Below are 51,386 nucleotides of genomic sequence, written 5' to 3' on the forward strand. Positions count from 1 at the left end.
CAAGTCCGCACCAAACAGTGCGAACTTTATCGAAGAGGATCCTGAATTCAGAACAAGTATGTCACCCATCGTGTCTTGAACCGGCCGCTCAACCGACCGCTTGCGGGCGCATGTCCGATTCCGAGATGCCGGCAACCGCAACAGGTTTCTTCATCGCGTCGCGACGGAACGGTTCGCCAAGCTCCTGGTTGATCAACGCCTCGATCAGGGTTGTCTTGCCATGCTTCATTTGGTCTTCGACGGCCTGATCGAGCATCTGGGTCAGCTCGTCCATTGTCCGCGCCTGAACACCCTGCAACCCGCAGGCCTTGGCAATTGCCGCGTAGCTCACCTGTTCATCGAGTTCGGTTCCGACGAAATTGTCGTCGTACCACAGGGTCGAATTGCGCTTCTCTGCGCCCCACTGGTAGTTCCGGAAAACCACCATCGTTATGGCCGGCCATTCGCTGCGGCCGATTGCGGTGAGTTCGGTCACTGCAATCCCGAAGGCACCATCACCTGCGAAACCAACCACAGGCGTGTCCGGGCATCCGATCTTGGCGCCGACAATTGCGGGTAGTCCGTAACCACACGGTCCGAACAGGCCCGGTGCCAGATACTTGCGGCCTTCCTCGAAGCTCGGATAGGCGTTGCCGATGGCGCAGTTGTTGCCGATATCGGAGCTGATGATTGCTTCTTTCGGAAGCGCCGCCTGGATGGCGCGCCATGCCTTGCGCGGGCTGAGCCATTCCGGCTTTGCGGCGCGGGCGCGTTCGTTCCAGGTCGTTCCCGGATCGTCGTCCTCGTGGTCCATGGAGGAAAGCTGCTGTGCCCAGCGGGACTTGGTTTGCGCAATGGTGTGCACACGTTCGTCCCGGCCGTCGTTGCCGGCGCTTGGGGACAGTTTTTCCAAAAGCGCCTCGGCGACTTTCTTTGCATCGCCGACAATGCCGACCGAGACGGGTTTCGTGAGACCGATCCTGTCCGGGTTGATGTCGACCTGAATGATCTTGGCGTCCTTCGGCCAGTAATCGATGCCGTAGCCCGGCAGTGTCGAGAACGGGTTGAGGCGCGTGCCCAGTGCAAGTACGACATCAGCCTGTGCAATCAGTTCCATGCCGGCTTTCGAACCGTTGTATCCGAGCGGTCCGGCAAACAACCTATGAGAGCCCGGGAAAGCGTCGTTGTGCTGATAACCGCAGCAGACCGGAGCATCCAGTTTTTCGGCAAGGTCCATGGAGGCCGGAATTGCGCCGCCGATGACAACACCGGCACCGTTGAGGATCACCGGGAATTTGGCAGTGCTTAGAAGGTCAGCCGCGTCCTGGATTGCTGTCTCTCCACCGGCCGGACGTTCGAAATCAACGATCGCGGGCAGGTTGATGTCGATGACCTGGGTCCAGAAATCGCGCGGCATGTTGATCTGGGCCGGCGCACTGGCGCGCTTGGCCTGCAGGATCACACGGTTCAGCACTTCGGCGACGCGCGTCGGATCGCGAACTTCTTCCTGGTAGGCAACCATGTCCTTGAACAGCGCCATCTGTTCGACTTCCTGGAAACCGCCCTGACCAAGGGTCTTGTTGGCAGCTTGCGGCGTCACCAGAAGAAGCGGCGTGTGGTTCCAGTAGGCGGTCTTTACGGCGGTCACGAAGTTCGTGATGCCGGGCCCGTTTTGCGCGATCATCATGCTGACTTTGCCGGTCGAACGGGTGTACCCGTCCGCCATCATGCCGCCTGAACCTTCATGAGCGCAGTCCCAGAAGGTAATGCCTGCTTTTGGGAACAGATCAGAAATCGGCATGAAGGCGGAGCCGATAATGCCGAACGCGTGTTCAATTCCGTGCGCTTGAAGCACTTTGACAAAAGCTTCCTCGGTCGTCATTTTCATGTCGAATACTCCCGTAAATTCAAGGAAATCTCTACTCGCAGATCCTGCGTTGGGGAGAGATTTAACTCGACTTGCCACCGCCTTCTTAGGGCCAGTTTGCAAAGCTGCATAAAGCCAGATTGAGCTCAATCCAGCTTTTTGCTATCATCTGCCCATTGTTAGCGCAGTTTAAAAATTGAGACAACTGGTCTCAAAAATATTCATTTATGCCTTTTTGGCCCCGGATTCGAGATTCAGTCCCAGAAAAAGCGGTTCCGCAAAATCATACCTTAACGCGTTCCGATTTCGGGTCGTAGAGAGGCTTCAGCGAGGCCTCCGCTTTCACGCGCACACCGGCGACTTCGATTTCATAAGACGAGGACAAGACTTGGTCCGGCTTTTCGCCCGGGCAGGGGACGTAGCCGAGGCCAACGGCGCCGCCAAGTGTGTGGCCATAGTTGCCGCTGCTCAGGAAGCCGACGACGTCTCCGTCGCGAAGGATCGGTTCGGCATGGTAGAGCAGAGGCTCCGGTTCAGTGAGGCGGAACTGAACCAGTCTCTTGTCGAGCCCGGCTTCGCGTTTGCGCAGAACGGCATCGCGGCCAATGAAATCAGGTTTGTCCCGTTTGACGGCAAAGCCGAGGCCTGCCTCAAGCACGTGGTCCTCGCAGGTGATGTCATGTCCGAAGTGCCGGAAGCCCTTTTCGATGCGGCAGGAATCCATCATGTGCATGCCGCACAGTTTGGCGCCGATCTCTTCGCCGGCGTCATGGAGCGTTTCGAAGACATGGGCCGCCATGTCCGACGACACGTAAATTTCCCAGCCAAGTTCACCGACATAGGTCACTCGGTGCGCCCGTGCGAGCGCCATGCCGATCTCAATCTCCTGTGCGGTACCGAAGGGATTGACGGCGTTGGTGAAATCGTTCGGCGAGACTTTCTGCAAAAGCGCGCGTGAGTTTGGGCCCATGACGGCCAGAACCGCTTCGCCCGAAGTCACATCGGTGATCACGACCCGGTAGTCGCCGGTATGGCGCCTGAGCCAGGTCTCGTCCGCAAGGCGTGTTGCGGCCGGTGTGACAACAAGATAGGCGGTTTCCGACAGGCGGGTCACGGTGACATCGGCTTCGATGCCGCCGCGGTTGTTCAGTAGCTGCGTGTAGACGATCTTTCCTACCGGAACGGAATAGTCGCCACCGGCGACGTAGTTCAGGAAAGCTTCGGCATCCGGGCCTTCCACGCGGATCTTGCCGAAGGACGACATGTCGTAGATGCCGACATTCTCGCGCACCGCCATATGCTCGCGCGCGGCGTTTTCGAACCAGTTCTGCCGCTTCCAGGTGTACTGGTATTCGCGTTCCTGGCCTTCATCGGCAAACCAGTTGGCGCGCTCCCACCCGGCAAGCTCGCCGAAAACCGCTCCGTTGGCCTTCAGGTGTTCGTGAAACGGCGTCCGGCGCACGCCTCTTGCGGTCGCCTTCTGGCGATAGGGAAAGTGGTCGGCATAAAGAAGGCCGAGCGTTTCCTTGGAACGTTCGAACAGATAGTGCCGGTTGCCCTGGAAGGGTTGCATTCGTGAGATGTCGACATCGCCGAGGTCGAAAGGCTTTTCGCCTGTGTCCATCCATTCGGACAGCGCCATGCCGGCCCCGCCCGCCGACTGGATGCCGATCGAGTTGAAGCCGGCCGCCACCCAGACATTGTCCATCTCTGGCGCCAGCCCGAGGTGATACGCGTCGTCCGGCGTAAAGCTTTCCGGTCCGTTGAAGAACGTGTGGATGCCGACCTCCGCCAGAAGCGGCAGCCGGTTGACGGCAGCTTCCAGGATCGGTTCGAAGTGGTCGAAGTCCTCCGGCAGCTGATCGAATTCGAAATCGTCCGGAATGCCGTTCATGCCCCAGGGTTTGGCGTTCGGCTCGAAGGCGCCGAGCAGCATCTTGCCGGCATCCTCCTTGTAGTAGGCGCATTCGTCCGGGACGCGCAGAACCGGCATGTGCGTGAGGCCGGGAACGCTGTCGGTGACGATGTAGAAATGCTCGCAGGCATGAAGCGGCACGTTGATCCCCGCCATACGGCCAACCTCGTGTCCCCACATGCCGCCGCAGTTCACGATGTGATCGCATTCGATGACACCCGAGCCTTCCGCGGACTGCCACTCGACCCCGGTAACGCGCCGCCCGGATTTCTGCAGCCCGGTGACCTTCGTGCGTTCCAGCACCTTGGCACCGCCCATACGGGCGCCTTTCGCCAGTGCAAGTGCGACGTTTGCAGGGTCGCCCTGACCGTCAAGCGGCAGGTAGACACCGGCAACCACACCTTCCGTGTTGAGGTGTTCGTAGCGCGCCTTGACCTCATCGGGTGTGATTTCCTCCACTTCGACACCGAAGGCCCGCGCCATGGAGGCCTGACGGAAGATCTCCTCCTTGCGTTCTTCCGTCAGTGCGACGGTGATCGAACCGCAACGGCGAAACCCGGTTGCCACTTCCGTTTCCGCTTCCAGTTTGCCGTAGAGCTCCTGACTGTATTTGGCGAGACGCGTCATGTTCTCTGTCGCGCGCAACTGTGCGATCAGGCCGGCGGCATGCCAGGTGGTGCCCGAGGTCAGTTGCTTGCGTTCCAGGAGGACAACATCGGTCCAACCCTTTTTTGTCAGGTGATAGGCGACGGAACATCCGACAACGCCTCCGCCGATGATGACGACGCGGGCTTTTGATGGAGGTGTCACTTTAAGCTCTTTCTGTTCTTGATCAGGTGGATAGGGTTGAAATCACGGTCGGGTCAGCTCAGCCAGCGGTTGGGCTGCGCGAAGCGCGGCTTCGGTTGCCTCGTCGAATGTGTGGCCGTCCGCCGACAGGATCTGGTTTATTTTTTCCTGGGCACTGTCGAGCAGCAGCGGCCGGCCACGCTCTTCCCATTCTTTCGGGCTCGTGCGATCGGCAAGGTCGGGATAGATGTATTCGCTCTGCATCAGCTGTAGCGTCTGGTCGTGCCCAAGGTAGTGACCGGGGCCGTCGAGGACGACGGACCGGATGACGTCGATATCGACGAATTCGTCCTTGACCTCGATCCCGCGCACACAGCGCAGAACCTGGCCGAGCATGTCATTGCCGAGCACCAGCGATTCCTTGCAGAAGCCCAGCAGCGAAGCGTGCATGCCGACGGCCTCGTAGACCATGTTGAGGCCGGACAGTCCTGCCATGACATTACTGATGCCCTGTTCCCATCCGGCCTGCATGTCGGGAAGCTTGCTGTCGGCGATGCCCGCAGCGGCGCCACCCGGAAGACCGTAGAAGTGATGCATCTGCGCGCAGGCGGAACTGAGCAGAGCCTGTTCCCCGCTGCCGCCGGACATGGCCCCGGTACGCAGGTCGCTGACAAAGGGCCATGTCCCGAACATCGCCGTATGACCGGGTTTGATCGCATTGACGTAGACCACCCCTGCAAGACATTCAGCGACCGCCTGAACCACTGCGGTTGCGATCGGCGCAGGGGCGGTTGCCCCGGCTTGGCCGGCAGACAGAAGCAGCACCGGCATTCCGGCATGAATGCAGGCTTCCATCACTTCGCAGCTCTCTTCCGCAAAGGTGAGCGGCGGGACCACGAAACAGTTGCTGTTCGAGACGAACGGGCGTTCGCGCCAGGCGTCTTCGCCTCCCGCCATCAGGTGCAAAAGCTCCATCGCCGGAGCCACGTTGGCAGCCTCCGTGAAGGACGTGCCGATATGTTTCGTTGTTCCGGCGCAGGCGGCATAGACGGTATTGACGTCGAGATCGCGCGGCGACTCGAATTCACGGCAGACGACAGGGCGCTGGAAAAAGTGAACATTGTCCAGCTGCTGCACCAGGCGCGCGATGTCGTACATGTCCTGGACATTCGGGTTGCGGTAGTCCCCCGATTTGGGATCCACGATGTGCACCGCGGCGCCTGCAGTGCCGAAATGCACATTCTTTCCGGACAGATGCAGATCGAATTTCGGATCTCTTGCCTTGAGGGTCATGTCGCGGGCAGCCTTGGCCAGCATGTCCTCGACCAGTGCGCGCGGAAAGCGGATGCGTCCGTCGTCGCCCTCGATCGCCCCGGCACCTGTCAGAATGGCTCTTCCCGATGGGGGCGCGGATGCAAATCCGATGACTTCAAGCGCCTGTAGGGCGGCTTCATGAATGCGCTGGACGTCCGCTTCCTTCAGGACCTGGTAGAAGCCTCCGGGCATGCCCGGCCGAACCGGCCGGACCGCCTCATCCAGCGGCCTTGAACGGGCCGCTGTGCGGGCCGAACGGCCCCCAGCGCGACGGCGTTGTTTCACTTCAGCTCCGCTCATGCAATCTCCTCCCAAATCATGCCGGCAGGTTTCGCTTGGTATGCATCGATCCCGTCAGGCTCGAAGCCGCTCGTTTTCAGGGTCCCACAGCGGCTGATCCGCCTGCACGACCGCCTTGTGCTTCTGACCGTAGACTTCAAGTTCGAGCTCGGTTCCGGGCTCATCCAGTCCCTTGCGCACCACGCCGAGCGCGATGCAGGCGTTCACCCGGTAGCCCCAGTCGCAGGAAGTGATTTCCCCGACGATTTCGCCGTCCTTTAACAGGCTGGACATATACGGCGCATCATGGTCGCCTGCGTCCACGACGAGGGTAACGAAGCCCTTTGCAGACCCTTGTTGCTTCTCGATCATGAGCGGTTGCTTGCCCGGGAAGTCCTGTGGCTTGTCCAGTTTGACGAAGCGGCCGAGCCCGCTCTCGAACAAGGAATAGTCGGTCGAAAGATCGCCCTTCCAGGTCCGGTAGCCTTTCTCGATCCGTAGTGCGTTGAGGGCGAACATGCCGAACGGTTTCGCGCCCGCTTCCAGGATCGCCGCATAGATCGCGGGAATGTCGTCTACGGCCGCATGCACTTCCCAGCCCAGTTCACCGGTGAAGGAGACGCGCACCAGCATGGCGGGCTTTCCTGCGACGGTCGTCTGCTGATGGGTCAGCCAGCCAAGCGACAGATCCGCGTCGGTCAGCCCCTGGAACAACTCGCGGGATTTCGGTCCGGCGACGATCAGTGTCGTCATCTCGGTTGTGCGGTCCGTAAGCGTCAGCCCCTCGGGCAGGTCCGACTTCAGCAGATCGCGATCATGCCATTGTGCGACGGCGGCCGTGATCAGTGTGAAGTCGTCTTCACCGTGCCGGATAAGGGACATTTCGGTGAGGACGCGCCCGCGGTGGTCCGGGAAATATCCGAGGTTCATGCGGCCTGCCTTGGGCAACCCGCCGGCAATCTTCCCGCGCAGCCACTCGGCGGCACCTTCGCCGGTCAGGCTGAAGCGGGAGAAGCCGCACAAGTCGAGCACGCCAACGCCATCGCGGACGGCTTCGCATTCTTCCTTGATGCGCGGTTGCCACGGACCGGAGCGCGACCAGGTCTGTGTGGCCGCTTCGGATGTGTCGTCACCTTCCTTGGCGAACCAGTTGGCGCGTTCCCAGCCGTTGAACGCCCCCATCTGTCCGCCGAGCTCGACGATTTTGGCATGATTTGGCGACAGTTTGCGGTCACGGCCAGCAGGCCAGCTGTGATGCGGGAAGTGCATTGCATATTCATGGCCGTAGACTTCCATGGCCTTGTCGATGCAGTACTGCTTGTCCGTGTAGTCGGTGTAGCGGCGCGGATCGACGGCCCACATGTCCCATTCGGTGCAGCCATGCATGATCCACTCGGCCGCGACCTTGCCTGCGCCGCCGCCCTGGGCGATGCCGAAGGTGAAGGTGTGTGCCTCGAAGGCGTTGGGGACGCCCGGCATCGGGCCGATCATGGGCAGGCCATCCGGCGCATAGGGAATGGGGCCGTTGATGTTGCGGCTGACACCTTGCGTCCCGAGCAGCGGCACACGTGCCATTGCGTCCTCGATGTACCATTCCAGCCGGTCCAGATCGTCGGGATAGAGCTGGAAGCTGAAGTCGTCCGGCATCGGGTCGTCGGCTCTGGTCCAGGCGGACTGGCAGTTGCGCTCGTAGGGGCCGAGATTGAAGCCGGTTGTTTCCTGGCGCAGGTAGTAGGACGTGTCCACGTCCCTGAGCAGCGGCAGCTTGCGTCCGTTCTTCTCGCTCCATTCGGCGACCTCGGGCACCGGTTCGGTCAGGAAATACTGGTGACTCATGACGGCAAGCGGCACCTTCCTGCCGCCGAACGGCAGGAACCACTCGCCGACGCGTTCCGCATAATAGCCTGCGGCATTGACCACGTATTCGCAGCGGATATCGCCTTTTTCCGTGTGCACGATCCATTCGCCGTTCTCGCGGCTGACGCCGGTGGCCGGGGTGAACCGCAGGATCTTGCCGCCATGCGACCGCGCCCCCTTGGCGAGCGCCTGGGTGACCTGCGCCGGGTCGATATCCCCGTCGAGCGGGTCCCAAAGACCACCCTCAAGATCGTGGATTTCCAGGAACGGATAGCGTTCCTGCATCTGCTGCGGCGTGCACATTTCCATGTCCACGCCCATGTGGCGGCCCATACCGGCCACGTACTCGAATTCCCGCATGCGCTCTTGCGTGTGTGCAAGTCGGAGCGAGCCGCTGACGTGATAGTTGAGCGGATAGTCGACTTCGTCGGCCAGACCCCGGTAAAGCTCCAGCGAATAGCGCTGTATGTTCATCACGCCATAGCTGGCGGAAAAGGTCGGGCAGTTGCCGGCCGCGTGCCAGGTTGACCCGGCGGTGAGCTCGTTCTTTTCCAGGAGCACGCAGTCAGACCAGCCATTTTTCGCCAGATGATAAAGTGTGGAGACACCAACCACACCACCGCCGATGATGACGACACGCGCTGTTGAGGGAACGGACATTCTTCGGCTTTCCTTCTTGAAAGGGGTCAGTAGACCGGCGGGGAAATCACCCAGACGGCAACTGCAGGTTCGGAATAGGGGTTGGCCCAGCGATAGGACGCATCGCGGATGCGAAAGCTGTCCCCGGCCGCGACCGTGAAGGCATCATCATCCAGCCAGATATCCAGCTTGCCGGAAATCACGTAGGCGACCTCCTGGGTCGGGCGCGTAATCGGCTTGCTCCGGTGAGATCCCGGCTGGAAAGTCGAGTGGATCATCTCGAAACTGTCGGTGAGATCGGGCGACACGAGCGTTTCGACCAGACCGGCATCGCGCTCTCCGATTACACGGCGAGCCGCCGCACGCACGATGCGGCCTTTTTCAACTTCGGGAGCTTCGGCACTGCCGAAGAAGATCGAAAGCGGCACACCGAAAATATCCGCAATCTGCCGGAGGTCGGACAGGCGCGGCGTGGAAATATCCCGCTCGATCTGGGACAGCCAGCCGACGGACCTGCCGAGTTTCTGGGCCAGATCCTCGAGGGTCATTTTCCGTGTTGCACGAAGGGCCCTGAGGTCTTCTCCCAGGCTGCTGCTTTCCACCATGATATTCCGCTCGTGAAATTATTGCGGATAATTTCACGCCTCAAAATGAAAAAATCAACAAAATTTTCACGGGAGAATGAAATTTTTCAAACGTGTTTTGAGAACGGTTTTCTGGAGACAGGTTTTGCGGCCCAAAATGAGGCTAAGCGCTTGCTTCTTCCAGTCTTTTCGCAATGTGTGAAATGCCGTCGGGGATGCGTGCGGACGCAATGGAAGAATAGGCAAGCCGATAGTATCCGGGCTGCTCTTCGCCTTCCGCGAAGAAGGCGCGGCCGGGTTCGATCAAAACGTCGTCTTGTCGAAGCTTCATTGCCAGAGCAGAGCTGTCGGTTCCTTCAGGGGTTCGCATCCAGAAAGACGAGCCGCCGAAGGTTCCCTGGCCGTTTTGTGTCAGGCCGTTTTCATGCAGGCTCTGCTCCATGATCGATCTGCGCTTGCGGTAAAGGCGACCCATCCGGGCGATCTGCGCATCGTAGTGGCCGAGCGAAAGGAAATAGGCTGCCGTGCGCTGAATAAGTCCAGGTGGATGACGCAGGACAAGTGACCGGAGCGCGCGCGCTTCACGGATAAAAGGTTCGGACGCGACCAGATAGCCGAGGCGCAAGCCGGGAAAGAGCGATTTCGAAAAGGAACCGACATAAATGACCGACCCTGTCGGGTCGAGTGACTTCAGCGCCGGAGAAGGCGATTTCAGGAAGGAAATCTCGAACTCGTAGTCGTCCTCCACAACGATGAAGCCGTCGCGCGCTGCCAGGTCCAAAAGGCGCTCGCGCCGGGAGACCGGCATCGTTGCGTTGGTGGGGCAGTGATGGCTCGGTGTCGTGAAAACCACATCCAGTGTGTCCGGAAGGTCTTCGGGCGGAAGGCCGGCGGCGTCGACATCGACCGCGACCGTGTTGCAGCGGGTCTGGCTCAGGATCTGGCGGAGCCCCGGATAGCAGGGATTCTCGATGGCTGCCGTACGTCTTTGTGTCAGAAGGATCTGGGCCGTGATCCACAAGGCGTGCTGCGCACCCATCGTGATCAGGATTTCTTCGGGCCGGGCAGTGATTGCGCGCCGCGGCAGGATCTGACGCAGAATGAATTCGACCAGCATGGGGTCGTCGCGCTCGTAATAGTCCGTTGCGAGCGTGTCGAAATCCTTCCGGCCCACCGCCTTAAGGGCGCAGTTGCGCCAGTTGTGGTGATCGAACAGCCGGGAATCCGATTGTCCGTAGATGAAGGGATACTTGTAATCGCGCCAGTTGTCCGGGCGCACCAGCGGAACATGTTCTGAAAACCGCTGGCCGATCGTGCGTGACCAGTCGACCTGGGTCTTGGTCGACTGGTCGGGCAGGTTGAATTTTGGGCGGCTTGGGGCGGTTTGCGCGACGAAATAGCCGGAGCGGCCTTTGGAGACCAGATACTCGTTTGAGACAAGTTCGGTATAGGCGATCGTGACGGTAATTCTGGCAACACCCAGATGCTCGGCCAGTTTTCGGCTCGACGGCATTTTCTCGCCCGGCAAGCAGCGCCCAGAAAGGATGGCCTCAACGACGAGCCGCTGGATCTGCTGCTGAAGCGAGGTTTCGGTGTCGGGGCGAAGAAAGAATGTTTCTGCCGGAATTGCCACGTCTGGCCCTATTTCTGGACTTGTCTGGACCTATAAAATAGCTGTCTTGCGGTTTTTGGCAATTCCTGTTGAGGACAGGCAGAAAGACAAGCTGGTCGCATCGGTTGTCATCCCGGACGGCAACTCGGGCACTGACCTCTGTCCCGCCCCCGGGTGTCATCCCCGACTTGATCGGGGATCCAATACACCTCGCAACAAGCGACTTGTTTGGTTTTCGGGAAAACGGGAACTCCGAATTCAAACAACGCGGCTCTGGAAACGAGTAGATCCCCGATCAAGTCGGGGATGACACCGGAGGTGTTTGGCGTGCGCTCTCGGCAAACCTTCGGGGCCGGCGCGACGCGGGACTTAGGGTGGCGGTGCTCGGAGGTGAATGGCATGCAGCTAACTCCGACTGTCACCCCGGACGCAGCGCAGCGGAGATCCGGGGCCTACTCGTTTGCAGAGGCATTGTGATGAGTGTGGCACTGCCACAGCCCACAGAGATCCTTAGCCAAGTTGAGAGGCGAGTGGGCCCCGGCTCAAGACTGGCGCGGAAATTGGAACACTGACCTCTGTCCCGCCCCGGTGTCATCCCCGACTTGATCGGGGATCCAATCCACCTTGCAACAAGTGACTTGTTAGGTTTTCGGGAAAACGGGTACTCCGAATTCAAACAACGCGGCTCTGGAAACGAGTAGATCCCCGATCAAGTCGGGGATGACACTGAGAGTGTTTGGTTGGGGCTCTCGACAAACCTCGAGTGCAGTCCCGGACCTGATCCGAGACCATCGCCGTTCTTGCGGTTAACCCCGGCTCAGGGCCGGGGTGGAGACGAGAGGGGTATGACGGGCGTTCAACTCGTCGCTGTCACCGCTTTGAACGCAGCGCAGTGAAAGTCCGGTACCGCCTGGAGAGCGCAGCGCGGGTCAGGCAAAGACCCGCGTCAGAGCACCGTCAATCGCATCCGTAATCCGATCGATATCGTCCGCGGTGGCAATCAGGGCCGGCGACAGGCAGATCACATTGTTGAGGCCGGGGACAGCCCGGTTGCTCACGCCGATGATCACGCCTTGCGCCATGCAGTCCGCAGCAACGGCCTGCATCTGCTTTTCCGCAACCGGTTCCCTGGTCGATCGGTCGGCGACCAGCTCGGCGCCGCAGAACAGACCCTTGCCGCGCACGTCGCCGACAACGCGGTGCTTTTCCATCAGTCTGTATAGATTGGACATCAGCCGCTCGCCCATTTGCGTTGTGTTGTCGAGCAGGCCTTCATCCTCGATGATCCGCATGTTCTCAAGCGCAGCTGCGGGGCCGGCCGTGCAGCCGCCGAAGGTGGAAATGTCCCGGAAGAAGTTCATCGGGTCGCTGGCATCGTCCTTGAACATCTCAAAGACCTCTTCGGTTGTCACCATGCAGGCAATCGCCGCGTAGCCCGAGGCGACACCTTTTGCCATCGTGACGAAATCGGGCTTGATGCCATAGTGCTGGTAACCGAACCAGGTGCCGGTGCGGCCGACCCCGCAGACCACTTCGTCGATGTGAAGCAGAATATCGTACTTGCGGCAGATCTCCTGGACACGCTCCCAGTAGCCTTGCGGCGGGGTGATGACACCGCCACCGGCGGTCACCGGCTCAAGGCACAGGGCACCGACCGTGTCGGGACCTTCGCGCAGGATCACTTCCTCAATCGCGTCTGCTGCCCGCTCACCATAGTTTTCAACGTCCCACTGGGCGCGGTATTCGCAGCAATGCGGCACCTCGACGAAACCGGGCGTGTAGGGACCATATTGCGCATTGCGCTCCTGCTGCCCGCCGGCCGAAATCGCCGTGATCGATGAGCCGTGATAGTCCCGCTCCCGGTAGAGGATCTTGTATTTTTTGCCACCGTAACGCTTGTGCGCGATCTGGCGGACCATCTTGAACGCCTTTTCGTTCGCTTCCGTCCCCGAATTGGTGAAATAGACCCGGCTCATGCCCGGCATTTTCGAAATCAGGCGCTCGGAAAACAGCGATCCCGGTATGGACCCCGCCGAATGGGCAAAATAGTTGAGCTTCACCAACTGGTCGCGGATTGCGTCTGCAATGGATTCGCGGCCATAGCCGACATTGACCGTCCACACGCCTCCGGAAACGGCGTCGAGATGCTCCTTGCCCGTCGCATCCCACAGCCGCATTCCCTTGCCTTCCACCATGATCTTCGGATCGATCGTCTCCAGCGACTTATGCTGAAGAAGATGATGCCAGACGTGGTTGCGGTCGGCTTCGATGATTTCGCTCAGGTCATTCGGGGAAGCTGCAACGTTCATGGCAATGTCCTTTCGTACTTCATCGACATGTTCGAAACTCGGTGAATTCGAAGCTGGGCTGCGCGAGCGGATTTTGTGCGCCTGCTCACAATTCAAGCAGCCCTTTGCATCAATTGTTTTCAGTCAACACGGTCCGGAGGCGACATATAGGGCCAGATCTGGAGATACGATAGAGCCAGTTGAGTGTTTCTATTGTAACCTCGCCGTTCTGCCGTAACCATTTTCGGATGCAGACAAGCCGACTTGGAAGGACGGCGGCAAAAGACAGGAATACCTGCGCGTCTGTTTATGTATCGAGGGAACAGTGGGAAAGTATCAATGACCTACAAATCTAAACTATTCGGCTCTCTTGCGGCTCTGGCGTTCATGAGCGGTTTGCCGGCAACTTCTGCGGCTGAAGACCTGACAGTCGCTTACTTCCTGGAATGGCCGATGCCGTTCCAATACGCCAAGGAAAAGGGCCTTTATGAAGAAGCCCTGGGCGTGCCGATCAATTGGGTCTCGTTCGACACCGGCACGGCAATGTCCGCTGCCATGGCATCCGGTGATGTGCAGATTGCCGTCAGCCAGGGTGTGCCACCCTTTGTTGTGGCAGCATCCGCCGGACAGGACATCATCCTGACGGACATTGCAGTCAGCTACTCCGAGAACGACAACTGCGTCGTCGCCGAAGCGCTTGAGATCGACAAGAACAACGCCAAGGAACTGGAAGGCAAACAGGTTGGCGTTCCGATCGGAACCGCAGCTCACTATGGGTTCCTGTCGCAGATGAAGCATTTTGATGTCGACATCACGACCATGGAAATTGTCGATATGGCTCCGGCCGACGGTGCCGCAGCGTTCGCGCAAGGCAGCCTGGACATGGTCTGCGGCTGGGGCGGCGCATTGCGGCGCATGCTGGAGCACGGCAACGTGCTTCTGACCGGTGCAGAAAAGGAAGAACTCGGCATTCTGGTTTTCGACGGCATCAGCGTTCCTGCTGATTTTGCTGCAGAAGAATCGGAAATGCTGACCAAGTTCCTGAAAGTGACCGCTGAAGCGAACGCCATGTGGAACGCCGGTGAGAACAAAGAGGAGATGATCGAGGTCATCGCCAAGGACGCCGGTATGGACGTTGACGCGACCGCGGAAACGCTCGCAACCTTCACGTTCCCGAACGTTGAAGACAAATTGAGTGACAAGTGGATGGGCGGAAACGTCCAGACCTTTATGCTCGGTGTCGCGGACGTCTTCCAAAGTGCCGGTTCGATCCCGCAGGCCCTCGACAGCTATGTCGATTCCGTGGATTCCAGCTATCTGGCAGCCACCGGAACCGAATAAAGCCGTATCCCTGCAAGACTTGGGGCGGCCATCAGCGCCGCCCCAATTTCCTTTTCTTTGCACTGCAGGAGATGACAGGCATGGATGGCCTCCACATCGAAAATCTTTCGATGCGTTTCGATCTGCCCAACGGAACGCACGTACAGGCACTCAAGGACGTGTCCATTGAGTTGAAGACCGGCGAGATCATGTCGGTTCTTGGTCCTTCGGGCTGCGGAAAAACCACTCTCTTGAACATCGTTGCCGGTTTCCTGGCGCCCACCGGCGGTCAGGTTCGCATGAACGGCCACGTCGTGACCGGTCCAAATGCTGAGCGCGGCATGGTGTTCCAGAAGGGCGCGTTGTTCGAGTGGATGAATGTGCGCAAGAATGTCGAATTCGGTCCACGCATGAAGTCGATGCCGAAGAGGCAGCGCGACGAGATTGTTGACCACCTTCTCGATACCGTCGGCTTGGGTGACTTCAAGGAAAAGGCGGTTTACGAGCTGTCCGGCGGTATGCAGCAACGCGTTGCACTTGCACGCTGCCTCGCCAACGATCCGGACGTTATCCTGATGGATGAGCCGCTCGGTGCGCTCGACGCGCTGACCCGCGAAAAGATGCAGGGTCTCGTGCTGAAACTCTGGAAGGAAACGGGCAAGACCGTCATTTTGATCACGCACTCCGTGGAAGAGGCTCTGCTGTTGGGCGAGCGCCTTTTGGTCATGGCGCCGAGGCCGGGCCGCATCCACAAGGAGTACCGTCTGCCTTTTGCCGATCGCGGCGTTGAAGCGGATCTTCGTGACGTCAAGAAAAGCGAAGGCTTTGCTGAGACGCGCGAAGAAATCCTGTCGATGATCTGGGAAATGGAAGAGGAAATCATGGGCAGATCGGAGACCGCTGCATGACCGGTTTAATTGTCTTTCTGACCTATGCGGGGCTCTTCCTCGCAAGTTATTTCCTGGTCTCCTATCTCAGCAGCCTCATGCAGCGCGGTCAGGATTTCACGTCTCTCAAGACAGTGACATTCGGCGATGAGAGCGCCATCACGCCCAACCGGGCAGCGTCCGTTATTTCCATCGTGGTGATCTTCTTTATCTGGGGTGCCTTTACCGGATCGAAGCTGGTTCCCTTTCACGTGCCAGGGCCGTTTACCGGCGAAACGAGTTTCACCTACACCGTTACCAACGATGCCGGTCAGACCAGCGACGCGACCGTCGAAGTGATCGTGCATGAGCCCGGAAAGAAGGTCGATGCCCCTGAAGTGACGGAAAAAGACGGGTTTGCCCAGGATGATGCCGGCACAGTCGGGGCCTGGCGGTCGGTGCTGTTGCGGGTGACGCGCAACGACGGTGACGGCGCGACCGTGACCGCGGTGGATGGACAGCCGATCGCACCCGGTGAGACCGTTAGCGTGACCGATGGAACCGTGAGCATGACCCCCAAGGGGTCACTCAATTTTGCGCCGGACAAGGGCCTGCAGATGGAACCCATCTGGATGCCCGCACCGGAATCCGTTGTCAGCCGGTTCGTCGAAATTGCCTCTGAAGGCTACCAGAACTTCACGCTGTGGGAGCATCTCGGGTGGTCGCTGCTGCGCGTTGTCGGCGGCTTTGTGGCAGGCTCACTGATCGGCATTCCGCTTGGCTATGCCATGGGCCTGTCAAGCTGGGTGCGCGGATGGTTCGACCCGATCGTCGAATTCATGCGGCCCGTGCCGCCGCTTGCGCTGATCCCGCTGGTGATCATCTGGTTCGGCATCTGGGAAACCGGCAAGATCGTGCTCTTGTTCCTGGCAGCGCTCTGGATCATGACGATCGCCGCAAGAGCCGGGGTCTCGGGTGTAAACATCAGTAAGGTTCATGCCGCCTTCTCGCTAGGCGCGACCAAGCGGCAGGTCCTGCGCTACGTGATCGTGCCCAACTCGCTGCCCGAAATCTTCACGGGTGCGCGCGTTGCCATGGGGGTCTGCTGGGGTACGGTGGTCGCCGCCGAACTCGTCGCCGCCCAGAAGGGCGCTGGCATGATGATTATCGCGGCCTCGAAGTTCCAGCTCACCGATATCGTTATCATGGGCATCATCCTGATCGGCATCGTTGGCTACAGCATCGACATCCTGATGCGCATGGCGGAACGGTTTCTCGTGCCCTGGAAAGGCCGGGCCTGACGAAATCAATCAAGTGCAGGCGCGGTGGCCCCGCGCCTGCGATCTTGTCAGACCGAGAACCGCGAACTGGTCGACTCGCGGATGACCAGATCTGTCTCAAACAGTTTTTCCGAAGGTTCCGTGCCGTTTTCAATCCATTCGGAAATTGCAACGGCCGTCGCCTGTCCCATTCTCACCACGGGCAGATGCACGGTCGTGAGGCTGGGTGACGTATGCGCCGACCCCGGCAGGTCATCGATCCCGATGACGGATATAGCCTCGGGGACAGAAATTCCTTTGCGCTTCAATTCATAAAGGACACCTGTTGCAAGCACATCGGAGAGGCACAGGACAGCCGTCGGTTGTTGTGTCGCTGACAAGATGGATTGCGCCGCCTTGCAGCCGTCCTCGACCGAGAGGTCCGCTTCGAAGTAGATCAACTCAGCGTCGTCATGGCCTTCCAGGCCCCTGATCCGGGCAAGCGTTCGGTCATTGCTGGTCAGCGACCCATGCACGACAGCAATCTTCGAATGACCCAGGGAAATGAGGTGCTCAAGCGCAATCCGCCCGGCTCCGGCATTGTCGTAACCGATTGTCGGCAGGAGGAATTCCGGGTCGTAGTAAGAGGTGGCAACAGCGGGAAGCTGGCAACGCTCGATCAACTCGTAGAGCTCCGGTTCATGCGTAATCCCGGAGACGATCAAACCTTCCGCGCCAATGTCGACAAGGGTCTGAGCCTTCTGTGCTTCGATTGTCGGATCGCCGCTGGTCGTGGCGACAACAAGGGACAGGCGATATTCAGACAACGTCTGTTCGAGTGCGGCAAGATAGCGGGCGAAAATCGCATGGTCTAGTGTTGGCACCAGCGCGCCAACGACACGGGACCGCCCGGAATTGATCGCGCGGGCAGCAGCGCTCGGTACGAAACGAAGCTGGGCGATTGCCGAGTCCACGATTGCTCTGGTGTTCTCGGATACGGAGTCCGGCGAGTTCAAAACACGCGAAACGGTGGCCACCGACACTTTCGCCAGTTTCGCAACGTCTCTGAGATTGGCCCGCTTGCGGGATCTGCTATTCGCCATAGGCCTCTGATTTTGCCTAACTTCCAAAACCGTAGTTGGAAAGACTTGACATATGCGAGCGCTTTAAACAAGCTATGTAACTAGTTACATTTGGCGGAAATGCTCGAAATGCTCAGTTCGGCAGTTCTTTATGCGTTTAACAATGTCGGCTACCAAACGCCGGGAAGAAGCTTCCCCGGCTTTCCGTCGCCGACGCATTCGCAAGGCCATCGGCTGGCTCCCAGAGACGCGGTTCATCTGAAGGTCCAGGCGGGCGACCTCCTGACGATAGAAGGTCTTTTCAACGCCGGTATCCTGGAACTTGCTGCCCTTGCCGACGACGGCGGCGACGCGTTGAACGGACTGGGACTGGCGGCAAACACTGTCTTGAGTTTTGCGAATTTCGACAGCGCGGAATTTGCTGGTTGGGTAGCGGCCCGGGGCGGCCAGGACGACAAGTCTCACAAAGCGCATGCCTTTGGAGCGACGGCTGAGCCGCTTGTTCTGAAAGCAGTGTCGGCGGCGGACCTGTGGTTCATCCGCCCGGCAAACGCGCAAGAGCTGATCAGCGGTGCGGCAGGTGGTGTCGTGACGGTCAGACATAAACCAGCCCTCGTGTCTTTACCGGTGTTGCCACCGGTGCTCGGTGAAACCCGCGATGAATTCACCGTGTCGCGCGGGACCGGCATGGCCTATGAGCTCAAAAAAGGTGAAATGGTTCAGATCATCGATGTCGAGGGCCAGCAGTGTTCGGATTTCATGGCGTTTCGGTCCGATGGGCTCGAAGCTGGCCAGGAGTGGATGATCGACAGCACCGCAACGCGTTCCATGGTGCGGCGCGCCTTTCCCGTGCCGGGCCTGTTCGACAAGTTCTACGACCGAGAGATGCGCCCCCTGCTCAATGTGGTGCAGGACACCTGCGGGCGTCACGACACCTTTGGTCTTGCCTGCACGGCACGTGGATATGAAGAGCGGGGCTATCCGGGGCATGTGAACTGTTCGGACAACATGTCCCATGCACTTGCACCTTACGGTGTTGAGAAAAGGTCCGCCTGGCCCGCCATTAACTTCTTCTGGAACACCTGGATCGATCCCCATCACCACACCATCCTGACTGAGGAATCCCATTCGCGTCCTGGCGACTATGTGGCCATGCAGGCAATGGAGGATCTCATCTGCGTCTCCACGGCCTGCCCCGATGACATAGATCCGATCAACGGCTGGAACCCGACGGACATTCACGTCCGCATTTACCGTCCCGGGCAGACGATCCGCCGGGCCGTGGCATATCGCGAAAAGGAAGACGCTCCGATGACCATCAGTCAGAACTCTGCGTTCCATGAGCGGCTGACGCGTCTGACACAGCATTTCGCACCTGCGCGCAACCTCTGGGCGCCTGTCAGTTTTCCCTCGCACGGCACCCTGGGAGAATACTGGGCTTGCCGGGAAGCAGTGACGCTGCAGGACATGAGCGGCCTGCGCAAATACGACATCGTTGGCCCGGACGCGGCGAAACTGATGCAGCTCGCAACGACGCGGAACGTTGAAAAGCTCGCGGTCTGGCGCGCGTCCTATACGCTGATGTGCGATGACAGCGGCACCGTCATCGACGACGGCACTCTGCTACGCCTCGGGCCGGAATTGTTCCGCTGGTGCTGTGGCGCGGAGGAAAGCGCGCGCGCCCTTGAGACGCTGGCCGCTGAACGCGGGTTTCAAGTGCGCATCCACGATGCGAGCGAAGCTCTGCCAAACCTTGCCCTGCAGGGGCCGAAGTCCCGGGACCTTCTCAGCAAGATCGTGTTTACGCAACCGCACGTGCCCGCGCTGGACCAACTCAAGTGGTTCGGTGTCACGGTGGCCAGATTGGAGGATCGCGAAGGAGCACCCTTTCTGTTGTCGAGAACCGGTTACACCGGCGAACTCGGTTTCGAGATCTTCTGTTCCAAATCCGATGCGATTGAGATCTGGGATGCCGTGATGGCGGCAGGGGATGAATTCGGCATCGCACCCATGGGGTCGGCGGCTCTGGAGATCATTCGCATCGAAGCGGGCCTTGCGGCAAGAAATGCCGAATTTGCGCCGGGCGTGGACGCCTTCGAAGCAGGACTGGGTTTTGCCGTCGATCTGACCAAGTCGGATTTCAGCGGCAAGGCCGCCCTGGAACGCAATGCCCGTGAGCCGCGCCAGCTGCTCAAGGGTCTCTTGATCGACAGCGACGACGTTCCCGCGCATGGCGCACCGGTGCTTGCCGGGGAACGTCAGGTGGGCGTGATCACCTCCGCAACCCGCTCGCCCATGCTTGAACGGGCTGTCGCCATGGCCCGGATCGCTGTGGAGCACGCCGAAAACGGAACAAGTCTAGAAGTCGGCCAGCTTGACGGACGCATGAAGCGTCTCGGCGCTGCGGTTTCAAACACACCATTCATAGACCCGCAACGAAAGCGGGCACGCGCCTGAGAGCATCAAACCTACCTACCAGAGGAACGAAAAATGAAAGACAGGACGAATTCAATCTTAGCCGCCGCTCTAATCCTCGGCCTCGGCACGTCCGGTGCCATGTCGCAGGAAAAGGTCATGGTGGGTGAACCCAGCTGGCCGGGTGCGAAAATCATGGCCAACCTGATCGGCCAGGTTATCGAGTCCCGCCTTGGCGGCGAAGTCGGTTACGCGCCGGGTGCCAACGCCGTCATCTTCGCGGCAATGGACGGTGGACGCGGGGACATCGATGTCCATCCGGATGTCTGGCTGCCAAACCAGAAGTCTTTCACGGACGAGTATGTCGAACAGAAAGGCACCGTTGCCCTCTCGTCGGGCAGCTACGCCGGTCAGACCGGCTTCTGCACACCGACTTACATGGCGGACAAGCACAACATCAAGTCCGTGTTCGATCTCGCAACGCCCGATGCACAGGGTCTTTATGACGGCGACGGTGACGGCACCGGTGAAATTTGGGTCGGTGCGTCCGGCTGGGCCTCCACAAACGTGCATAAGGTGAAGGTGCGCGACTACGGCATTGAAACCTTCCTTTCCCCGACAACGGAAGACGAAACTGTCTTCTACGCGCGTCTGAAGGATGCGATCGATCAGGAAAAAGGTGTGGTGTTTTATTGCTACAAGCCACATTACGTACATGCGCTCTACGACGTGGTCATGCTGGAAGAGCCCGAGCACGATCCCGCACAATTCACGATCATCCAACCGGATCAGGACGCGGACTGGTACAACAAGTCGAAGATTACGACCGGTGATCTCGTGAAGACCGTCAAGGTCGCCTATTCGAAGTCCCTGGATGAGCGGAACCCTGCGGCCGCGCAATTCCTTGCCAATATCAGCATGGATGCCGACCATCTTTCCCAGCTGACCTACGAAGTCGTGGTGAAGGGTGGCGAAATCGACGAGGTCGTTGCTGCCTGGATCAACGAAAACGGCGACGTAGTCGATGGATGGCTCGGTCTGAACTAACCCTCCTGAAGGTCTGGTCCCGGCGCTGTCGTGCCGGGACCTAACATCCTAACAATGGGGGATTGATGTGTCTGACGATATCGCTATCGATGCCCGGTCTGTCTGGAAAGTGTTCGGAGCCCGCTCGGACGAAGCTCTGAAAGCCATTCATGCCGAAGGCTTGTCAAAAGCAGAAGTTTTGGAACGGTATAACTGCGTGGTCGGTGTCGCCGACGCGACCTTCCAGATAAACCGTGGAGAGCTCTTTTGCATCATGGGCCTGTCCGGGTCCGGGAAATCCACGCTCGTAAGGCATGTCAACCGGCTGCTGGAACCAACTGCCGGCCATATCCTGGTCAACGATCAGGATGTCGTTCAGATGAACGATGCCGAGTTGCGGAGGCTGCGCAATCACAGGGTTGCGATGGTGTTTCAGAATTTCGGACTTATGCCGCACCGGACGGTCCGGGACAATGTCGCCATGCCGCTGGAAATTCGCGGCACAGGCAAAGCGCGCCGCTGGGAGGAGGCAGACCGGGTTCTGGAGCTTGTCGAACTCAGCGGCTGGGAAGACAAATACGCCCATGAGCTTTCCGGCGGCATGCAGCAGCGTGTCGGACTGGCGCGTGCGATTGCTTCTGATCCGGACATACTCTTGATGGACGAGCCGTTTTCAGCTCTCGATCCGCTGATCCGCAAGCAGCTTCAGGACCAGTTCATGGAACTGAGCGCGAAGCTCAACAAGACGACGATGTTCATCACCCACGATCTCGACGAGGCCATTCGCATCGGCAACAGGATCGCGATCATGAAAGACGGCCAGATCGTCCAGATCGGGACCCCCGAGGATATCATTCTGAACCCGGCCGATGACTACGTTTCCGACTTCGTTGCCGGCATTTCGAAACTCAACATGATCTTCGCACACGCGGTCATGAGACCTATTGCCGAGTTTGAAGCCCAGCACGGTCCGGTCCCTTCCGATGCCGCCTCTGCGCATCCGGACATGGACCTCAATGATCTGATCACGATTTGCGCTGAGGGCCACGGCGTCGTCCGCGTTCAGCAGAACGGGCACGATCTTGGTGTCATCAACCAGGCGGGACTGCTGCGCGCCATCCAGAGCAGCCAGGCATAAGGGGCAAGTCATGAGCACAGTTGATGACAACGACATCAGGCCCGAAACCGCCGAAAGGCTGAACACGCTGATCGCGTCCTTTGTCGGAACACAACAGGACTATTACCAGCGCACATTTGCCACGATGATGAAGGCGCCGGGTTACTGCTTTACCTTGAATTATGCGGCGGGCCTGCTCGGGCCGGTCTGGTTTGGGGCGCGGGGCCTCTGGTCCTGGTTCCTGGGCTTCCTGGTCCTGGAGACGTTTGCCTATATCCAGATTGGCCTGGGGCTTTTCGGTGATCTTGGCCGGTCCCTGCGTGAACGCGCGGACCAGATTGCCCAGACACTTGAGCTCCGCCGCCAACAGATTGCAGCTGCCGAACAGTCGGGCGCCTCCTCACTTGACAGTTTGAAACGCGCCGCCAGTTCGCTGGAAACGGCTTTGGCGGATGCGCAAAGTGCCGCCGCCGCAGCCGACTCCAGCGGGTTCATTTACCTGGCTTTCGGCCTTGTTCTGCTGCTCGCAATCAAGTTCCTGATTGCCTCTGTCGCGAACTGGACGCTCGAAGAGCAGTTCACACGCTGGAGGTCGGATCAGAGCGTTGCAAGCGGGTGGTCCATGCAGCGGCTGACCGTGGCGGCCGGACTGACGATAGCCGTCATTGTGTTGTCGGTGATCCGCTTCGCAAGGCCTGACGCGATTACAGCGCTCGCCACGTTTCCGACAGATCGCAATTGGCGCCTTGTCGTCGGCGATGGCGTTCAGGCGGCATTCGACTGGACCAAGACGGTAGGCCGTGGCTTCTTCGACAGCCTGACCTTCGGCATGCGCACCTTGCTTGACGGGATCGAAGTCGTCCTGGTCGGCACGCCCTGGCCGGTGGTCGCGCTGGTCATCATCATGCTGGCCTATCTTTCCGCCGGACCGCGCGTCGCGATCTTCACCGGCGCTGCACTGGCCTATCTCGGGCTATTGGATTTCTGGGAAAAGGCCATGACGACAATCGCGCTTCTGGGCGCAGCGGCGCTGATCTCGATCAGCCTCGGCATTCCGCTTGGCATCTACTGTGCGCGCAGGCCGAGGGCCTTTGCGATTATCCGTCCGATCCTCGATTTCATGCAATCCATGCCCTCATTCGTCTACCTGATCCCCGTTGTCGCCTTCATCGGGTCGGGCAAACCGGCAGGTGTCGTTGCAACGATGATCTTCGGCAGCCCGCCGGTGATCCGGTTCACGGTGCTAGGGCTTCAGCAGGTGCCGGAGACCGTCCGGGAAGCAGCGCTCGCCTTCGGTGCAACGCCTCGCTACCTGCTCTGGCGTGTGGATCTGCCGCTTGCCCGCAGGACCATCATGGCCGGCGTGAACCAGACCATTCTGCTATCGCTCGCGATGGTGGTTGTCGCGTCACTGATCGGCGCCAAGGGCCTGGGCGAGGACGTTCTGGAGGCCCTGCAATACGCTGCAGCCGGGCAGGGTATCCTGGCGGGTCTTGCGATCCTGTTCTGTGCACTCATCCTCGACCGCATCGTTGTAGGCGCGCGTACGTAGCCGGCGGACCTGATGCGTGGATGAGGGCGGCCGTTTCAATCCCTCGATACGTGACGGCCGCAAAACGGCGTCTCCCTGGTCTTCCCACGGACCGGGGAGATGTTCGCATGAAGCCAACCCCGGCTGAAAACGCGCTCAATCTGCCTTGATGTTGGCGGTCTCGGTTTGCGGTGGGAAAGTTCCAAGCTCGTTGACCCTGTAACCATTGGGGTAGGTCGGTCGCCGGACGCGGGTCAAAAGATGTGGGCGCCGCCGTTTCGGCAGAAGCCTAAGCAGTCCGGCCCGGACACGCAGGGCGGCCGGAACAGTCCATTGCAGCCAGCGCGGCGCGGCAGAGAACCCCATGGCGGACAGCAATGGTTGATCCATGAGCGCGTAGGCGCCGGGACGGGCAAGCCTGAACAGGAAGCGGGGGAAATAGAACCCCAGCATCAGATCCAGCGTCTTGTTGCCGATCCGCGCATTGGATTCGGCATATTGGAAGTGCTTTTGCTCATAGTTGCGGTTGAAGGTTTCAAACGTTGCCAGATCCTCGGGAATGTTCCGGATCCCCATGCGCGCTCCGAGGTCACGATAATAATTGAAGATCGCGTTGATTTCCTTTGCCGAGAGTTGTCGCCAGCCGAACCGCTCGATCCAGCGCATCGGCTCGAACACAAAGGTCGACAGGACGTAAAGCATGTCTTCATTCGGTATCCTGAAACGCCCGTGCATTTCATTCATCCGCTTGAGCGCTGCCGCGCCGCGCGGATGGTCTGCGCCGTGCTCGCCGATCTCAGCGAGGATGAGCTCCGTATCGTCATAGCGCTTGCGAGTGCGGTTTTCGAACTCGCCGGTTCGCACCAGCAACGACGAGACTGAGGGCACCGCATAGGTCCGGAACAGTGCGAACTCAAGCGACTTTTCAATGTCCCAGGGAAAGTCCCACGCGGCAAGCGCCAGAACGATCATGCGAGCGTCCTTGTCCGGATCAAGCCCGCTTGTGTCGGGCCGCTTCAATTGACCAAGATCCGGGCTCTTCTGTTGCGGAGCGTTCATTTCCGACTTTCCGATTTGGTCACGAGACCTGAAACTCAAACAGACAGGGAAATATAGCCTGAAACGGAAAAACAGAAACGCCCGCACCAGGGGAAGGACCTTGTGCGGGCGGTCTCAAACAAGGGCTCGGATCAGACGAGGTGGAAATCGTCCTGTCTGAGGCTGTTCAGATCGACACCGGTGAGGGTGACCGATCCGGCATCCCCAAAATCAATGAAGACATCGGACCCGATCTGTTCGGCGGTTGAAAGAAGCGCGTCCGGGTTTTCGAAAAGGTCGGTCTCGAATTCGAGCCTGTCACCCTTGCGCTTGCTGGTGTCGAAATCAGTAATCGTATCGTCGCCGAAAACGCCGCTGAAGCTGAATTTGTCACTGCCGCTGCCACCGGTCAGCGTGTCATTGCCGGCATCGCCGTAGAGACTGTCCTTGCCGCTTCCGCCTGTAAGGGTGTCGTCCCCGTCACCGCCTTCGAGCTGATCGTTTCCTCTGCCTCCGGACAGGGTGTCGTTACCGGCAAGCCCGAGTAACAGATCGCGGCCATCCGAACCGTTGAGAACATTGTCGTCTTCGTCTCCGGCAATGCGGTCATACGAGACCAGCGCATTGTCCTGGATGGACCCGATATCTGTATTGGCCTCAATCACATCGGCGAGTGTTGTGTCCCAAAGGTCCCTGATTTCGTCCTTCGGTAGACCAAGGGCCTGGCTCCAATAGGGATCGCCGTCGCGAAGTCGCAGGAACTGATCGATGATGATCGTAGCGAACAATTCACCGATGACACCGTTGCCATGCGGATCCTCGGCAAGACCACCGATCCAGGCGTCGACAAGGTCGACATCGCCGTAAATGTCCGCCAGTTGCGCTGCAAGACCGGAATCTGAGGTTATGTCGGAAAAGTCCTCTGCCCTTGCCAGCCCCATTGCCTCTCTCAGATCGTTGTAGCTGGCAACGCCCAGGTCGCGGCCACGCTGAATATTGAGGGACGCAAGATCCAGTCCTCCCGAACCGGGAGGCCCGAACAGGAAGGAGCGCACGTCTTCGACAACGTGGGTATCGATTTCCTGCGCCGTTCCATCGGCAAGGCCGCGCAGGATCGGATCGATGCCGCCGTTTTCCGCTATTTCTCCAGGCGAAAAGAATGCGTCGGCGAGCGCCAGGTTTCCTGCCGCAATCACGGCGCCGTCTTCGTTGAGCCGTTGGATCTGCGAGGACAGCATGGTGTGACCGAAGCGGAATGCGGCCGTCGAGAATTCGACCGCAATCCCGGGATTGACCTCCGGATCGTAGCCTTCGTATTTCGAGATCGCGTCCTTGCCCACCAAAAGGGGCAGAAATTCATTGAATGTGATTGCCTGAATTTCAGCCTCGACCCGCTGGCGCGCAGCCGTGAACAGCTCTTCGTCCGTTAGCTCCGGGTGTTCAACGGCAAGCTCATCAATGAGCCGATTGTGTTCACGCGCGAACAGCGTATGCAGGGAGGTCAGGGCAACATTTTCGCCCGCGCGAACGTCTCCGGCCAAAACGCCGCCATCTCCTGTCTCGATGACAAGACCGTTCTCATCGAGCAACAATTTGCCGCCGTCTGTGCGCAGGGAGGCGGCGGTTTCCGCGTCGGATCCGTAAACCATGGACGCATCGAGAAACGAGGTGATTTCGTTTTCATAGGCGCGCACGTCTGTGCCGCCGCTGCCGTCGACCGGATCAACGCGAAAAAAGGGGATGACCGCTTCACCCGTACCGTCGGGATCGAAAAACGGATCACCTTCGGGAACAGCGATTTCGTAATACTCGGTGTGCCCCGCCTCGGTAAGATCGAGATCATGGTCGATGAATTGGCCCCAGGCCCAGAACAGATCGCTCAGCCCGAAGGAATTGGGTTCAACGTCTGTCTGTTGAACAACCGCGTTGCTGATCGCGCGGGCACCTGGAAGATCCTCGACCATGGCCCCGATGTCATCGTCGTATCTGGCTTCTGCCAGCCGCAGGAGCGTCTGGCCGGCGGAGCTCCAGTCGACGTTTTCCGGGTTCGACCCGATGCCATCAACTGGCCGTGCCGGGCCGAAAACAGTATCGGACCCGCCTTTGGATCTCGATGCACCATTGATCGCTGCAATGTTTTCCTGAAGCGCATCCTTCTGCCGCTGGAGGGCGTTATCGCTGCCTACGGGTTCCATCAAACTCTCCCTTGACTGACCAGGTTTGTCCAAGGACCGGCCGAAGCAGTCGGCCAGCACAAAGTGACGGGTCGAGCTTGGGTCAAGCAGCTGAAACGAAGCTGAAGCAGAAACTCAGTTTGGCTTAAGCTTCGCTTGTGAGTTGAAATTCGGAGGTGTGTTTGCGCGGTCGGTTTCGACCCGACGGCAGGTCTACCGTCAGTGAGAGGCCGCCAAGCCGGGAGCGTGACATGCGAATCTTGCCGCCGTAGCGTTCGACAATGTCGGCGACAATCGTCAATCCGAGACCCGTCCCGGATTTTGTCTCATCAAGACGCTGGCCTTGCCGGAGTATGCGAACGAATTCCGCTTCGTCGACACCGGGGCCATCGTCTTCCACTTTTATGGAGCAAAGGTCTTCACTGACACTCAGGATAAGGCGGACCGAACGCCGCGCCCATTTGGCCGCGTTATCAAGTATGTTTCCAAGAATTTCGGTGATGTCAGATCGCTCTGCGTAAACGCATGCGGAAGGGTCTGAAAGGATTTCCAAAGACGTTTCGGGATAGAGCCGGCGAATGGCCCGTACGACTTCGTTCGCCACGGGCAAAACATCGATTGAGACTGGCTCGGGACAATCGTCCGGAAGGGCGGCAACAAGGCCGAGATGGCGTTCGGCAGCCGCCGAGATATTGTTGATTGCATCGACGGAAAGTTCGGTATCGAGTACTTCGCCCCGGCGCGCCTTCGTGAGTTCGTTTGAAAGGATGGCGGCCGGTGTTTTCAAGGCATGGGCAAGATTGGCAGCCTGCAGCCTGCCCCGCTCGCGCAACCGCTCATTGCGTTCCAGCATACGGTTCAGATCCTCCACCAAAGGCGTGATTTCCGCGGGATAGGAGCCTTCAATTGCCCCTGAATGGATCTGACGATTGAGCACCGCTGCGTGAAGCCGGCGGAGCGGAGACAGCGTGAAGCGCAAAAGCAATATGGCCGATACCAGCAGGATCGCACCAAGAGCGAGTGCTGACAGCATCAGCGTGCGCCGGAACGCGGTCACTTCCTTTTCCAGAGAGGCCTTATCGCGTCCCACCGCAAGCGTCCACTTTGTGCCGCTCGGCATTGTCAGCATTCTGGCCCGAATTCTGACCGTCCGTGCTCCGGGGCCGCTGACTTCGTGGAGATATCCCTCAGACAGGGTCTTCGGAACTTGCAATTCCACGTCCCACAAGGAACGTGAGCGGAACAGCCGGCCGTCGTCGGCCTGCGCCTGCCAATACGTACCCGAATAAACACGGCGAAAATCGGGGTTTTTCATCCGCTCCGCCGGATCGACTTCGGCCTCTGCGATCATCGCGGTCAGAAATTCCAGATCTGATTCCAGCCGCGCATCGAACAGCCGCGAAATCGACTCCTGAAAGACGCCGTGCAGGAGAATGCCGCCCGCGCCCAACGCACAGGCAATCCAGATCATGCCCGCTGCGATGGCTCGTGACGTCAGCGATCCGGACATGTCTGCGGCCGAAGTGTATATCCCCGGCCGCGGACCGTCTGGATGAAGACGCGCCCTATTTTTTGCCGGAGCTGTGCGACATAGACCTCGACCGTATTGGAATCGCGTTCCTCGAAGTATCCGTAGATTTTTTCAGACAGCTCCGATTTGCTGTGCACTTTGTCCGGCCTCAGCATCATCGCCTGAAGAAGCTTTAGTTCGTTGCCGGTCAGCGTGATGGCTTGTTCGCCGCGATAAACACGGCCTGTTTCCGTGTTGAGGGAAACGTCTCCGTGTTCGATGCGCGGTGCGGCGACACCCGCCGAGCGTCTTATCAGCGCTTGCAGTCTCGCAACCAGTTCTTCCATGCGGAAAGGTTTGACCAGATAATCGTCGCCGCCCGCATTCAGTCCCGCGACACGGTCCTGCCAGCGGCTGCGGGCGGTGAGAATGATGACAGGGGTGCGAATGTCGCCGTCGCGCCACGCCTGCAGCACCGACGTGCCGTCCTTGGCCGGCAGATTGAGATCAAGGATGATGGCGTCATAGCGTTCTGTTTCTCCCAGAAATTGCCCGTCTTCCCCATTATCCGCGAGATCTACCGTGAATCCTTTCTGAACCAGTTCGCAGTGTATTTGAGTTTGGAGAGCACGTTCGTCTTCAACGACCAACAGCTTCATTTCTTTGACCCACCTTTGCCGCCGCCGCCGCCCTTTCCGCCACCGTTCTTGCCATCACGGTTGCCGCGGCCGTCGTTACCCCTTTCCGAATTGCCACTTTCTGAGTTTCGGTCCGCATCCAATCCCTTGTTCGATTTTGATTCAGCATTGGGGCGGGATTTTGCCGGTGGGCGCTCACGGCCGTTTCTTTCAGAAGAAGAGTGTCGGTCGACGATGGAAATCACGTCCGCCTCGACCGCGTCGACGGTGACTTCAACAACTTCACCACTGCCGAGGGTGCGCAGGTAAACCTTCACATGAACATCCGACCGGCGTCTTTGCACGCGTGCGTCCACGAGAATGGTCTGGCCCCGAACAGCCGAACGCGCGGCGGCAAGGATCTCACTGAAGGCGGCGATGCTGCCGTCTTGCCGCGCGTCGAGCACGCTTTCATGGTCGGATGCCAGCGCGCTGCTCAGCGGCACGGTCGCCAGGAATGCGAAGACGATTTTCGAGACCAAGATATTTGCCCGGATAAAGACAGATCAAAATCGATATTCATCTACCCACCAGAGCACGAAAATGCGCCACAAGTGCGATGAACAGGCGAGGATGATCAGCGCCTATGCGACAGCCCCGCCTCGCCCCGGCATTGCAACGCTACTATTGTTTCAATTCAACTTCGACGAATGACATCTCAAAACCGCCGGCATTGATGACGTTGTGTTCGACGCCTTCGGTTCTGCGGTATGCCTCACCGGCTTCAAACGACACAGTTCTTGTTCCGCCGCCGGGTTCTTCAAGCAGCATGGAGCATCTTGTCAAAGTCGTAATGACATAATCGAACGCGTGGCGATGCCAGCCTGTTTCAGCCTCTGGCGCGAAGTCGAACCGCGTGACCCTCACACGTTCATCATCCACCAAAACGGTTGCCACAGCGGTTGGTCTGTTCATGCCGGTCTTCTTCCAATCAGCGTGTTGAAACAGATTTCAGGCGCGCTGGATAGCCGTCTCAAGTTCGCCATAGCCGACGAAACGGCGCTCGTATTCCAATCCGAGCCGGGCCGCGATCTCCTGCGCCTTACGTTCCAGTGACGGGTCATCGGTTTGCGGCATAAAGACAACTTTTTCGTAATTTCCGAAGACGAAATCGACCATGTTTTTGTTTCGGTCGAGACCGAATGCCTGCCAGACGAATTTGTCGAAGCTCCGGCAGAAAAAGTCCGTCAGATAAAACGTAGTGATCTCTTCTTCGCCATATTCGGCGAAGGCCTCATTGCCCCAGAAAAAGGAGAAGCAGTGCGGTCCGGATATGCGTTCAATTCCACCCTCCTCTTCGAGGACCCGATCAAGTGCTCCAGCGGTGCCGCAATCTCCATACAAGACAAAGATCTTTTCGTATTTGTCCTTGTTGGCGCGAATTTGATCGCGGACGGCATCAGGTATTTTCCCGGGCGTATGGTGCAAGCTGGCGGGCAGGCACTGCACGTCGAGGTGTTTCAGTCCGTTCCTCTCGATGAGCCAGACAATCTCCCGTCCGAGTGCTCCGCAAGCCAAAAGAAGGGTGCTTCCCACGCCCTTCTTGAACTTGAGAACATCTCCCGGGTTTTGCAGCAGATCCTCATCGCGCAATGCGTCGCTTGTCAGTGACCCTCGCACCAGCAACTTCCTCCCAGCGGGTATACAGTCTCATGTTTGCACGAGCTCATGCCGCCGCAAATGACAATATACCCGTATTTTCCGCCAACTAGGCCTGACCCTGAAACTGCCGTCGGTAGTCATGAGGGGGCACGCCCAGCGCGCGAATGAATGATTTGCGCATGCGTTCATCGCTCCGGAAACCGCAGGTTTCGGCAATGCGTGTGATGGTCAGGTCTGTTTCTTCAAGATATCTGCGGGCAGCTTCAACACGCATCAACTCGACAGCTTTTGCCGGTGTGGAGCCTGTCGACAGCTGATATTGTCTGGCAAAGTTTCTGGGGCTCATTCCGACGCGGTCCGACAGCACTTCGACGCGCAAATCCTCCTGCAGATTTTGTTGCAGCCACGCGTGCAATTCATCGAAGCGGCTCGATTGGTCCGACACCTGGCTATGGAGCGTGGTGCTGAACTGATCCTGACCGCCCGGCCTGACTGCGAAGACGACGAGGTCACGTGCAAGGGCCAGCGATGCCTCCCGTCCGAGATCCTCCTGAACGAGCGCAAGTGCAAGGTCAATTCCGGCGGTCACTCCGGCCGACGTCCAGATGTGTCCGTCCCGGATGAATATTGGATTGGTATCGACACGAGCCTCAGGGTTGTCGCGCGCCAAATCACAGCAATACCGCCAATGCGTCACCGCTCTGCGGCCATCGAGAAGCCCCGCCGCACCTAACAGGAACGCGCCGGTGCAAATCGAAGCGATACGGTTTGACCGGCCGGCCAGCTCTTTCAGGGTGTTCAGAACGATCGAGCTCCGTGACGCAGCTTGCGCGCCCTTGCCACCGACCACGATGAGTGTGTCGATCGCTTCGCGCCAGTCGGCGGCGGACTGCGAACGCAGGCTGAGAGGCGTATCCGTTATAACCTCAGCCCCGTCGACGGACACCAGCGCTGTTCGGTAAGCAGGCTCTTGTACAGAATGGTCTATTGCATCGTTGAAAACCTGCAAGGGCCCGGCGAGATCCAGAAGTTTGATGCCTGGGTAGACGAGAAATACAACGGTGTGCACTTTGGCAGAAATATTGGGCATGATGTCATTTATGCCAAATTGCATATCGCTAGTCTAGCCAGTGGATTTTGACACGCAAAAGCGAGGGTCTTTGCATGGCTTACAAACTGCTGGTTGGCGAATACGCCTATTCTGATCAATCTATGCGGAGCTGGCTGGAACTGGATGCGTTCGGCATTGATTTCCACCCGGGTTACGTTCCGATGTTTTCTGACGAGTTGACCGAGACACTTGAGCGCCACGCACCTGCGGAGTCGCTTCCGATCTTGCTGATGGATGCCGACGGAAACGAAGCTCTTAGCTGGGAAAGCAGCGCAACGGCCGACATTCTAGCCGATCGCCATCCGGACGCGGGAATTTGGCCACAGCGCCCGGACGAAAGGGCGGTAGCGCGTTCCCTGGCGGCTCGAGCGAGAACCGGTTTCTCCTCACTGCAGGCGTTGCCGATGAACCTGCGCGCCCGCTACCGAGGCTTTGTGCCAAGTAAGTTCGAGCAGGAAGACGCGGACAAGGCGATCGCCCTGCTGGAATGGGCATTGGCGGGGTCTGGCGGGCCATATCTCTGCGGACGGACTTTCTGCGCTGCAGACGCGGCGTTTGCGCCCATCGTGACACGTTTCATCACCTACGGGTTCCAGCTGACCGAAACGGTGAAAGCCTATGTCGAGAACATCTATGCCCATCCGTCCTTCAGGCGATGGCATGCGTGCGCGGATGCACAGCTGCGCGTTATCGAATGCAGGCATCTCGATCTTTTCTCCGGAAGCAACAAGGACTGGCCGCGGCAACCGGTCCTGAAGGGCCGGCATTACAAAGGAGATATCAAAGATGCCATCAACGAGGCCTGTCCATACTCGGGCAGACCCGTCGACAAGAATTCACTTGCGGAAATCGATGGCTTGGTCGTGGGGTTCTGCAATCCCTTTTGTTGCCGAAGGGGAATGGCAGATGCGGAAAGCTGGCCGACGGTCATGGCCATGATGGGACGCGCTGCTGCGGCATGAAACGAGGGAAGGCTTAGCCAGGTGCAATACGCACGGCGCGAGAGCTCCGATTTGTCGGTAGAGCTGTTGGAAACGTCCGTGGAAAGCGTGCGTAGAACGGGCTTGTTGCCGGCTGCCGGGGCCCTCGGCAACAAGCCAATGTTATCCGTCTAAACAATCAGAGCCCGTATCATTCAAAAGAGCTCTAATTGAGCGCTCGCTTTGGATGGAAAAGAAGCTTCAGGAAACCTCTTGCACATCGGGCGCCCAAGCCCCTTCTTGACGCCCTCTAACCGGGATTGAACCGGCAATAAGGCTAACGGAGTCATGATCTGGACCATTGCTTGTCTGGCATCAAACGCGCGAGATATTGAACGCGGATGTTATGGATATCATTGCTGTGGCAGGCTAAAAAAGAAAGGAAAAAGGGGCCAGAAGTCGCAGTATGATGAAATTAGAGCAGTTTGCAGACCAGGTCTTGTCTGCCAGCAGTCCGCAATCAGCTTGGAATAAAACAGTCAGTTTTTTCGAAAGTTTCGGCTTCAAGGGTGCAATCTACGGCCAGCGTCAGCGGGATGTCGTGCCAACTGTCAATGATATCTGGTTCTCCGACCGTCTTGCAGACTGGAAGGCTGCTTACTTCGAGCAGAAGGATTACGAGCGCGACCCGTTGTTCATCTATGCGCCGAACCTGCCCAGCCAGTTCATGACGGGAATTCACTTCCTGCCAGACCATGCTTATTTGAATGCGGAGGACATAGCCGTCATCCGGCGCGCCCAGGAATTTGGATTGACGTCCGGGATTGCCCTTCGAATGTCGCGTGACGAGGACCCGGTCGTGAAGGGATGGCATCTCGTCAGCAGCTTCTCGCGTCCCGACATTGAGGCGATCAACACGCAGTTTGGCGCCCTGCTCCATATCTGCGCGGCGATCGCGCATCACAAGATCGGCCGCCTGGAGAACCTGTCACAGGCCAGTCTGACAACGCGAGAGCAGGAATGCCTGCTTCTGCTGGCAAAGGGCTACAGGACAGCAATGATCGCCGACCACCTGTCGATCAAAGCGGTGACCGTTGACCTGCACTTGCGCAACGCGCGCACAAAACTGGGCGCGCGCACGCGTGAACAAGCGCTTGCAAACGCGATTGCGACCGGCCTGATCCATCTTTAGCGCCAGCCAAGAGGGCTAGCTGCAGAAAAACGTCGGCCCGCGTTATACGGGCCGATACCTCAATGAAGAGGCGTCATGCCTGGGCCGTCAAGGACAAGCGGAAGCGGTTTTGAATTGTCTTTGAACTTTCCTGGAGGGTCGCCTTCGGTCCAACTCCATTTTGATGTCGTGGAGCCCTTCATGTGAAACTCTTTTGCCATACCGCGCCGCCGGAACTCATCCATCAAACGATCTTTGACAGGAATTTCGGGCCAGAGAACGCGACCGCTTGGAAACTTCACTCCAGGCAAATCAACTCCCTGGTTTGGGTTCCAATTGTAGTAGTCTTTCATCACGAACCGAAACTCGAGATCGTAGTTCTTCTTTCCCGCGACCTCGGTGATTTCGACGGTCCCCGTGCCCCAATAGGCATACCCGCCGATCGCATAAAAGTAGTTTCGCTCCTGCTCTTTCTCAAAAGACGTGGACTCCGGTTTTCTGGAGCGTATCGAGTGCTTGCCGACCGGCAACATTTCGCAGAACTTGCGCGCCTGCGTCAATTCGCGGGAATAGACACCTCTGGCAGATCCAGCGCCGTGGACAATGGCACTGACGTCCAGCTCCACAGTTCTGCCGGAGCCGCCGAAATAGTGGCGCAGATGTTTGGAGGCGAGCGGCATTTTCACCCACGATGCCAGCGCGAACGCTACCATGTAGTCGTGGAGTTCATCCATTTGCTCCTGGGTCACAGCCTTGCTGGGTGCGCCGAGAGGGCGGAAGTCGTGCTTGATTTTCAGGTCTCCGGTTCCGATCTCGTAGTGGGTCGACTTGATTGGTTTCGGTGGAATGCTCTTCGGCGGCGCCGGTTTCTTCGGTGTGGGCCAACCTGACAAGCACCGGTCAAGGGCAGCGAGCGTGTATTTCCCTGCATCTCCGTCGACACGCAACAACTGATCGGTCTGGAAGGCCCTGACCGCCTTGTCCGTTTCCTTCCCGTAGGACCCATCCGGTTTTCCCGTACCAAAGGTAATCGGCAACAGGTTTTGGTAGCCCAGGATTGAAAGAGAGGTCTGCACCAGGGCAATTCCCGGCCCCTTCATTCCTCGATTGAGGGCCGGACTGTTGAGCGCGGCAGCAAGCAATTGCGGTTCACGGTTGAATAAGGGGAATGCAAACGGCCCCGTTTCGGGTAAAAAATCGACCATAAAGCCTCCAAAAGAAACCATAAAGTTGTCAGCAGACAGCGTGACAACCTCACGGTCAAGCTACGAAAATCCATAGGAATTGCCGAAACAGGACATGATCCGGCTTGAGAAAAATCGCGGTGCGATTGACGCAGTCCGTCGCACCGCAGTGCGAACCTGGATGCCCGATCAAAGACTTGGCTTTGGAAGTATTTTTTGTCGGCACCATCCGGATGGCCAACCGGAGGACCACAGCTGCCAATCAGAAATAGCACCGCCCGGCGAACCAGGACGGCCAGGTTTTCACGTTGCCGTCGGAAGGCGGGAGCTGAGGATCATTTCTTGAAATGAGTGCGATAAAACCAGCACTTATGAGATATGGCGGACAGAGAGGGATTCGAACCCTCGATACGGTTGCCCGTATACACGCGTTCCAGGCGTGCGCCTTCAGCCACTCGGCCACCTGTCCATCCAAAGCGGGACCCGCTTGAGTGCCGCGCAATATACTCAGCCAGAGGTCAAGTGCAAGCACCCGATCACGTTTTTTTTGATGGGTTTGCGGTCTGTGGTTTTTGCTTTAGAATACCGACCTATTGAGCGGTGCTGAGCACGCTGAACATTGATTTTCATCAGCTGGCTCTCACTAAAATGTGTTGTGCATCAAATATTGTGTATACGATTTGCGCTATTACTCTAAGTCAGGTCCCTGTTTCGTCTGATCGCAGCGTCTGCATGGACTCTGGAAATCGCGGGTAATCGCGAATTTCTTAAAAAAGGCTAGAAACAAAAATGTTTAGTGTGCTGAAGTTTTTATTCCGATTGCTCGGACTGGCTCTCCTTGCCGTTGCCATTATAGCCGGAATCTCTGATGCGAGCGTTTCGATCGCGCAATCTCAAATGCGCCTGGAACCGCTCGGACAGTTCCTGTTTGAACTTTTCCCGGATACGTTCCCGATCCTCCAACCCGCCATAGAACGCCACATTCATCCGGCCCTTTGGGACCCGGTCCTGCTGACGGCGATGACCTGGCCCGTATGGGCGGTGTTTGCCCCGCTCGGCCTGATGTTTCTCTGGATGGGTGCCCGGCGCCGGCAGCATCAGCCTCAGTTCGCCTGAGAAGACCTGACGGACACGCATGCGTGAGACCTCTTGGAAAGTTCTTCCAAGTGCGCCACATTTGCGGGCAATGCTTGTGACACCGGCTTGCTTTGGCCCTTGCGGCAAAGCGAGCCGGCTTATCCAGGAGACCCCAAATGTCTTTCATGACCATGCTGACCAAAAAATTCTCCTTGCCGGGCAAAGACGAAGCTCTGCCGGGGCGCAGCGAAGCCATTTCACCGGCGGAGCCGCATTTTGTGAATGGCAGGCCACTTGAGGGCCCGTATCCTGAGGGAATGAAAACCGTGCTTGTCGGCATGGGCTGCTTCTGGGGCGCCGAGAGGCTCTTCTGGCAGTTGCCGGGCGTCCATGTCACTGCTGTCGGCTATGCAGGCGGGCACACGCCCAATCCAACCTATCACGAGACTTGCTCCGGCCGCACCGGACATACCGAGGCAGTCCTTGTTGTATACGACCCGGATACCGTGAGCCTGGAAACCGTGTTGCGCGTATTTTGGGAAAACCATGACCCAACCCAGGGCATGCGACAGGGCAACGACACTGGCACGCAATACCGGTCGGCCATTTATGTGAACTCCGCCGAAGATCTGCGTCTCGCGGAAACGACGCGCGATACCTATCAAAATGCTTTGAAACAGGGCGGTGTCTCGGCATCAATCACGACAGAAATCCGGGAGCTCGACACGTTCTATTTTGCCGAGGACTATCACCAGCAATATCTGGCAAAGAACCCGGCGGGATACTGCGGTATCGGAGGCACCGGTGTTGCCTGCCCGAGCGGCATTGGCCAGAGCGCCTAAACCCGAAAGGACGAAACATGAGCGCCGGGGCCGTTTGGCCCCGGCTTTTTGTTGAACGTCGGGCACTGACCCTAGGTCATCGTAAATAATACCGTGGATCTAAATCTTCACCCGGCGTGCGCCTAAGTCGTATCTGGAATTAGTTTGAGCAAAGAAACACTTATTTCAAAGCCCCAGCCTCGATAATTCAGGTTTTATTAAAATTACGGAGCAATCTTCTCCTTGAATGCATGTGTGCTTGGGGACGATTCGATGAACCGCTCCGCAAAGATCTTTGCGGCAGTCTATTTCCTGGGATGTTGTGTCCTGATGCTTCTCGGTTCGCTGACGCCGGGCGGCAACGGTGTCGTCGCGGTTTTTGCGAAGCCATGGGGTAAGCCCGCGCTTGAAGTCATCGCGAGTGCAGAGGGCAGGATCATCTTCGTCAGGGACGGCACATGGGTCGCCTTGACTGTCTCAAGCGACAAGCAATTTATCGACCGGCTCTATGAGGCAGGCGCCGGTTTTGTTGCCTCGTCCGCAATCGCAGCTGCCTGCGCGCGCTGGACCGGGGTTTCATTGGAGAAGTCAATATGAGCGGAATGGTTGCAGGGGTATCGGGTCTTGACTGCTTTCGGGAGCGGTTTGCCAAGATCGCGATCTACTTCACGTGGTTCAATGTTGCCCTGGTCGCGGTGACCGCCTGGTTGGTTGGTCATGTTTCCCTGGTCACAGTCGTCGGGGCCGCGCTTGTGCTTGCCACCGCGTCGACAGCCGCATGGATGAAGTTCGGTGCCGGTGTGGAAACGCGACTGGCAACTTCGATGTCGCTTGCCGGGCTTGTGGCCCTGTTTGTCGCCTCTCTGTCGACACCGGCTGGCGAGAATTCCTTTCAGCTTGACGGCCACATGTATTTCTTCGCCGTTCTGGCCATGTTGGCAAGCTGGGTGGACTGGCGCGCGCTTGTCGCTTACGCCGGTGTGGTTGCGGTTCACCATCTGGCCTTGAACTTCATCATGCCCTGGGCTGTGTTTCCGAACGGCGCCGACCTGGCCCGGGTTGTCTTTCACGCAGTCATTGTTGTCGCGGAAGTCGGAGCGCTCTGGTGGATGACGAACTCGCTGGCAAACGCCTTCATGGCGTCTGATCAGGCGCGCGAGGAAGCTGAAGAAGCACGGACCGAGGCGATCCATCTTCAGGAGGAAAATGCCCAGCACACGGAAATGGAGCGTGCGAAGCAGGTATCGATCAGCGAGCGGATCTCGGTTTTCCAGGATGAAATCGCTGCCAAGTTGAACGGTGTCGGTGCCAAGGTTCACGAGATGCGCGGTTCGGCGGTGGAACTGGGCGAAGTAGCGCAGGACACGACCGGCCGCGCAAGTTCGGTCTCCGACGCGTCGGAGACGGCTTCCTCCAATGTGCAAATGGTCGCGTCAGCCGCCGAGGAACTGTCCTCGTCAATTTCCGAGATCTCGCGTCAGGTTGAGCGCACGACCGGTATCGTCATGCAGGCGACCGAAAATGCGCAGACGAGCAACCAGAAGGTCGCAGGTCTCGCAGAGGCAGCCAATCGCATTGGCGAAGTTGTCACCTTGATCCAGGCGATTGCCGAGCAGACAAACCTGCTTGCGCTCAACGCGACCATCGAAGCAGCCCGTGCCGGTGAAGCGGGCAGGGGCTTTGCGGTCGTCGCCGCCGAGGTCAAGGAGCTCGCAACCCAGACGTCCAAGGCAACCGAGGAGATCGGCGCACAAATTTCCGCCATTCAAGCGGAAACAAAGGATGCCGTGGAATCCATCGGCGCGATCGCGGCGACGATGGACGAGGTCAACAGCTATACGGCCGCAATCGCAGCCGCCGTCGACGAGCAGGGGGCGGCGACGCAGGAGATTTCCAGAAATGTTGCGGAAGCAGCAGGTGGAACCGGCCGTGTTGCGGAAAATATCGGCGGCGTGCGCGAATCGGTGGAACGCACGAGCCAGTCCGCATCTTCCATGGCCGAAGCGACCGAAGTTCTCGATGCGGAAACATCCGACATGCGGCGTGCGATCGACACATTCCTGCGCGACGTCGCCGCAGCGTAATAACAGACAAGACGTACGAAATTGACTTGGCCGGCTGTGATTCAGCCGGCCATTTTTCTGTCTTTCCGACAGAAAACTTGACCTGATGTCGCTTGGATGTCATGAGCCGCTCTTTACGAGCCACTTGAGCCTCTGGAAACAGGGCACAATATGGTCGTAAAACCTGCCTGTATCTAAGATCGGCAAGAACCATGTCTGCAAGTGAGCTCAAGCCCGGATCTATTCTGCTTCTGGATCTTCTGAAGCAGCGATCAGCCATGCTTTTTGCAAACCCGGACGAAGTCGTTACCTGCTCGCGGCTTGAAGATGTGGCTGGGTGTCTGAACCGTCTGGAAGCCGCCCAGGCTGCCGGAAAATTCGCTGCCGGTTACTTGGCTTACGAACTCGGCTTTGCCTTTGAAGAAAAACTAAGGCGCCGATTTGAGCAAACCGGCGAGCCACTTCTCTGGCTCGGCATCTATGATGAGGCGACGGAGATTTCTCTCGATGAGGCGAGAGGGCTGCTTGAAACAGGAGCCGGTGACAAGAACGCCTCCGTTGCGCAGCCGCGTTTCGACATGGATCGCGAAACGTACGGCGATGCCTTTGATCGGGTCCGGTCCCACCTCGCCAAGGGGGACATCTATCAGGTCAACCTGACGCTCCGGGCGCGCCTGGCGCATCAAGGAGCACCTGAACACCTGTTCCTGGATCTCATGCGCCGGCAACCTGTCGAATTCGCCGCCTTTATCCGCATGGCGGACAGGTCGATCTTGTCCCTGTCTCCTGAACTGTTCCTCGAGCGGCAAGGCACATGCTTGCGTACGCGCCCGATGAAGGGAACCGCACCGCGCGGCCGGTTTGCATCGGAGGACACACGGATTGCCCGGGAGCTGGCGAGCGATCCGAAGCAGCGGTCGGAAAACACCATGATCGTTGACCTGATGCGCAACGACCTTTCGCGTATCGCCGAGACCGGCTCGGTTCGGGTAACGAAACTCTGCGACGTGGAACGGTACCGCAGCCTTCATCAGATGACCTCGACGGTGGAGGCTGAAGTTCCTCTGAACGTTGGCTTTGCAAGCGTGATCGAGCACCTGTTCCCATGCGGCTCCATCACCGGCGCTCCCAAACTGAGCGCGATGCAAATTGCCGATGATCTGGAAAGCGGGCCTCGTGGGGTCTACACCGGATCGATCGGCTATCTGGCGCCGGGTGGCGACTTCAGGCTGAATGTCGCGATCCGCACGCTTGTCCTTCGAGACGACGGAACGGGTGAGGCTGGCACCGGGTCGGGAGTCGTGTTCGACTCCGGCGCGGCACCGGAATATGACGAGTGCGTGCTCAAGCTGAAATTCATGACCGAAGAAACGCCCGACTTCGATCTGATTGAAACGATGGCGTTCGACCCGTCCGAGGGATACCTCCTGTTCGAGCGGCATTTGCAGCGTTTACAGAAATCGGCAGCCTATCTCGGGTTTCGCTGTGTACTCGAAGACGTGCGCAAACAATTGCTTGAAAAGGCGAAGGAGTTTACCGGTCCGCGCCGTGTCCGGCTTCTGCTGAATGCCGATGGCGGTGTCTCCATCACTTCCACGGACCTGACGCCGGTTGACCAGAACACTGTTTACAATCTGGTGCTTGCCAGGGAAACGACGCGCTCGAGCGATCCGTTCCTCTATCACAAGACCACGAACCGTGCGTTTTACGACGACACCCGCATGCGCTATCAGGCCGAGACCGGCTGTCAGGAAGTTCTTTTCCTGAACGAGCAGGGTTTTCTGACAGAGGGCAGCTACATGACGCTGTTTTTGAGGAAGAACGGACAGCTCCTGACGCCGGCCCTCAATCATGGAGTCCTGCCAGGCACGTTGCGCGCCGGTCTCCTGGAAACAGGACTTGCACGCGAAGCCGATCTGCAACTTGCGGATCTGGAAGACGCTGACGAGATTTTTGTCGGCAATTCGGTGCGCGGCCTGGTTCGGGGCCGCATGCTGTCGGCATCGCTTTCGGTCGAGGACCAGCCGGCTGCAGAAACAGTGGTCGCGATCACGAGACAGGTCGGCTGAGATCTGTTGATCCGCGGATGGCCGCGTCTAACCGGGCGTTAAGGGCTTGGCTCTAGGCTGACCATATGGCCCGAATTCTGGAAACCGAACTCTATGCGCCCGTAAAGGCATACCTTGTTGGTCAGGGGTATGAGGTCAAGGCAGAGGTCGGCGCTGCCGACATTGTTGCCTGCCGCGAAGAGGCGGAGCCGGTGATTGTGGAACTCAAAACCGGGTTCACCCTGAGCCTTTTTCATCAGGCCATCGCGCGACAGTCCATGACTGATGCTGTCTATGTCGCCGTTGCCCGAGGATCCGGGCGGCGGTTCCAGCAAGCGCTCAAGCACAACCTGAAGCTCGCTCGCAGGCTCGGCCTTGGCGTCATCACGGTCAGGCTTGCCGATGGTTTTGTCGAAGTCCACCTCGATCCGGCACCTTACGCACCGCGCAAGTCCAGCCGGCGCAAGGACAGATTGCTCAGGGAGTTTTCCCGCCGGGTCGGCGATCCGAACACGGGCGGGTCAACCCGCACCACCCTGGTGACAGCTTATCGCCAGGACGCGATGCGCTGCGCCGCCCATCTTCACGCCAACGGTCCATGCCGCGGCGCGGACGTGGCAAAGGCAACCGGTGTTGGCCGCGCGACCCGCATGATGGCGGACGACCACTACGGCTGGTTCGAGCGTGTTGAACGGGGCATTTACGGCCTTACGCCAAAGGGGCGGGAGTCCCTGGATGAAAAGACGGTTGGAGCTTAGTCCGGCTCGCCATTGCGAACACGATAAAAGCCTTGCCGCTTGCTACGCTTCGTTTTTCCAGGGAATTACTTCCAGCTCCGGCCACAGCGCCTTCATGCGTGCTGCCTTTTCGGCATAGGTTTCCGGGTTCATCTGCGAATAGTTGGGCACCAACCGCATCGCGAAGAGATTGGCAAGTCCGAACGGGGCGTGAACGGCCAATCGATCTTCTCTTGTGAGTCGAACCGCCACAGCGTGCGTTCTTGCGGCGTAGGTCGTCAGCGCGTCCATCGAGCAGTCCAGCGGGCGGTAAGGGCGCCCGAAGCGTTGCTCGTACCAAAGATGCACCCGTGCCTGATTGCGCACCTCCAGAAGGTCTGCAAATTCCGGCAACGCCTCGTTGACGCGCTTGATGACGTCGTCCTCAGCCTCGTAGGAAATATCCTTGCCGTCAAAGTAGATGATGTCGAAGTCCTTGATGCCGTGAAGCATTGGCCGGCCGGTGAGAACGTTCCACACAGTCTGATAGACGCCACCGGACACCAGCCAGGCATCGGGCAGGTCAAGCGCGCGTACGCTGCGCAGGATCTCCACAATGTGAGGTATGGTTGAAAGGGTCTTTGAAAGGTGTTCGCACCGCTCCTCCTCGGTGGCGCCATAGGGGTCGCCAAGCCGCGTCATAAGGCGCCCGGCTGTGGAATTTTTCGACATGAACTCAACCTGTTGCAAGAAACTGGAACCCTAGCCGATTCTGGCTCCCAAGGCACCGGCACCGTCTCTACCAGTCTCCGGGATGGTTGAAAGTGAGGCCCTATCTGCGCGCATACAAGCCGCTTGACTCAAGGGGGACAGGTGCCATCTCCTAGAGACAAATAAGTTTTTGGAAATTCCCTATGATCAAGTCATTCGTTTCAAAACACGCTTCTGCAGGCAATCTGCTTTCGGTGACGCTTGCCGCTGCCGGGTTTATGTTTCTTGCTGCCCAACCAGCCGATGCCCAGTCGGGCCGGCCGGACTCGCGCGCAATGAGCTGCGCCCAGGTTCAGTCAATGGTCAACCAGCGGGGCGCTGTTGTATTGAGCACAGGCCGCAACACCTTTGACAGATATGTCGCCAACCGCAGCTATTGTCAGCACGGCGAGGTTGCCAGAAACGATTATGTTCCGAGCAAGGACAGCAGGCGGTGCTTCGTGCGGCGCTGCGTCGATCCGCAAAGCCTGTTGTTCTTTGATTGAGGTGCCGTTCGCCAGGAGGTCTGGCCATGGTGAGTCGTTTTGACAAATCTCCTTCCCGCGCCTGGCGTGCGTTGTTGCTGTTATGCGCGCTTTCATTTCTGGCACAGGCGCAGCAGCCGGCAGCCGCGCAATCCGGCCGGCCGGATACCAGGAAACTGACCTGCTCTCAGGCGCAGGATCTGGTTAAGCAGCGCGGCAGCGTGATCATGACGACCGGGCCGACGACATTCGATACCTTCATCGCGGATGTGCGCTATTGTATGCCGCAAACCAACCAGATGCGCCCCAAGTTCGCACCGACATTGGACAATCCCAAATGCGCCGTCGGCAACAGATGTTTCAGAAGCCGAAACAATCGGTAAGCAGCATTATCTCTTGGTCAAGAATTATCGAATATGGTCGTAATGACGTTTGCGTCGGTGTATGACTTGTACGGCTCTGTGAGTGAACCGTTTCATTTCAAAACCGTTTCACAAACATGCAACAAGGATTGCCTACTTCTCGATGCCGGACCAGATTAAAACAATCAAAAACCTGTCGGGACAGGCATGGTCTTGCGATGGGCGGGATAAATAGAATGAAGCAGCTTAAGATTGCAGGGCCACTGGCGGCGGCAGGACTTTGTGCAATTTTTTTAATCGAGTTCTCGCAGCCGGCTGACGCACAAACGCGGCGCCAGCCGAATACGGTTGAATTGACCTGCCGGCAGACCCACGAGCTCATCAGCAGGTTCGGAGCGATCAATCTGAGATCCGGGCCGGTCAGGTTCGACCGCTATGTGACCAGCCGGGCCAGCTGCTTTTCCAACCAGACGCTGCGCACGACCAATGTGCCGACCAAGGACCAGCCGAAGTGCCCGGTGCAGATCTGCGTTGATCCGCGCAGAAACACCAACAACAATTGATGCAACTGCGCGGTAAGGCGTTTAAGAGCGCCTGCCTCAGCCCCTCAGGGTACCGCCGGTCGACTTCTCGACATTTGCGATAATCTTTTTGGCGACGGCGTCGATTTCCTCGTCGGTCAGCGTTTTCTGGCGCGGCTGCAGCAGCACGTCGATCGCAACGGACTTCTGGCCGTCCGGAACACCCTGACCTTGATAGATGTCGAAGAGAGTGATCTCGGCGATGAGGTTTTTCTCAGCACCGCGGGCGGCTCTCAGAATCGCTTCCGCGCTGACATCCTTGCCGACCAGGAAGGCGAAGTCGCGCCGCACTGGCATGAGATGGCTGGCATTCAAAGCACCTTTTGAGCGCCCGCCCTTGCTCTTCGGCTGCGGCAACGCATCGAGATGGATCTCGAACGCAACAAGAGGCCCTTCAAGGTCAAGGGCCGCCAGGGTCCGCGGATGAATTTCACCGAAAACCGCGAGCGTGTTTTTTGGTCCAAGCTTCAGGCAACCGGAGCGGCCCGGGTGAAACGTGTCCGGCGCGTCCCGATAGACCTGCAGCTTCTCTACCGGCGCGCCGATCGCTGCGAGGGCCGCTTCCGCATCGGCCTTGGCGTCGAAAACGTCCACGTCTGCCGACGCACCGGACCAGTGCCGGCTGGCGCCCTGCAGCTTTGCCGTGCCGCGGCGCACGCCTGCGGCAACCATCTTCTGGCCCTCCGGCGTGTCGTCCTGAAACACTTGTCCGACTTCGAACAAGGCCACATCGCCGAAACCACGGTCCGCATTGCGCTGGGCAGCCATCAGGAGACCCGGCAGCAGGCTCGGGCGCATATCAGACATCTCGTGTGAAATCGGGTTGGCCAGTTCCAGCGCGGCGCTTCCGCCGCCGAACAGTTCTGCCTGCGGCTTGGCAATGAATGACCAGGTCACGGCTTCGTTGAAGCCGCGCGCGGCCAGGGCGCGCCGTGCCTTGTTGCGGCGGATCTGGCTGGTCGTCAGCACCTTCTGGCCGACGGTACCTGTCCTCGGCAGGGGTGTCAGCGGAACGCGGTCAAGGCCGATGATGCGGACAATCTCTTCCACCAGGTCGGCTTTGCCTTCGATGTCGGGCCGCCAGCTTGGCGCGGCGACCTTGACCGTGTCACCGGAGCCGGAAATCCAGAAACCGAGCGATTTCAGCGTGAGGTTCGCTTCGGCCAGCGAGACTTCGACACCCGAGAGGCGGCGGATTTCGGAATAGGGAAAGTCGATGATGTTGCTGTTCTCCGGCACTTCGCCGGCCTGGATCGGTTCAGAGGCTTCACCGCCGCACAGATCGAGCACCATGCGGGTCGCGTATTCAAGGCCAGGCATCATGTAGTCCGGATCGACACCGCGTTCGAACCGGTAGCGCGCGTCGGTGTTGACGCCGAGTTTGCGTCCTGTCGCGGCAATGTCGTCTTCGTCCCACAGGGCGGATTCGATCAGCACGTTGACCGTCTCTTCCGTACAGCCCGAGGGTTCGCCGCCGAGGATGCCGCCGAGGCTCTCGACACCGTTGTCATCGGCAATCGCGCAGACCGTTTCGTCGATCTCGTAGGACTTGCCGTTGAGGCCCTCGATCGTTTCGCCCGTCTTGCCGCGCCGGACCACCAGGTTTCCGTGCACCTTGTCCGCGTCGAAGACGTGGAGCGGCCTGCCCTGGTCGAAGGTGATGTAGTTTGTGATGTCGACGAGGGTGTTGATCGGCCTGAGACCGATCGCCTTCAGACGATCCTGCAGCCATTTGGGCGACGGTCCGTTCTTCACGCCCTTTACGAGGCGCAGACCGAAGGCCTTGCACATCGGTTTGGTGTCGCCGAAATCGAGCGTCACGTCGACCGGGCAGGGGTAGCTGCCCCGGATCTGCTCGTGAGACCGTTCCTTCAGTTTGCCGAGACCGGCAGCCGCCAGGTCGCGGGCAATGCCGTAGACACCGGTGCAGTCCGGACGATTCGGTGTGAGACCGATCTCGATCACGGGCTCGTCGAGACCTGCCCATTCGGCAAAGCTCATCCCGACAGGCGCATCTTCGGCCAGATCGATAATGCCGTCATGCTCGTCGGAGAGTTCCAGCTCGCGCTCCGAACACATCATGCCGAAGCTTTCCACGTCCCTGATCTTGCCAACCGACAGTGTTACATCGAGGCCCGGGATATAGTCGCCCGGCTTGCCAAGCACGCCGACAAGCCCGGCGCGGGCGTTGGGCGCACCGCAGACGATCTGGACCGGGTCGCCTTCGCCCGTATCCACCTTGAGCACACGCAGCCGATCGGCGTTGGGGTGCTGTTCGGCTTCCAGAACCCTGGCAATCTTGAATGGCTTCAGCCGGTCGGCGCGGTTGGTAACCTCTTCGACTTCCAGCCCGATCATGGTAAGGCGTTCCACGATCTCTTCCAGGCTGGCATCGGTTTCCAGGTGCTCCTTGAGCCAGGAAAGTGTGAATTTCATCTGCGTTACTCTTTATCTCATGTGCGGCGCGCAAGGGCCGTGAATTCTGTCGTAGAGAGGCGTCAGTTGCCGAACCGGTTCACTTCGGGAAGCACGGTGGCGTCACCGTAGTTCTCAGCAAAGCGGCGGCCGATTTCGCCAAACTCGCCGGTCCAGCGGCGCACCATGTCCGGTGTGATCTGCGAATTGGTCGCGATCGCTTGAGCGGCCTCGGCCTCGATCCGGTCGCGCAGAATGCCGAGTTCAACCTGAGCAGCATATTCCGCCCGGTATTTGCCCAGCCATCCCATGGCAACGATGATGACCATCACCAGTAGAGCCGCCGTGCTCGTCAGCCCGGCCCACTTGGCCGTCCCGCTGATACGCTTGTCCGAAGCGATCAGCACGATCGAGGCGATCGTCAGAAAGGCGACGATGTAAATCGCCTGAAGGAAGCTCTGGTACTTTTCCGCCGAGCTTGCCTCGTGGTTGGCTCTGAGCGTCGTGATGCGGTCCCGCAGATAGAGCAGTGCGTCTGCTTCCGTCCCGAGCTTGTCGCGGAAGTACTCAGCGCAAAACCGCAACCGGCCGCGGTTTTCGATTTTTTCCGCGCAGGCTTCCATGAAGGACGTCGGTGTTGGCACGCGCTCCTCCAGGTCCGTCGTCTGGGCCGCCACCGGCAGGATGGCGCCCAGGAACAGCGCAACGACGAGGAACATGCGGGTCAGCAGTGACATGAAGTGTCGCCCCTAGTTTCGGGTGATCAGTTGGACAAGCCGCCGAACAGTGTCGGCAGATCGAGCGGACGGAAGCCGTAATGCTGGATCCAGCGCACATCCGCGTCAAAGAAGGCTCTCAGATCCGGCATGCCGTATTTCAGCATGGCGATCCGGTCGATCCCCATGCCCCAGGCAAACCCCTGATAGACATCCGGATCGAGGCCGCAGTTGCGGATCACGTTCGGGTGCACCATGCCGCAGCCCAGGATTTCGAGCCAGTCTTCACCCTGGCCGATCTTCACTTCTCCACCGGACCGATCGCACTGGATATCGACTTCCATGGACGGTTCGGTGAACGGGAAGAAGCTCGGACGAAAACGCATCTTGATGTCGTCAACCTCGAAGAACGCCTTGCAGAACTCCAGAAGGACCCACTTCAGATGTCCGAAGTGGCTTTCCTTGTCGATCACAAGGCCTTCCACCTGGTGGAACATCGGCGTGTGGGTCTGGTCGCTGTCACAACGATAGGTTCGCCCTGGAATGATGACGCGGATCGGCGGCTCCTGGTTCCGCATGGTGCGGATCTGGACCGGTGACGTGTGCGTGCGCAGAAGCAGGCGTTCACCGTCTTCCTTTTCGTTGAAGAAGAAGGTGTCGTGCATTTCGCGCGCCGGATGGCCTTCGGGAAAGTTCAGCGCCGTGAAGTTCAGCTCGTCCGTTTCAACGTCCGGGCCCTCGGCAATGGAAAAGCCCATATCAGCGAAGATAGCGGTCAGTTCGTCAATCACCTGGCTGACCGGGTGAATACGGCCGCTTTCAGCCGGTGACGGGCGCAGCGGCAGGGTGACGTCCACCGTTTCGCTGGCAAGACGCGCTTCGAGTGCGGCCTCCGCAAGGATATCCTTGCGAGCGCTGATAGCGTCGGTGATCTTGGCTTTCAGCCCGTTCAGGGCCGGGCCCATAACCTGACGTTCTTCCGGTGTCATCTTGCCGAGCGTTTTCATTTGCTCGGAAATTCTGCCCTTCTTGCCAAGGGCATGGACCCGGATGTCTTCCAGCGCGGTTTCGTTTTCCGCGTCGTCAATGGCCGTCAGAAGATCGGATTCTAAAGTATCGAGATTGGACATGCGTGCTCGGTCGTCGTTTCGCGCGCAGCGCGCGGAATTAAAGTCGGGGTCTTTTAGCGAATAATTGCGCACAATGCCACGGCCTCAAACGCATTATTGCGTGAGCCCCCGGTGAATGGAAAAGCGCCTGATTTCAAGGAAGAAAGACCTGGCGCATCAGCGCATAAATCGCCCGCAGGCCGGCCCTTGCAGTTCCCGAATGCGCACAACGTCACGTGCTGCGCGCATTTGACTTGCGGCACAGCCCTTGGATCTGCGATGTGCGATACGGTTGATCATGGGCGCTAATGTACTGAAGAGTTGCAAGATGGCAAGTGGAAAGGCGGTCCTTGTGTTTTCTTCGCCGCGCCTTAAACCCTCTTCCAACCAATCGCCTTCATCCTGAGGAAGGCCAAAGGCCTGTCTCGAAGGATGGCCACTTGCACATCGGTTTGCGATTGATCCTTCGAGACGCGCGCAAGCGCGCTCCTCAGGATGAGAACCCTAGTGTCTCGCATTTCTACTGTCTCTCCAATGGTGTTGTTCCGGATCTGCGTTGGGTGTTGCCTTACTTGTCCGGAACGACGGTTCGCAAACGGGTGGCCTTTCCTTATTCCTCCACCTCATCCGCGCCTTTCGGCCGTCCGATCGAGGATTGTAATTCTGCCTTGAGCCAGTCTCCGAAAGCCTGCTTGGCCCTGGTGCGCGGTGCGTTCCGGCCGCTGATGAGCCAGTAGCCGAAGCCGGTCGCGGGACGCTGCGGGAAAGGTGAGACGAGCTGACCGGCTTTAACGGCATAAACAGCGAGCGTTTCCCACGCGAGAAAGACACCCTGGCCGGCAATGGCGGCATCGAGGCAAAGCGACCCGTCCGAGAAGGTCGGTCCGTCCTGCAAAATACGCTCGTCCAGTCCGAACAGGTCGAGCCAGGTTTTCCAGGAAAACATTTGGCCCGGATCGTGGATGATCGGCAGCTTTCCGATGTCCGCCGGTTCGCGAATGTCTTTTGCCAGCTTCGGACTGCATACCGGAAAGACCCGCTGATTGAGCAATTTTTCGGCATTCAGGCCCGGATAGGGGCCGCGCCCGACCCGGATACAAAGATCGACATCGCTTGTATCGGGATCGACGAGATCGACAGTCGCTTCCACGCGCACCCGGATGCCCGGATTAGCCCTGTTGAAGTCTTTCAGATGCCACACCAGCCACTTGCCGGCGAAGACAGGCGCGACCGAAATGGTCAGGGCGTCTTCGCGTCCTCGCTCGGTCGTGGCAACGGCGGTGGAAAGGGACGACATTGCGGAAGAAAGGTGCGGCTGCATCGCGAGCATGTGTGCGGTCGGCAAGAGCAGGCGGTTCCGGCGCTCGAACAGTTGTACGCCCAGCTGCGCCTCCGTCTTCTGAACCTGCTGGCTCACCGCGCCGACGGTCACGCCAAGCTCGTCGGCTGCCGATTTGATCGACCCGAGCCTGGCAACCGCCTCAACGGCCCTGAGCCCGGAGAGGTGAATTCTGTTCAGATTTTTCATTTTAGTTATTCTAAATTGAAATGCAGATAAAGTCGATTTTTTATGGAGGTTAAAGGCGATATATATCCAGCATAGCTAAATTCAAACAAGGAATTTGGCCATGAAAACAAAAACAAGAATAAGGAAACTGAAAGTCATGATGAAACTGTTTATGCGCCGCCAAATGAGAGCGACATCGCTGTCCTGGTATGACCGCACCGACCCGCTGTCCCACCCGGCCATCCAGCGCATGAGCCAGCGTGAACTGGCCGACTTGCCGCTCAACAGGAGATGAGCAAAGACCAGCTGAAACGCTGATCACCCAACGACCTGACCGGCCTGACAACGGTATGGCCGGTCTGGCTTAGACTTGAAACAGAAAACGGCGCCCGGAGTTCACACCCGGCGCCGTTTCTGTTTTCAAGGGCGCTTTTCCACCTGACGAAGATTTTTTCGGCCGGTGTCAGGCTGAGCACTTGACTTGGAGTCACTCCAGCCCGGTAGGTTTGCCCTGAAGAACGGGGAAGCCATGAAGATCTCGGAAGCATCAACAAAATCCGGCCTCAGCGCTGATACGATAAGGTACTACGAGAAGTCGGGACTTGTGCCGGCGGTTGAACGCGGACCAGATGGTCTGCGCCGCTTTTCTCCTGAAAATATCGAATGGCTCACCTTGCTCTACTGGTTGCGCAAGACCGGTATGCCGATGAAGGAAATGCAGCGTTTCGCCGCCCTTTATCGCGATGGCGAGGTGACCATTGCAGACCGCAGGAAACTGTTGCTGAAACACTCAGAACGTCTGCGGCAGCGGCGGATGGATCTGGATCGGTGCAACGAGGTGCTGGCCTACAAGATCGCCGCATATTACAAAATCGAAGGAGACCTGTCATGAAGATCATTCTCGTGGGAGCCGCCGGCGACGTTGGTAAGGCAGCCTATGACGCGTTGTCGGGCCGGCATGAGATCATCACCGCCGGACGCTCGTCCGGCGATGTGAATGTCGATTTGGCGTCGCCGGAGAGCATCGGCGCCATGTATCGCGAGGTCGGGCCTGTCGATGCCGTTATTTCCGCCGCTGGAGAGGTCGAATTCGGCCTCTTAACGGACATGACGGTCGACAGGTTTCGCTTCGGCCTGGAAAACAAGGTGCTGACGCAGATCAATCTCGTTCTTGAAGGTTTGGCTGTTGTGAACCACGGCGGGTCATTCACATTGACAAGCGGTATCCTTGATCGCGATCCCGTGCGCAAGGGGGCCGGCGCGGCGACCGCAAATGGCGCCCTCGCCGGCTTTGTGAAAGCCGCAGCAATCGACATGCCGAACAGCTTGCGCATCAACGTTGTCAGCCCCGGACTTCTGGAAGTGTCGGCAGATCAGTACGGCGCCATGTTTCCAGGTCACGAGCTGGTGTCTTCAAAGCGCGTCGGCTTGGCCTACGCCAAATGCGTTGAAGGTGCGAATACGGGGCAGGTCGTGACCGTTGACTGAGCCGGGGCGCGGATGGTTCCGCGCGCCGCCTGGATTTTGACACCTCTAGGGTACGGACCCATAAATGAAGCCGATTTGGCGGCATAAATGGCGAAATCACGCAAGGAAGCGTGTGAAGAGCG

The 51,386-nt window shown here is 58.7% G+C and carries 44 protein-coding genes and 1 tRNA gene (1 of these 45 only partly in view); 21 read left to right on the forward strand and 24 right to left on the reverse strand.

Annotated features, from left to right (window positions below):
* The 8 genes from RBB47_RS19900 to RBB47_RS19935 form a co-directional block, all read right to left on the reverse strand.
* On the reverse strand, nucleotides 1-69 hold the 5' end (the start) of the coding sequence (locus tag RBB47_RS19900; protein WP_305987626.1) for an acetate/propionate family kinase. The gene continues 1,080 nt to the left of window position 1, outside the view; the window shows 69 of its 1,149 coding nt (coding positions 1-69); the start codon lies at nucleotides 67-69; its stop codon lies off the left edge, out of view.
* Nucleotides 70-88: 19 nt separating this feature from the next.
* Nucleotides 89-1,867 (reverse strand): sulfoacetaldehyde acetyltransferase, encoded by a 1,779-nt coding sequence (xsc, locus tag RBB47_RS19905; protein WP_305987627.1) that lies wholly within the window; start codon nucleotides 1,865-1,867, stop codon nucleotides 89-91.
* A 262-nt stretch (nucleotides 1,868-2,129) separates the two neighbouring features.
* Nucleotides 2,130-4,571, reverse strand: coding sequence for an FAD-dependent oxidoreductase (locus tag RBB47_RS19910; RefSeq protein ID WP_305987628.1), 2,442 nt, complete (start codon nucleotides 4,569-4,571; stop codon nucleotides 2,130-2,132).
* Nucleotides 4,572-4,613: 42 nt separating this feature from the next.
* Nucleotides 4,614-6,164 (reverse strand): trimethylamine methyltransferase family protein, encoded by a 1,551-nt coding sequence (locus tag RBB47_RS19915; protein WP_305987629.1) that lies wholly within the window; start codon nucleotides 6,162-6,164, stop codon nucleotides 4,614-4,616.
* 54 nt (nucleotides 6,165-6,218) lie between these two features.
* Nucleotides 6,219-8,660: an FAD-dependent oxidoreductase gene (locus tag RBB47_RS19920; RefSeq protein ID WP_305987630.1), complete on the reverse strand. Its 2,442-nt coding sequence runs from the start codon at nucleotides 8,658-8,660 to the stop codon at nucleotides 6,219-6,221.
* A 26-nt stretch (nucleotides 8,661-8,686) separates the two neighbouring features.
* Nucleotides 8,687-9,244, reverse strand: a complete 558-nt coding sequence (locus RBB47_RS19925) for a helix-turn-helix domain-containing protein (protein ID WP_305987631.1) — start codon at nucleotides 9,242-9,244, stop codon at nucleotides 8,687-8,689.
* Nucleotides 9,245-9,386: 142 nt separating this feature from the next.
* Nucleotides 9,387-10,856 (reverse strand): PLP-dependent aminotransferase family protein, encoded by a 1,470-nt coding sequence (locus tag RBB47_RS19930; RefSeq protein ID WP_305987632.1) that lies wholly within the window; start codon nucleotides 10,854-10,856, stop codon nucleotides 9,387-9,389.
* 908 nt (nucleotides 10,857-11,764) lie between these two features.
* Nucleotides 11,765-13,144, reverse strand: coding sequence for an aspartate aminotransferase family protein (locus tag RBB47_RS19935; protein WP_305987633.1), 1,380 nt, complete (start codon nucleotides 13,142-13,144; stop codon nucleotides 11,765-11,767).
* A 318-nt stretch (nucleotides 13,145-13,462) separates the two neighbouring features.
* Here RBB47_RS19935 and RBB47_RS19940 point away from each other — a divergent pair, with 318 nt between their 5' ends.
* From RBB47_RS19940 to RBB47_RS19950, 3 genes are all read left to right on the forward strand, one after another.
* Nucleotides 13,463-14,464: an ABC transporter substrate-binding protein gene (locus RBB47_RS19940; RefSeq protein ID WP_305987634.1), complete on the forward strand. Its 1,002-nt coding sequence runs from the start codon at nucleotides 13,463-13,465 to the stop codon at nucleotides 14,462-14,464.
* 80 nt (nucleotides 14,465-14,544) lie between these two features.
* Nucleotides 14,545-15,351, forward strand: a complete 807-nt coding sequence (locus tag RBB47_RS19945; protein WP_305987635.1) for a taurine ABC transporter ATP-binding protein — start codon at nucleotides 14,545-14,547, stop codon at nucleotides 15,349-15,351.
* Entirely contained in the window at nucleotides 15,348-16,610 is a 1,263-nt protein-coding gene (locus tag RBB47_RS19950; RefSeq protein ID WP_305987636.1) for an ABC transporter permease subunit, read from the forward strand. Before RBB47_RS19945 ends, RBB47_RS19950 begins: the two co-directional genes overlap by 4 nt.
* 47 nt (nucleotides 16,611-16,657) lie before the next feature.
* Here RBB47_RS19950 and RBB47_RS19955 read toward each other — a convergent pair whose 3' ends face one another.
* On the reverse strand, nucleotides 16,658-17,671 hold the full coding sequence (locus tag RBB47_RS19955) for a LacI family DNA-binding transcriptional regulator (protein WP_305987637.1): 1,014 nt from the start codon (nucleotides 17,669-17,671) through the stop codon (nucleotides 16,658-16,660).
* Nucleotides 17,672-17,779: 108 nt separating this feature from the next.
* On the opposite strand from RBB47_RS19955, the gene RBB47_RS19960 reads away from it, so the two are divergent.
* From RBB47_RS19960 to RBB47_RS19975, 4 genes are all read left to right on the forward strand, one after another.
* Nucleotides 17,780-20,107: a DUF1989 domain-containing protein gene (locus tag RBB47_RS19960; protein ID WP_305987638.1), complete on the forward strand. Its 2,328-nt coding sequence runs from the start codon at nucleotides 17,780-17,782 to the stop codon at nucleotides 20,105-20,107.
* Nucleotides 20,108-20,140: 33 nt separating this feature from the next.
* Nucleotides 20,141-21,112 carry a glycine betaine ABC transporter substrate-binding protein gene (locus tag RBB47_RS19965; RefSeq protein ID WP_305987639.1) on the forward strand — a complete coding sequence of 324 codons (972 nt, stop codon included), beginning with the start codon at nucleotides 20,141-20,143 and terminating at the stop codon, nucleotides 21,110-21,112.
* A 67-nt stretch (nucleotides 21,113-21,179) separates the two neighbouring features.
* Nucleotides 21,180-22,229 (forward strand): glycine betaine/L-proline ABC transporter ATP-binding protein, encoded by a 1,050-nt coding sequence (locus tag RBB47_RS19970; RefSeq protein ID WP_305987640.1) that lies wholly within the window; start codon nucleotides 21,180-21,182, stop codon nucleotides 22,227-22,229.
* A gap of 10 nt (nucleotides 22,230-22,239) precedes the next feature.
* Entirely contained in the window at nucleotides 22,240-23,760 is a 1,521-nt protein-coding gene (locus RBB47_RS19975; RefSeq protein WP_305987641.1) for a proline/glycine betaine ABC transporter permease, read from the forward strand.
* 135 nt (nucleotides 23,761-23,895) lie between these two features.
* On the opposite strand, the gene RBB47_RS19980 is transcribed toward RBB47_RS19975, so the two are convergent.
* The 8 genes from RBB47_RS19980 to RBB47_RS20015 all read right to left on the reverse strand — a co-directional run bounded on the left by RBB47_RS19980 (nucleotide 23,896) and on the right by RBB47_RS20015 (nucleotide 31,830).
* Complete coding sequence (locus tag RBB47_RS19980; protein ID WP_305987642.1) at nucleotides 23,896-24,798, reverse strand: oxygenase MpaB family protein; 903 nt, start codon at nucleotides 24,796-24,798, stop codon at nucleotides 23,896-23,898.
* A 131-nt stretch (nucleotides 24,799-24,929) separates the two neighbouring features.
* A complete protein-coding gene (locus RBB47_RS19985) occupies nucleotides 24,930-26,972 on the reverse strand; it encodes a peroxidase family protein (RefSeq protein WP_305987643.1) in 2,043 nt (680 codons plus the stop codon).
* A 124-nt stretch (nucleotides 26,973-27,096) separates the two neighbouring features.
* Nucleotides 27,097-28,461: a sensor histidine kinase gene (locus RBB47_RS19990; RefSeq protein ID WP_305987644.1), complete on the reverse strand. Its 1,365-nt coding sequence runs from the start codon at nucleotides 28,459-28,461 to the stop codon at nucleotides 27,097-27,099.
* On the reverse strand, nucleotides 28,446-29,120 hold the full coding sequence (locus RBB47_RS19995; RefSeq protein ID WP_305987645.1) for a response regulator transcription factor: 675 nt from the start codon (nucleotides 29,118-29,120) through the stop codon (nucleotides 28,446-28,448). Before RBB47_RS19995 ends, RBB47_RS19990 begins: the two co-directional genes overlap by 16 nt.
* Nucleotides 29,117-29,620, reverse strand: coding sequence for a hypothetical protein (locus RBB47_RS20000; protein ID WP_305987646.1), 504 nt, complete (start codon nucleotides 29,618-29,620; stop codon nucleotides 29,117-29,119). The genes RBB47_RS19995 and RBB47_RS20000 overlap by 4 nt, the downstream gene beginning before the upstream one ends.
* Before the next feature lie 142 nt (nucleotides 29,621-29,762).
* On the reverse strand, nucleotides 29,763-30,053 hold the full coding sequence (locus tag RBB47_RS20005; protein ID WP_305987647.1) for a cupin domain-containing protein: 291 nt from the start codon (nucleotides 30,051-30,053) through the stop codon (nucleotides 29,763-29,765).
* A gap of 36 nt (nucleotides 30,054-30,089) precedes the next feature.
* Nucleotides 30,090-30,758: a DUF1638 domain-containing protein gene (locus RBB47_RS20010; RefSeq protein WP_305987648.1), complete on the reverse strand. Its 669-nt coding sequence runs from the start codon at nucleotides 30,756-30,758 to the stop codon at nucleotides 30,090-30,092.
* A gap of 88 nt (nucleotides 30,759-30,846) precedes the next feature.
* A complete protein-coding gene (locus RBB47_RS20015) occupies nucleotides 30,847-31,830 on the reverse strand; it encodes a GlxA family transcriptional regulator (protein ID WP_305987649.1) in 984 nt (327 codons plus the stop codon).
* 74 nt (nucleotides 31,831-31,904) lie between these two features.
* Here RBB47_RS20015 and RBB47_RS20020 point away from each other — a divergent pair, with 74 nt between their 5' ends.
* Nucleotides 31,905-32,813, forward strand: coding sequence for a glutathione S-transferase C-terminal domain-containing protein (locus tag RBB47_RS20020; protein ID WP_305987650.1), 909 nt, complete (start codon nucleotides 31,905-31,907; stop codon nucleotides 32,811-32,813).
* A 424-nt stretch (nucleotides 32,814-33,237) separates the two neighbouring features.
* Nucleotides 33,238-33,963, forward strand: a complete 726-nt coding sequence (locus RBB47_RS20025) for a LuxR family transcriptional regulator (RefSeq protein WP_305987651.1) — start codon at nucleotides 33,238-33,240, stop codon at nucleotides 33,961-33,963.
* A 59-nt stretch (nucleotides 33,964-34,022) separates the two neighbouring features.
* On the opposite strand, the gene RBB47_RS20030 is transcribed toward RBB47_RS20025, so the two are convergent.
* Nucleotides 34,023-35,147: a peptidoglycan-binding protein gene (locus RBB47_RS20030; RefSeq protein WP_305987653.1), complete on the reverse strand. Its 1,125-nt coding sequence runs from the start codon at nucleotides 35,145-35,147 to the stop codon at nucleotides 34,023-34,025.
* A gap of 358 nt (nucleotides 35,148-35,505) precedes the next feature.
* Nucleotides 35,506-35,595 (reverse strand) — tRNA-Ser (locus RBB47_RS20035).
* Nucleotides 35,596-36,023: 428 nt separating this feature from the next.
* Between RBB47_RS20035 and RBB47_RS20040 the strand changes: the two genes are divergently transcribed.
* The 6 genes from RBB47_RS20040 (at nucleotide 36,024) to RBB47_RS20065 (ending at nucleotide 41,893) form a co-directional block, all read left to right on the forward strand.
* The gene (locus RBB47_RS20040) at nucleotides 36,024-36,242 is read left to right on the forward strand and encodes a hypothetical protein (RefSeq protein ID WP_305987654.1); all 219 of its coding nucleotides are present in this window, start codon (nucleotides 36,024-36,026) and stop codon (nucleotides 36,240-36,242) included.
* A 146-nt stretch (nucleotides 36,243-36,388) separates the two neighbouring features.
* A complete protein-coding gene (gene msrA / locus RBB47_RS20045) occupies nucleotides 36,389-37,045 on the forward strand; it encodes a peptide-methionine (S)-S-oxide reductase MsrA (RefSeq protein WP_371932820.1) in 657 nt (218 codons plus the stop codon).
* A 252-nt stretch (nucleotides 37,046-37,297) separates the two neighbouring features.
* Nucleotides 37,298-37,621, forward strand: coding sequence for a hypothetical protein (locus tag RBB47_RS20050; RefSeq protein ID WP_305987656.1), 324 nt, complete (start codon nucleotides 37,298-37,300; stop codon nucleotides 37,619-37,621).
* The gene (locus RBB47_RS20055) at nucleotides 37,618-39,108 is read left to right on the forward strand and encodes a methyl-accepting chemotaxis protein (protein WP_305987657.1); all 1,491 of its coding nucleotides are present in this window, start codon (nucleotides 37,618-37,620) and stop codon (nucleotides 39,106-39,108) included. Before RBB47_RS20050 ends, RBB47_RS20055 begins: the two co-directional genes overlap by 4 nt.
* 191 nt (nucleotides 39,109-39,299) lie before the next feature.
* Nucleotides 39,300-41,156 carry an aminodeoxychorismate synthase component I gene (gene pabB, locus RBB47_RS20060; protein ID WP_305987658.1) on the forward strand — a complete coding sequence of 619 codons (1,857 nt, stop codon included), beginning with the start codon at nucleotides 39,300-39,302 and terminating at the stop codon, nucleotides 41,154-41,156.
* Nucleotides 41,157-41,221: 65 nt separating this feature from the next.
* Entirely contained in the window at nucleotides 41,222-41,893 is a 672-nt protein-coding gene (locus RBB47_RS20065; protein WP_305987659.1) for a DUF2161 domain-containing phosphodiesterase, read from the forward strand.
* 42 nt (nucleotides 41,894-41,935) lie between these two features.
* Here RBB47_RS20065 and RBB47_RS20070 read toward each other — a convergent pair whose 3' ends face one another.
* The gene (locus RBB47_RS20070; protein ID WP_305987660.1) at nucleotides 41,936-42,583 is read right to left on the reverse strand and encodes a nucleotidyltransferase family protein; all 648 of its coding nucleotides are present in this window, start codon (nucleotides 42,581-42,583) and stop codon (nucleotides 41,936-41,938) included.
* A gap of 182 nt (nucleotides 42,584-42,765) precedes the next feature.
* Between RBB47_RS20070 and RBB47_RS20075 the strand changes: the two genes are divergently transcribed.
* From RBB47_RS20075 to RBB47_RS20085, 3 genes are all read left to right on the forward strand, one after another.
* Nucleotides 42,766-43,107, forward strand: coding sequence for a hypothetical protein (locus RBB47_RS20075; RefSeq protein WP_305987661.1), 342 nt, complete (start codon nucleotides 42,766-42,768; stop codon nucleotides 43,105-43,107).
* A 26-nt stretch (nucleotides 43,108-43,133) separates the two neighbouring features.
* Nucleotides 43,134-43,469: a hypothetical protein gene (locus RBB47_RS20080; protein ID WP_305987662.1), complete on the forward strand. Its 336-nt coding sequence runs from the start codon at nucleotides 43,134-43,136 to the stop codon at nucleotides 43,467-43,469.
* A gap of 215 nt (nucleotides 43,470-43,684) precedes the next feature.
* A complete protein-coding gene (locus RBB47_RS20085) occupies nucleotides 43,685-44,011 on the forward strand; it encodes a hypothetical protein (RefSeq protein ID WP_305987663.1) in 327 nt (108 codons plus the stop codon).
* A 36-nt stretch (nucleotides 44,012-44,047) separates the two neighbouring features.
* Here the strand turns inward: RBB47_RS20085 and pheT are convergent, their stop codons facing one another.
* From pheT to RBB47_RS20105, 4 genes are all read right to left on the reverse strand, one after another.
* A complete protein-coding gene (gene pheT, locus RBB47_RS20090) occupies nucleotides 44,048-46,465 on the reverse strand; it encodes a phenylalanine--tRNA ligase subunit beta (protein ID WP_305987664.1) in 2,418 nt (805 codons plus the stop codon).
* 62 nt (nucleotides 46,466-46,527) lie between these two features.
* Complete coding sequence (locus RBB47_RS20095) at nucleotides 46,528-47,181, reverse strand: phenylalanyl-tRNA synthetase subunit alpha (RefSeq protein ID WP_305987665.1); 654 nt, start codon at nucleotides 47,179-47,181, stop codon at nucleotides 46,528-46,530.
* Between the two features lie 26 nt (nucleotides 47,182-47,207).
* Nucleotides 47,208-48,290, reverse strand: a complete 1,083-nt coding sequence (pheS, locus tag RBB47_RS20100; RefSeq protein WP_305987666.1) for a phenylalanine--tRNA ligase subunit alpha — start codon at nucleotides 48,288-48,290, stop codon at nucleotides 47,208-47,210.
* 589 nt (nucleotides 48,291-48,879) lie between these two features.
* Nucleotides 48,880-49,797, reverse strand: a complete 918-nt coding sequence (locus RBB47_RS20105) for a LysR substrate-binding domain-containing protein (RefSeq protein ID WP_305987667.1) — start codon at nucleotides 49,795-49,797, stop codon at nucleotides 48,880-48,882.
* A 136-nt stretch (nucleotides 49,798-49,933) separates the two neighbouring features.
* Between RBB47_RS20105 and RBB47_RS20110 the strand changes: the two genes are divergently transcribed.
* From RBB47_RS20110 to RBB47_RS20120, 3 genes are all read left to right on the forward strand, one after another.
* Entirely contained in the window at nucleotides 49,934-50,071 is a 138-nt protein-coding gene (locus tag RBB47_RS20110) for a hypothetical protein (RefSeq protein ID WP_305987668.1), read from the forward strand.
* A 234-nt stretch (nucleotides 50,072-50,305) separates the two neighbouring features.
* A complete protein-coding gene (locus RBB47_RS20115) occupies nucleotides 50,306-50,668 on the forward strand; it encodes a MerR family transcriptional regulator (RefSeq protein WP_305987669.1) in 363 nt (120 codons plus the stop codon).
* Nucleotides 50,665-51,264, forward strand: a complete 600-nt coding sequence (locus RBB47_RS20120; RefSeq protein ID WP_305987670.1) for a short chain dehydrogenase — start codon at nucleotides 50,665-50,667, stop codon at nucleotides 51,262-51,264. The genes RBB47_RS20115 and RBB47_RS20120 overlap by 4 nt, the downstream gene beginning before the upstream one ends.
* The last annotated feature ends 122 nt before the right edge of the window (nucleotides 51,265-51,386 follow it).

Origin of the sequence: Roseibium sp. MMSF_3544 (assembly GCF_030732845.1) — a bacterium.
Classification (GTDB): domain Bacteria; phylum Pseudomonadota; class Alphaproteobacteria; order Rhizobiales; family Stappiaceae; genus Roseibium.

Excerpts from the sequence above, each read along its gene's own strand:
- xsc (WP_305987627.1), bottom strand. The coding sequence starts at position 1,867 with ATGAAAATGACGACCGAGGAAGCTTTTGTCAAAGTGCTTCAAGCGCAC.
- RBB47_RS19915 (WP_305987629.1), bottom strand. The coding sequence starts at position 6,164 with ATGAGCGGAGCTGAAGTGAAACAACGCCGTCGCGCTGGGGGCCGTTCG.
- RBB47_RS19920 (WP_305987630.1), bottom strand. The coding sequence starts at position 8,660 with ATGTCCGTTCCCTCAACAGCGCGTGTCGTCATCATCGGCGGTGGTGTG.
- RBB47_RS19925 (WP_305987631.1), bottom strand. The coding sequence starts at position 9,244 with ATGGTGGAAAGCAGCAGCCTGGGAGAAGACCTCAGGGCCCTTCGTGCA.
- RBB47_RS19935 (WP_305987633.1), bottom strand. The coding sequence starts at position 13,144 with ATGAACGTTGCAGCTTCCCCGAATGACCTGAGCGAAATCATCGAAGCC.
- RBB47_RS19940 (WP_305987634.1), top strand. The coding sequence starts at position 13,463 with ATGACCTACAAATCTAAACTATTCGGCTCTCTTGCGGCTCTGGCGTTC.
- RBB47_RS19945 (WP_305987635.1), top strand. The coding sequence starts at position 14,545 with ATGGATGGCCTCCACATCGAAAATCTTTCGATGCGTTTCGATCTGCCC.
- RBB47_RS19950 (WP_305987636.1), top strand. The coding sequence starts at position 15,348 with ATGACCGGTTTAATTGTCTTTCTGACCTATGCGGGGCTCTTCCTCGCA.
- RBB47_RS19955 (WP_305987637.1), bottom strand. The coding sequence starts at position 17,671 with ATGGCGAATAGCAGATCCCGCAAGCGGGCCAATCTCAGAGACGTTGCG.
- RBB47_RS19960 (WP_305987638.1), top strand. The coding sequence starts at position 17,780 with ATGCTCAGTTCGGCAGTTCTTTATGCGTTTAACAATGTCGGCTACCAA.
- RBB47_RS19965 (WP_305987639.1), top strand. The coding sequence starts at position 20,141 with ATGAAAGACAGGACGAATTCAATCTTAGCCGCCGCTCTAATCCTCGGC.
- RBB47_RS19975 (WP_305987641.1), top strand. The coding sequence starts at position 22,240 with ATGAGCACAGTTGATGACAACGACATCAGGCCCGAAACCGCCGAAAGG.
- RBB47_RS19980 (WP_305987642.1), bottom strand. The coding sequence starts at position 24,798 with ATGAACGCTCCGCAACAGAAGAGCCCGGATCTTGGTCAATTGAAGCGG.
- RBB47_RS19985 (WP_305987643.1), bottom strand. The coding sequence starts at position 26,972 with ATGGAACCCGTAGGCAGCGATAACGCCCTCCAGCGGCAGAAGGATGCG.
- RBB47_RS19990 (WP_305987644.1), bottom strand. The coding sequence starts at position 28,461 with ATGTCCGGATCGCTGACGTCACGAGCCATCGCAGCGGGCATGATCTGG.
- RBB47_RS19995 (WP_305987645.1), bottom strand. The coding sequence starts at position 29,120 with ATGAAGCTGTTGGTCGTTGAAGACGAACGTGCTCTCCAAACTCAAATA.
- RBB47_RS20005 (WP_305987647.1), bottom strand. The coding sequence starts at position 30,053 with ATGAACAGACCAACCGCTGTGGCAACCGTTTTGGTGGATGATGAACGT.
- RBB47_RS20015 (WP_305987649.1), bottom strand. The coding sequence starts at position 31,830 with ATGCCCAATATTTCTGCCAAAGTGCACACCGTTGTATTTCTCGTCTAC.
- RBB47_RS20020 (WP_305987650.1), top strand. The coding sequence starts at position 31,905 with ATGGCTTACAAACTGCTGGTTGGCGAATACGCCTATTCTGATCAATCT.
- RBB47_RS20025 (WP_305987651.1), top strand. The coding sequence starts at position 33,238 with ATGATGAAATTAGAGCAGTTTGCAGACCAGGTCTTGTCTGCCAGCAGT.
- RBB47_RS20030 (WP_305987653.1), bottom strand. The coding sequence starts at position 35,147 with ATGGTCGATTTTTTACCCGAAACGGGGCCGTTTGCATTCCCCTTATTC.
- RBB47_RS20040 (WP_305987654.1), top strand. The coding sequence starts at position 36,024 with ATGCGCCTGGAACCGCTCGGACAGTTCCTGTTTGAACTTTTCCCGGAT.
- msrA (WP_371932820.1), top strand. The coding sequence starts at position 36,389 with ATGACCATGCTGACCAAAAAATTCTCCTTGCCGGGCAAAGACGAAGCT.
- RBB47_RS20050 (WP_305987656.1), top strand. The coding sequence starts at position 37,298 with ATGAACCGCTCCGCAAAGATCTTTGCGGCAGTCTATTTCCTGGGATGT.
- RBB47_RS20055 (WP_305987657.1), top strand. The coding sequence starts at position 37,618 with ATGAGCGGAATGGTTGCAGGGGTATCGGGTCTTGACTGCTTTCGGGAG.
- pabB (WP_305987658.1), top strand. The coding sequence starts at position 39,300 with ATGTCTGCAAGTGAGCTCAAGCCCGGATCTATTCTGCTTCTGGATCTT.
- RBB47_RS20065 (WP_305987659.1), top strand. The coding sequence starts at position 41,222 with ATGGCCCGAATTCTGGAAACCGAACTCTATGCGCCCGTAAAGGCATAC.
- RBB47_RS20070 (WP_305987660.1), bottom strand. The coding sequence starts at position 42,583 with ATGTCGAAAAATTCCACAGCCGGGCGCCTTATGACGCGGCTTGGCGAC.
- RBB47_RS20075 (WP_305987661.1), top strand. The coding sequence starts at position 42,766 with ATGATCAAGTCATTCGTTTCAAAACACGCTTCTGCAGGCAATCTGCTT.
- RBB47_RS20080 (WP_305987662.1), top strand. The coding sequence starts at position 43,134 with ATGGTGAGTCGTTTTGACAAATCTCCTTCCCGCGCCTGGCGTGCGTTG.
- RBB47_RS20085 (WP_305987663.1), top strand. The coding sequence starts at position 43,685 with ATGAAGCAGCTTAAGATTGCAGGGCCACTGGCGGCGGCAGGACTTTGT.
- pheT (WP_305987664.1), bottom strand. The coding sequence starts at position 46,465 with ATGAAATTCACACTTTCCTGGCTCAAGGAGCACCTGGAAACCGATGCC.
- RBB47_RS20095 (WP_305987665.1), bottom strand. The coding sequence starts at position 47,181 with ATGTCACTGCTGACCCGCATGTTCCTCGTCGTTGCGCTGTTCCTGGGC.
- pheS (WP_305987666.1), bottom strand. The coding sequence starts at position 48,290 with ATGTCCAATCTCGATACTTTAGAATCCGATCTTCTGACGGCCATTGAC.
- RBB47_RS20105 (WP_305987667.1), bottom strand. The coding sequence starts at position 49,797 with ATGAAAAATCTGAACAGAATTCACCTCTCCGGGCTCAGGGCCGTTGAG.
- RBB47_RS20110 (WP_305987668.1), top strand. The coding sequence starts at position 49,934 with ATGATGAAACTGTTTATGCGCCGCCAAATGAGAGCGACATCGCTGTCC.
- RBB47_RS20115 (WP_305987669.1), top strand. The coding sequence starts at position 50,306 with ATGAAGATCTCGGAAGCATCAACAAAATCCGGCCTCAGCGCTGATACG.
- RBB47_RS20120 (WP_305987670.1), top strand. The coding sequence starts at position 50,665 with ATGAAGATCATTCTCGTGGGAGCCGCCGGCGACGTTGGTAAGGCAGCC.